Raw genomic sequence first — 57383 nt, forward strand, 5'->3', positions numbered from 1 at the left:
AACCCGGTCTACGGCCTCCCGGCGCTGCCCAACACCGACGCGGTGATCGGCATGGCGAGCTGTGGACCGCTGCCCAACCCGGCGCCGGTCGACAACAAGCTGCCCGTCCAGGAGCCCGGCACCCGCCCGGCGCGCGCCCTGCCGTACCAGCCGAACGCCAACCTGGACCACCTGGAGTTCGGCTCCGGCGGCGCGGTCAAGGTCTGGCTGGCGATGGCCAACGAGGGCCCGGCGGCCCGGAAGTCGGCCCACTTCGCGGCCTACGCCAACGCCTACCGCAGCGGCGGGCCCTGGCAGTACACCGTCGACCCCGGCGGCAGGCAGAACGACTTCTTCAACTGCGGCACCGGCTACGGCGGCGGCCAGTACGACCTGTCCGTGGTCGGCCCCAACCGCTTCCTGCGCCGCTTCAAGGGCGACACCACCAAGGCGGGCCGGAACGCGGCCGTCACCGCCTCGTACGCGGTCGAGCCGGGCACCGGCCGGCTGGCCCTCTACCTCCGGCTCGCCAACTCCGGCACCACCGCGCTGACCTTCACCATCGCCTCGAACAACTACCGCACGGACGGCCCCTGGACGTACCAGGTGCCGGCCGGCGGCAGCGTGAGCGACTTCTTCAACGCGGTGGCCTACACCGACGGCTGGTACGACTTCACCGTCACGGTGGACGCCGACGCCACCTGGTCGCAGCGGTTCACCGGCCACCTGGAGAGCGGCACGGCCAGCGTCAGCGGTTGAACGGCCCGGGCCGCAGGCCCTGGGGGAACCACGGGTCGTGGACCTCCCGGGGCCCGTCGGGCGTCAGCAGGGTGAGGGTCAGCGGCCCGGCCGCGTACTCGGCCAGCAGCACCGCGCCGTGCCGGGTCTCCAGTTCGGCCTGCACCGGTACGGGCAGCTTGCTCAGCGCCCGTCGCAGGTGCAGCGCGTCCCGTCGGCTGACCGGCTGCGGGGCGCGCAGCACCAGCCGCAGCGGGCTCAGCGGTCCGGTCACCGGTTCGCCGGTGGCCAGCTCGTAGCCGATCGCGCCGATCGGGCCCCAGGCCAGCCGGTGGTCCGCGACCAGCTCGTCGACCACCGGCAGCACCGCCAGCGCGGGGACGGCCGCCACCCGGGCGGCCGGCAGCAGGGCGTGCCGTCCGATCAGCTGCTCGGGCCGCAGCGTGCGCGCCACCGCCGCCTTCGGCGCCAGGGCGTCCAGCCGCTGCCCGCGCTCGGGGCCGCGCACCGTCACCGGGAGCCAGTGTTCGGGCGCGGCCGAGACGTCCCGGGTGCAGCGCACCGGGTGCGGGGTGTCCAGCGGAGCGCCCACCCGGGCGGGCGCCCGCCCGACCGTCACCCAGGGGTGTGCGCGCAGCACCAGCCGCGCCCAGTCCGGCAGCTCGCCGCCGCCGAGCGGCCGCAGCGAGCTCGGGCACTGCATCAGCAGCAGGTCGTGCGTCCCGGGCAGCCGCCCGTCCAGCGCGGCCAGCGGTCCGACCAGTCGGCGCGGTCCGCCGACGTGTTCCTCGTGGGCGCGGCGGCGGGCGGTCGGTTCCGGCTCGGCGGCGACAGGCATGGCAGGCTCCAGCGGTGAGAGGCGGCGGATCGCGTCCGGCCCGTGCGCGGTGGGGATCCCGCGCGCGGCCGTGACCTTTCGGGGTGACCTGTTCGGGGACGGCCTGTTCGGGGTGGCCTTTCGCGGGTGGGCTGCGGGGTCGCCCGGCGGCGCCGCCGGGAGCGGCTGACGTCTCCACCCTCCGCCCGCCCCGTACGGGGCGGCTACGGCCCTTGGATGCTTCCTACCCGGGACCAAGGACCCAACCGGCGGCCGGTCCGGTCCGGCCGTCTGCTCAGGTCGTCCGCTCCGGCCGTCTGCGGATGCGCTTGTCCGGCCCCGGTGTGAGAGTGGGGGCAGCCCGGTATCCGTCCGGAGGAGGAGTCATGGGCATCTTCGACAGGTTCCGCCACAGGGCGCACGACGCCGGGGAGGCCAGGTCCTCCCTCGGCGGGAGCCATGAGCAGGACACCACCGCGGCGACGGAGGCCGCCCGGCGTGCCGCCCTCGCCCACGACGAGGCCGCCGACGCGTTCAGCGACGAGACGGAGAAGGTCCGCGAGGCCAGGTCGGCGGAGCGGCTCACCGAGCGGGAGGCCGAGGAACGGGCCCGCGAGGACATGACCGCCGAGGGCGATCCCTGGGACTGAGCGGGACTGAACGGCGCGAGCGCCGACGGGGCGTATCCGTCGGCGCTCGCGCCGTTCGGCGTCCACCGCGGCAGCGCCCGGTTCAGCGCTCACGCGGGGGCAGCGGCGGCCGCCGCAGATCCGGACGCGGGGTGTCGTCGGGCGGCGGGACGGCGGCCGGGGCGTCCTCCAGCAGCTCCAGCGCCAGCTGCACCGCGGTGACCAGCTCGGTGTGCCGGCCCCGGGCCCAGTCGTGCGGGGTGCGCAGCACGTGCACGTCCGGTTCCACGCCGTGGTTCTCCACCGACCAGCCGAGCCCGCCGGTGAACCAGGAGGCGTTCTTCGGTACCGAGATCTGCGTCCCGTCGCCGAGCAGGTGCCGACCGGTCATGCCGACCACCCCGCCCCAGGTGCGGTTGCCGACCACCGGGCCCAGCCCCAGCAGCTTGATCGCCGCGATGATCACATCGCCGTCCGAGCTGGTGGCCTCGTCGGCCAGCGCCACCACCGGGCCGCGCGGGGCGTAGCGCGGCCACCGCACCGGCTGCCGCCCGCGGCTGAAGTCCCAGGCCAGCACGCGCCGGGTGAGCTTCTCCAGCACCAGCTCGGAGACGTTGCCCCCGGCGTTGCCGCGCACGTCCAGCACCAGGGCCGGCTTGTCCAGCTCACGGCGCAGGTCGCGGTTGAACTGGGCCCAGCCGGAGCCGCCGAGGTCAGGGATGTGCAGGTAGCCGCACCGGCCGTCGCTGAACTCCCGGACCAGCGCGCGGCGTTTGGTCACCCAGTACTGGTAGCGGACGGCCCGTTCGTCGGTCAGCGGGGTGACGGTGATCCGTCGGACCGGGGCGTCCGGGCCGGCCGCCCCGCGCAGGGTGAGTTCCACGGTGGTGCCGCCGGTGCCGGCCAGCAGCGGCGCCGGGCCGCGCACCGGGTCCACCGGGCGCCCGGCCACCGCGAGCAGTTCGTCGCCCGGCTGGACGCCCCGGGTGGCGAGCGGTGCGCGGGCGCGCGGGTCGGAGGATTCGCCGGGCAGGACGCGGTCGACCAGCCAGCGCCCGTCGGGCGTGCGGTGGGCGTCGGCGCCGAGCAGGCCGAGCGGCTGCAGGCCCGGTGAGGTGCCCTCGCTGCGCCGGGACGGGGTGACATAGGCGTGCGAGGTGCCGAGTTCGCCGAGGAGTTCGCGCAGCAGGTCGGCGAAGTCGTCCGGCCCGGCGATCCGCTCCAGCAGCGGCTCGTACTGGGCGACCAGGGCGGGCCAGTCCAGCCCGGACATGCCGGTGTCCCAGAACTGGTCCCGGACGATCCGGGCCGCCTCGTGGTACGCCTGGCGCCACTCGGCGGCCGGGTGCACGGTGTGGGTGATCCGGCGCAGGTCGACGCCGGTCCCGGCGGAGGGGGCGCCGACCGGGACGACCCGCAGGGTGCCCGCCGAGTAGACGGAGATCGAGCCGCCGTCGCCGGAGACCGCGTAGCCGTCCAGCTTGTCGACCAGGGTGGTGCGGGTGCCCCGGACCAGGTCGAAGTACTCCAGGGAGGGGCGGCCGGAGGTGTCGTCCGGGTTGGTGAAGGTCTGCCCGAGGGTGCCGGAGATCGGCCAGCGCAGCCAGACCAGCCCGCCGCGCACGGCGTCGGTGGCCGAGTACTTGGAGGCGACCACCGGGAACTGCACCAGCCGCTCGCCGATGTTCTGCGGATCCACCCGCACGGTGCCGTCGCCGTCGTCGCGCGGGGCGCCGTCCTCGGCGGGGGCGGCGAACGGGGAGGGGGTGTCGGCGGTGAGCGGGACGAGGTAGGGGCGGCAGCCGAGCGGGAAGGAGAGGTCGCCGGTGTGCACGTCGTGGACGGGGTCGAAGCCGCGCCAGGAGAGGAAGGCGAGGTAGCGGCCGTCCCGGGTGAACACCGGCTGCTCGTCCTCGAACCGGCCGTCGGTGACCTCGGTGATCGGCGCGGGCGCGTCGGCGCGGGTGAGCCGGATGCGGCGCAGCGAGCGCCCGGCCGACGGCTGGGACCAGGCGATCCAGTGCGAGTCGGGGGAGAAGCGGGCGGCGGAGACCGGGCCGTAGTCGGAGGCGGCCACTTCACGGACGGCGCCGTCGGCGGTGGCGACCAGGAGCAGCCGTCCGTCGGAGGTGGCGGCGGCCAGCCGGGTGCCGTCGGGGGAGGCGGTGAGTTCCAGGACGCGCCCGATCCGCCCGGCGGCGAGCAGGCGGTGGTGGTGGCGCGGCGTCGGCGTCCCGGGCTCCGCGGCCGGGTGTCCGGTCGGCCCGTGCGCGGTCGCCGGGTGCCCGGTGGCCTGGTACCCGGCCGGTTCGTGCCCGGGGAGGGGGACGACCTCGACCGCGTCCGCGCCCTCGGCGTCGGTGATCCAGGCGGCCTCGCCGGTGTGGCCGAGCACGACCGGCAGCCGGGTGCGCACGCCCGGGGTGTCGGCGAGCGCCCGGGCGGGGCCGTCGCGGTGGGTCAGCCAGTACTGGCTGCCGCGTACGGTGACCACCCCGGCCCGGCCGGTCTGGTCGCAGGCCAGGTCCTTGACGTGGGCGGCGGCGTTCACCTGGTACGGCCGCCGGCCGGCCCGGGCACCGCCGAGCGGGACGCGCAGCCGGCGCGGCGCGGACGCCTCCAGGCTCTCCAGCAGCCAGAGGTCGCCGGCGTGCTGGTAGACGATCCGGGTGCCGTCGGTGGCGGCCTCCCGGGCGTAGTACGAGGCGTGGTCGGTGTGCCGGCGCAGGTCGCTGCCGTCGGGGCGGCAGGAGTAGAGGTTGCCGATGCCCTCGTGGTCCGAGAGGAAGGCGATCCTGGGATCGCCGGGCCCTCCCACCGGCATCGGTGAGGAGAGGTGGCCGGGGTGGCCCGGGAGGATCTGCTCGCCGTCCACCCAGAGCCGGCCGGTGGCGCCGCCCTGGTAGCGCTTCCACGCGGCGGGCTCGTGCGGGGCCGAACCGGTGAGCAGCACGGTGTTGGTGCGGCCCATCTGGGCGTCGCCGACCGGTCCCCAGGGCATCCGGCGGCCGGGGGAGCCGTCGGATGGCAGCGCGTGCGCCCAGGTGTAGTGGCCGAAGGGCTCGTGGAAGGAGGTGACGGCCAGCACCTCACCGTCGGGCAGCCAGCCGCGGACCCGGGTGTCCTGGCTGCCCCAGTAGCTGAGCCGGACGCCCTCGCCGCCCTCGACCGGGGCCGTCCACACCTCGGGGGCCGGGCTCTGCCAGCTGGTCCAGGCGAGGGTGCGGCCGTCGGGGGAGAACCGGGGGTGGCTGACCCGGGTACGGTCGCAGCTGACCCGCCAGGCCCGGCCGGTGCCGCCGTCCGGGGCGAGCGGCGCGAGCCAGACGTCGTCCTCGGCGGTGAACGCCAGCAGGCCCCCGTGCAGGTGGGGGTGGCGGAGGTAGCCGGGCGAGGTCACCCCTCCATCCTTCGACGGGGTGTCACTCCCGGCAACCGGGAAGGCGGCCCGGTGTGCGGCTGTCCGCTACCGGACCGGTCTGGACCATTGACACCGTACGGCCGGATCCACTTCAGTGGTCTAGTCCAACTTGGGTGCGAGGTCGGGCCGATCCCCCACTGGCGCGTACCTCTGCCGTGCCCTCGGACGTCCCCCACGATCGCGCCCCCGCAGGAGTCCCCGCATGCGCAGAACAGTGCCCCTGCCCACCACCACCCCCGGCCGCCGCCGTCCCCGGACGCTGCTCGCCGCCGGCACCGCCTCGGCCGTCGCCGCCGCCACCATGGTCGGCCTCACCCTGGGCCTGGCGCCCGCCGCCTCGGCCGGGGAGTTCCTGGTCAACGGCGGTTTCGAGAGCGGCTCCCTGGCCCCCTGGAGCTGCACCGGCGGCACCGGAAGCGTCGTCACCGGCCAGGCCCACGGCGGCACTTACGCGCTCGCCGCGGCCGCCTCGGCGAGCGACATCGCCCGCTGCGCCCAGACCGTCACCGTCGCCCCGAACACCACCTACACGCTCAGCGCGTACCTCAAGGGCTCGTACGTCTACCTCGGCGTGGACGGTGGCACCAGCACCTGGACGCCCGGCACCGGTGGCGCGTACCAGAAGCTCAGCGTCAGCTTCACCACGGGCGCCGGCCAGACCAGCGCCACCGTGTACACGCACGGCTGGTACGGCCAGGGCACGTACTACGCGGACGACGTCTCGCTGGACGGCCCCGGCGCGCCGAGCCCGACGGCGACCGCCTCCCCGACCGCGACGGCCTCCCCGACGGTGACGCCCACCGACACCGGCTCGCCCACCGCGACGGCGACCCCGACCGACACCGCCACGCCCACCTCCCCGCCCGCCGGGGGCCACACCCTGGTCGGCTACCTGCACGCCAGCTTCGCCAACGGCGCCGGGTACACCCGGGTCGCCGACATCCCGAACTCCTGGGACTTCATCAACCTCTCCTTCGGCGAGCCGACCTCCGTCACCTCCGGTGACATCCGGTTCAACCGCTGCCCGGTCACCGAGTGCCCGGGCGTCGAGTCGGACGCCGACTTCAAGGCGGCCATCGCCGCCAAGCGGGCCCAGGGCAAGAAGGTGCTGATCTCGATCGGCGGCCAGAACGGCCAGGTCCAGCTCACCACCACGGCCGCCCGCGACACCTTCGTCAGCTCGGTCTCGGCGATCATCGACAAGTGGGGCCTGGACGGCCTGGACGTCGACTTCGAGGGCCACTCGCTGTCGCTGAACACCGGTGACACCGACTTCAAGAACCCGACCAGCCCGGTCGTCGTCAACCTGATCTCCGCGCTGAAGACCCTGAAGGCCAAGTACGGCCCGGGCTTCGTCCTCTCGATGGCCCCGGAGACCTTCTTCGTCCAACTCGGCTACCAGTACTACGGATCCGGTCCGTGGGGCGGCCAGGACCCGCGTGCCGGAGCCTACCTGCCGGTCATCTACGCCCTGCGTGACGACCTCACCCTGCTGCACGTGCAGGACTACAACTCCGGCTCCATCATGGGCCTGGACAACCAGTACCACTCGATGGGCGGCGCCGACTTCCACGTCGCGATGACCGACATGCTGCTCAAGGGCTTCCCGGTCGCGGGCAACACCGCCAACATGTTCCCGCCGCTGCCCGCCTCCAAGCTCGCCATCGGCATGCCGGCCACCACCAACGCGGGCAACGGCTACGTCGCCCCCGCCGAGGTCAACAAGGCCCTGGACTGCCTCACCAAGCTGGCCAACTGCGGCAGTTACGTCCCCAAGGCCGGCGCCCAGCCCAACCTGCGCGGCCTGATGACCTGGTCGATCAACTGGGACCAGTTCGCCGGGCGGGAGTTCTCCAAGAACTTCGACGGCTACTTCCGCCGCTGACCGGCCCGGCCGGGCCCGACCCCTGGGCCCGGCCTCCCGGGGCGCCGGACGGAACCGTCCGGCGCCCCGGGGCGGTCAGTGCTCCACCCGCACCGCTTCCAGGTACTCGGCGATGGCGTCCCGGTTGCGGGTGAGGAACCTGATCCGCTCGGTCATACCGGCGAGTTCGTGCTCCAGGGTGGCGATCATCTCCGGGGTGGCGTCGGCGAAGTGGATGACCCGGGGCTTGTCCAGGCAGGGCAGGATCTGCCGGATGAGGCGGGTCGGCAGCCCGGCGTCGAGCAGGCCCCGGATCTGCAGGACCCGGTCGACGCAGGACTCGGCGTAGTCCCGGTAGCCGTTGGCCCGGCGGTCGGCGACGATCAGCCGCTGCTCCTCGTAGTAGCGCAGCAGCCGGCGGGACGTGCCGGTGCGCTCCGCCAGCTCCCCGATCATCATGTGGCCCACCTCACACCGGGACGCGTTGACCCTCACATCAATGTGAGGGTTTGAGCATAGCCGTCATGCGAACCACACAGCCATCCGCACAGCCGCCTGTGCGGCCGTCAACTGCCGTCAAGCAAACGGGACTTCCCCTGTCGGCGCTGCTGGCCCTGGCCACCGCCGTCTTCATCACGGCCCTCACCGAGACCCTGCCGGCCGGCGTCCTGCCCGCCATGAGCACCGACCTCGGCGTCAGCGAGTCCGCGATGGGCCAGTCGGTCACCATCTACGCGATCGGGACGGCGGTCACCGCCCTCCCGCTCACCGCGGCCACCGCCGGATGGCGGCGCAAGCGGCTGCTGCTCACCGCGATGGCCGGGTTCGCCGCCGCCAACACCGTCACCGCCCTCTCGTCCGGCTATCCGCTCACCATGGCGGCCCGGTTCGTCGCCGGGGTGGCGGCCGGCCTGGCCTGGGCCCTGCTCGCCGGGTACGCGCGCCGACTGGCGCCGGCACCCCTCCAGGGCAAGGCGATCGCCATCGCGATGACCGGCGCGCCCGTCGCCCTGTCGCTGGGCGTGCCCGCCGGGACCTTCCTCGGCACGGCGCTCGGCTGGTGGGTGGCGTTCCTGCTGATGACCGTGCTGGCGGTCGGCGTGATCGGCTGGATCGCCGCGACCGTCCCCGACCACCCCGGCCAGGGCCGGGCCGAACGGGCCCCGGCCCTGCGGGCGCTCGCCGTCCCGGGGGTGGTGCCGGTGCTCTTCGTGACCTTCGTCTTCGTCCTGGCCCACACCGTCCTCTACACCTACATCGCCCCGTACCTCGACCGGGCTGGCCTGGGCGATGCCACCGGCCTGGTGCTGCTCGTCTTCGGCGTCGCCTCGCTCGCGGGCATCTGGTTCACCGGCGTCCACATCCACCGGCGGCTGCGCACCCTCACCCTCGCGAGCGGCCTGCTGGTCGCCGGCGCGGCCGCCGTCCTGGCGGTGCCCGTCGACGGCCCCGCGCCCGTCTACGTGGCGGCGGTGCTCTGGGGCCTGGGCTGGGGCGGCATCCCGACCCTGCTGCAGACCGCCGTCGGCGACGCGGGCGGCGAACAGGCGGACGCCGCCCAGGCCATGCTGGTCACGCTCTGGAACGCCGCCATGGCGGGCGGCGGCGTGGCCGGCGGCTTCCTGCTCGACCGCTTCGGCGCCGGCTCCTTCCCCTGGACCGTCCTCGCGCTGCTCCTCCCCGTCCTGGCCGTGGTCACCGCCGCCCGCGTCCACGGCTTCCCCGCCCGGCGCCGGACCGGGTGACGTCCGGGCCCGGACGTTCTAGTCGAACCAGTCGGGGTCGCCGGCCTCGACCAGTTCGCGGAGCAGGGCGCGGTCCCGGCAGGCCTCCCGCAGGAGCGCCCCCAGTGCCCTCAGCGCGTCGGCGTCGTCCCCGTAGGCGACGAACATGCCCGCCTCGGAGTCGAAGGAGATCCGGCCCGCCAGCTCCGGCGCCCGCTCCCGGATCGCGGACCTCGCCACCCCCTCCCAGCCGTAGCCGCCCGCGTCGTGGCCGGCCGCCTCGAAGACGTCGTCCGCCTCGGGCATCCAGCCGTCACTCAGGAGCAGGCAGTAGGTGCCCGGCCGGTGGTCGTACTCGAAGAAGGTCAGTGGGGCGAAGGACTCGCGATCGGTCATGCGCCGACCCTAAGGCCTGCCTCTGACATCCGGTCAGGCGCCGCCGAGGATGCCGCCGCCCGCGCCCGGGGGCGACATCAGCCCGCTGCGGTAGGAGATGGCGACCGCCTGGGCGCGGTCGCGGGCGTCGATCTTCAGCAGGATCCGTTTCATATGGGTCTTGACGGTCGATTCGGCCAGGACGAGGAGATCGGCGATCTCGGCGTTCGAGTGCCCCTCCGCGGCCAGCCGGAGGACCTGGCGTTCACGGGCGGTGAGCCGGGCGAGCCTGAGATCGTCCGGCGTGGGCCGCAGGGGGTCCGTGGTCCGGCCGACGACCTGGGCGACCAGGTCGCGGGTGACCGCCGGGTCCAGCACGGACTCGCCGGCGGCGAGGGTGTGCACGGCGTCGATGAGGCGCTCCGGCGAGGCCCGCTTGAGCAGGAAGCCGCCGGCCCCGGCCCGCAGCGCACCCCACACGTAGTCGTCGTGGTGGAACGTCGTCAGCACCAGGACCCGGGTGGGCAGGCCGGCCGCGACCACCCGGCGGGTCGCCTCGACGCCGTCGATGCCGGGCATCCGGACGTCCATCAGGACGACGTCCGGCCGCAGTGAGCGGCACAGCTCGACCGCCCGCAGCCCGTCCGCCGCCTCGCCGACCACCTCGATGCCGTCGCCGGTCTCCAGTACGAGGGCCACCCCGGCGCGCAGCAGGGCATCGTCGTCGGCCACCACCACCCGGACCGTCATGGGATCGGGAGGACGGCGTGGAGCCGGAACCCGCCCCGTTCACCCCTCTCGTGCTCCACGCTGCCGCCGAGCACCGAGACCCGTTCCGCGATGCCGAGCAGCCCCCGGCCGGGCGCGTACCCCGGGGCGGCGCCGCGGCCGTCGTCGCACACCTCGATGTCGAGCGCGCCCCCGGCGCACTGGACGGTGACATCGGCGGATCCGGCCTGTGCGTGCTTCACGGTGTTGGTGAGCGCCTCCTGGACGATGCGGTACGCCGAGACGTCGATGCTGCGCGGCACCTGCCGGGCGGCCGGGTCGACCCGTACGGTGACCCGGATCCCGGCCTGCCCGATCCGGCCGGTGAGCCGGCCCAGGTCGGCCAGGCCGGGCTGCAGGAGCGGCTCGTCGTGGGCGGGGCCGGTACGGCCGCCGGGGCCGCCCCGCTCCGGCGCCCCGGCGCTCCGCCGGAGCAGGCCGAGCACCCGGTCCAGGTCGTCCAGGGCCTCCCGGCCGGTGTGCTCCAGCCCGGACAGCAGCTCGCGGGTGCGGTCCGGTTCGCGGTCGAGCAGCCGGCGGGCCGCGCCGGCCTGGATGAGCATCACGTTCACCGTGTGGCCGACCAGGTCGTGGAGTTCGCGGGCCAGCCGGGCCCGTTCCTCGGCGACGACCCGCTGGCGCAGCAGCGACCGGGCCGCGTCCCGCTCCTCGGCGCGCCGGGCCGCCCCGTACCCGAAAGCCCAGCCGAGCAGCCAGAAGAAGAGGACGCCGGCCGGGATCACCGGGTAGGCGTGCCCGAAGTCCGCGAAGTAGGCGGCCATCCCGAGGAGCGCGGCGAACGGGCCCAGCCAGGCCCGGCGGCGCGTGGCGTACAGGCCGAGCGAGTACAGGCCGATCAGGTTCGCGTACGGCGTCAGCGGGCTGGGCAGGACGAACAGCGCCTCCGCCGACAGCGCGGCGGAACCGATCAGATACCCGGCCAGCGGCAGGGTGCGCCGGACGGCGAGCGGGCCGGCGACGGCGGCGCTCAGCGCCAGGGCGAGCGGTATCCCGGTGCGGAGCCCCGCGGCCGCGCCGAGCCGCTCGACCACCATGGCGCCGAGGAACGCGCAGGCCAGGGCGGTGTCCAGGGGACTGGTCCGGATCGGGACGGGCGGGCTCATCGCGGCTCCGGGGCTGGGGCGGTGATCGCTGCTGCGCGGTGGTGCGGGCGCACGGTCCGTACCGTACCGAGGCCGGTCCGGCCCGCGCATCGCCGCAGGGGGGTATCCCGGGTGTACCCCTCCGGGGGTACCCGGGCGACCGGAGCCGCCTCCCCGGGTTCTCCCGCCACCCCGAGCGGCCCACCTCCGTACGCCCCCCGGGGCACGTCCGCCGGACCCCGGCGGGGGAGGCGCCGAGCGGGCCCGGTCCGTAGCTTTCGGGGCATGAACTCCCTTGAGTCCCAGGGGCCGACGGGCCCCGCCGCCGCCCGAGGAGAACGGCGGCGGCGGGCCCCGGCCGCCGCCCTGCGCCGTACCGGCTGGATCGCGATGATCGTCCTCGCCGCCGCCACCGCCCTGATCACCAGCCGCTACCTCACCCTCGACCCGGACACCTTCCTCACCGAGCAGCGGGCCGTCTACCTCGCCCATCTGCTCCCCCTCACACTGCACGTCGGAGGCGGCGTGCTGGCGATCCTGCTCGGCCCCTGGCAGTTCCTGCCCCGGCTTCGCGCGCGCCGCCCGGTGGTGCACCGCGTGGCCGGCCGGGGCTATCTGGTGGCCGCGCTGGTCACCGGTGCCGCCGGTCTCTTCCTGGTACCGGACTCGATGGTCGGCCCGATCGCGCCGATCGGCTTCGCCGTCCTCGACATCCTCCTGCTGGCCACCTCCGCCGCCGGGTTCGCCGCCGCCCGCCGGGGTGCGATCGCCCGCCACCGTGCCTGGATGACCCGGTCGTACGGACTGATCTTCGCCGCGGCGACGCTCCGGGTCTGGCTCACCGTGATGCCGGCCGTCGGCGTCCCCTTCGAGCAGGCGTACGCGACCGCGGCCTGGACGTCCTGGCTGATCAACCTGCTGGTGGCCGAGCACGTGATCGCCCGGGGTCCCGGTCCCCGGCCGGGGCGTGACCGGTCCGGGACGGGGGCGTGACCGGTCCGGGGCGGTCGGCCGCGCTGCGTCCTGGCGCGGCCCGAGGGTGCGCCCCCGGGTGTCCGATGCCGCCGGACCGAATATGACGTCCTATCATCCAGCCATGTCCTCAACTGAGTTGATTCGTATCGTCTCCCGATCCTCGCCCATGGCCCTCGCCCAGGTGGAACGGGTCCGGGCCGAACTCGCCGTCCTGCACCCGGGGGTGCGCACCGAGGTGGTCCCGGTGACCACCTCGGGGGACCGGTGGATGGGCGACCTGGCGCGGCTCGGCGGGAAGGGCGCGTTCACCAAGGAGGTGGACGCCGCGCTGCTGGCCGGGGAGGCGGACCTGGCGGTGCACTGCCTCAAGGACGTGCCCGCCGACCGGCCGCTGCCCGCCGGGACGGTGTTCGCCGCCTACCTCCGGCGCGACGACATCCGCGACGCGCTGGTCCACCCGGGTGGCCTGACCCTCGACGGGCTCCCGGCCGGGACGCGGATCGGCACCTCGTCCGTCCGGCGCCGGGCCCAGCTCGCCGCCTCCCACCCGCACCTGGCCTGCGTGCCGATCCGCGGCAACGCCAACAGCCGGCTGGCCAAACTGGCGGCCGGCGAGGCGGACGCGCTGCTGCTCGCGGTGTCCGGACTGGAGCGGATCGGCGAGGAGGGGCGGATCAGCGAGATCCTGCCCCTGGAGTCGATGTGTCCGCCGATCGGCGCCGGCATCCTCGCCCTCCAGTGCCGCGAGGAGGACACCGCCACCATCGAGGCGGTGAGCGGGCTGGGCCACCGTCCGACCTGGCGGGAGGCGAACGCCGAGCGGATGTTCCTGCACGTCCTCCAGGGCCACTGCAACTCGCCCATCGCCGGCTACGCCAAGGCCGAGCCGGACGGGCGCCTCTCGCTGCGCGGGCGGGTCTTCTCCCCGGACGGCAAGCAGGTCCTGGACGCCCACGAGTGGGCCGGCTCACTCACCCCGGAGGACCTCGGCACCGCGACCGCCCTGGCACTGAAGCGGCAGGGGGCGGCCGAACTGATCGCCGCGATCCCGCACTGAGCCGCCGCCGGCGGGAACGCCGAGAGGCCCCCTGCTTTCGCAAGGGGCCTCTCGGCTGTCTGTGCGCCGCCAGGGACTCGAACCCCGGACCCGCTGATTAAGAGTCAGCTGCTCTAACCAACTGAGCTAGCGGCGCCTGCTGACGTGGAAAACATTACCTGGTCAGCGGCCGAAACTCACAATCGGGCCCGGCGCCCGCCCCGGGCCCCGCCGCTCACGGGGCGAGGACGACCTTCCCCCGGACGTGCCCGTCGCCGACCAGCCGGTGGGCGTCGGCGGCGCGCTCCAGCGGGAAGGTGTCGGCGATCTCCAGCCGCAGGCCCCCGTCCTCCCAGAGGGCGACCAGCTCGCCCAGCCGGGCCGCCGTCCGCTCGGCGCGCAGCCCGCGCACGCCGAGCCGTTCGGCGGCCGGGTAGTCCACGATGGTGCCGATCCGGTCCCGGTCGGCCACCAGTTCGACGGAGGCCTCCAGCGCGCCGCGCCCGGCGGCGTCGAAGGCCGCGTCCACGCCCTGCGGCGCCACCGCGCGGACCCGCTCGACCAGCCCCTCGCCGTAGGGGGCCGGGACCGCGCCCAGCTCGCGCAGGTAGGCGTGGTTGCGCTCGCTCGCCGCCCCGATCACGGTGGCGCCCCAGGCCCGGGCGAGCTGGACGGCGACGGTGCCGACCCCGCCGGAGGCGCCGTGGACCAGCACGGTGTCGCCGGGGCCGACCTTCAGCGCGGTGAGCCCGATGTGCGCGGTCTGGCCGGACGCGGAGAGCGAGCCGGCCTGCTCCCAGGGCATGCCGGCCGGCTTGGCGACCAGCTGGGCGGCGTCCACGGTGACGTACTCGGCGTGCGCCCGGAGCAGCCGGAAGCCCAGCACCTCGTCGCCGACCGCCCAGCCCCGGCTGCCCGGGCCGAGCTGGTCCACCACCCCGGCGAACTCGTTGCCCGGGATCACCGGTGGTTCGACCCGGACGCCCGGCGGGCTCCAGCCGCCCCGGACGGCGAGGTCGACGGGCTGTACTCCGGCCGCGTAGACCCGGACCCGCACCTCGCCCGGTCCGGCGGTGGGCGTGGGCACCTCGGTGGTCCGCAGGACCTCGGGCCCGCCGAACGCGGGGACGGTGACTGCCTTCATGAGGGGCTGCTCCTGCCTGTCGGTCGACCCTTTCCTCAGATGATCAGACCTGAAGTGCGCTTGAGGTCAAGCACTGCCCGGCGTGTTGTCACGGTTGGGCGCATTGTCAGATTTATCCTTGACGGCGGCCCGGATCATGCTCCGGGCCGCCGCCCGACCCGTCGACCACCGGTCGCCGACTCACCACCGAGAGGACCTTCCCGTGGGCCAGCTGCCCCTGCTCTTCCTGGTGCTGCTGGCCTCAGTGGTGACCATGCCGCTCGCCCGGAAGACCGGCGTGCCACAACCCGTGCTGATGACCCTGCTCGGCATCGTCATGGCACTGATGCCGCAGATCCCGAACATCGCCATCGACCCCGAGCTGATCCTGCCGCTGGTCCTGCCACCGCTGATCTTCGCCGTCGCCCGGCGCTCGTCCGTCCGCTACTTCCGGGCCAACATCCGCTCGATCCTGCTGCTCGCCGTCGCCCTGGTGGTGGTCACCACGGTCGCGGTGGCCGGCGCCGTGCACTGGCTGCTGCCCACGCTGCCGCTCGCGGCCGCCATCGCGGTCGGCGCGCTGGTCTCGCCGCCGGACCCGGTCGCCGCCGTCGCGGTGGCCGGCAGCGTCGGCCTGCCGCGCCGCCTGGTGGCGATCCTGGAGAGCGAGGGCCTCTTCAACGACGTCACCGCGATCGTGATCTACTCGCTGGCCATCGACGCCGTGGTCAGCGGCGACTTCTCGGCCGGCCACGCGGTGCTGCGCTTCGTGCTCTCGGCGGTACTCGCCGTCGTCGTCGGCATCGCCCTCGGCTGGCTCAACACCAAGCTCGCCGCCCTCCTGGAGGACCCCACCCAGCAGGTCGCGCTCAACCTGCTGGTGCCGTTCGCCGCCTACGCCCTCGCCGAGGAGATCCACGGCTCCGGCGTGCTCGCCGTGGTGGTCTGCGCGCTCTACCTCGCCGAGCGGGCCGCCGACGCCGACGACGTCTCCTACCGGCTGGTCGGCAACGCCTTCTGGGAGATCGTCGAGATCCTGATCACCGGCGTCGCCTTCGGCCTGATCGGCCTGGAGCTGGCCACCGTCCTCAAGGAGGCGGGCACCGGCTGGACGAGCATGCTCGGCGACGCCGCCGTCGTCATCGCGGTCGTGGTCCTGGTCCGGCTGCTCTGGCTGCTGCCGGCCGGCTGGCTCTCCAGGAGGCTGCGCTCCGGGGCCGAGGAGGACACCCCGATCAGCTGGCAGGAGAGCGTGGTGCTCTGGTGGTCCGGGATGCGCGGGGTGGCCACCGTCGCCCTGTCCCTGGCCATCCCGCTCACCGTGCACTCCGGCGAAGGCTTCCCCGAACGCGGCCGGCTGGTCTTCATCGCCTTCAGCGTGGTGCTCTTCACCCTGCTGGTCCAGGGCCTCACCCTGCCCTGGCTGGCCAAGCGGCTGCGCCTGGACATCGACCAGGACAAGCACGAGCAGGCGGTCCGCCGGCTCTGGTGGCGGGCCGCCAAGGCCGGGCTGACGCGGCTCGGCGAACTGGAGAAGCAGGACAAGCTGCCCGCCGAGGTCGCCGACCGGCTGCGGGACCGTCAGCACGACCGGCTGGCCCGGCTCTGCCCGGAGAACTACGCCGAGGAGGAGGCCGTCGAGGCGAAGCAGCGGCTCACCCAGTGGCGGGCCGCGCACGCCGTCGAGCAGGAGATGATCGCCGCCTCCCGCCGCGAGATGGTGGTCGCCCGCAGCGAACCCGGCGCCGACCCGGAGCTCGTCGACCAGGTGCTGCGCGGGCTCGACCTGCGCTCCGAACGGAAGTGACGGACGGTCGGCGAGCCGGGGCCGGACGTGACCGAACGGAATGCGCACGGCCGGTCCCGACGTTGCATAGGCTGACCCCGGGCAGGCCGTCAACGGAGTCGGCGCACTAACCAGTACCCGCACGACCTCGCGAAAACCCTCCCGCCTGGCCCTGCCGGTATCTGCACCCAGATGAATCGAGGAGCCACCGATGTCGGAGACCCGCGCCGACGCCCGTACCCCGCTCGACCGCACCCCGCAGTGGGCCGCCCTCGGCAAGCACCGGGCGGAGCTGGGCGACACGCACCTGCGTGAGCTGTTCGCCGCCGACCCGGAGCGCGGCCGCCGCTACACCCTGCGCGTCGGCGACCTGCACGTGGACTACGCCAAGCAGCTGGTGACGGACGAGACGCTGGCCCTGCTGCGCGAGCTCGCCGAAGCCACCGGCGTCGCCGGACTGCGGGACGCCATGTTCCGCGGCGAGAAGATCAACAACACCGAGCACCGCGCCGTCCTGCACACCGCGCTGCGCGCCCCGCGCGGCGCCGTCGTCGAGGTCGACGGCGAGAACGTGGTACCCGCCGTGCACGCCGTGCTCGACCAGATGGCCGCCTTCGCCGACAAGGTCCGCAGTGGTGAGTGGCGCGGCCACACCGGCAAGCGGATCCGGACGGTCGTCAACATCGGCATCGGCGGCTCCGACCTCGGCCCCGCCATGGCCTACGAGGTGCTGCGCTCCTACGCCGCCCGCGACCTCGACGTGCGCTTCGTCTCCAACGTGGACGGCGCGGACCTGCACGAGGCCGTCCGCGACCTGGACGCCGCCGAGACGCTCTTCATCGTCGCGTCCAAGACCTTCACCACCATCGAGACCATCACCAACGCCGTCTCGGCCCGCAACTGGCTGCTCACCGAGCTGAGGGCCGACACCGACGCGGTGGCCAGGCACTTCGTCGCGCTCTCCACCAACGCCGAGGGCGTCGCCGACTTCGGCATCGACACCGCCAACATGTTCGAGTTCTGGGACTGGGTCGGCGGCCGCTACTCCTACGACTCGGCGATCGGCCTCTCGCTGATGATCGCCATCGGCCCGGACGCCTTCCGCGAGATGCTCGACGGCTTCCACCTGGTCGACGAGCACTTCCGCACCGCGCCGCCGGAGCAGAACGTGCCGCTGCTGCTCGGCCTGCTCGGCGTCTGGTACGGCGCCTTCTTCGACGCCCAGGCGCACGCCGTGCTGCCCTACTCGCACTATCTGTCGAAGTTCACCGCCTACCTCCAGCAGCTGGACATGGAGTCCAACGGCAAGTCGGTGGACCGCGACGGCAACCCGGTGAACTGGCAGACCGGCCCGGTGGTCTGGGGAACCCCCGGCACCAACGGCCAGCACGCCTACTACCAGCTGCTGCACCAGGGCACCAAGCTGATCCCGGCCGACTTCATCGGCTTCGCCAGGCCGGTCGCCGACCTGCCCCCCGGCCTGGTCGCCCAGCACGACCTGCTGCTCGCCAACTTCTTCGCCCAGACCCAGGCGCTGGCCTTCGGCAAGACCCCGGAGGAGGTCGCCGCCGAGGGCGTGCCGGCCGAGCTGGTCCCGCACAAGACCTTCAAGGGCAACCACCCGACCACCACCGTGCTGGCCGCCGAGCTCACCCCGTCGGTGCTCGGCCAGCTGGTCGCCCTGTACGAGCACAAGGTGTTCGTCCAGGGCGCGATCTGGAACATCGACTCCTTCGACCAGTGGGGCGTCGAGCTGGGCAAGGTGCTCGCCAAGCGGATCGAGCCCGTGCTGCTCACCGGGGAGGGCGCCGACGCGCTGGACAGCTCCACCGCCGAGCTGGTCGCCCGCTACCGCTCGCTGCGCGGCCGCTGAGCCCGGGCGGGGCCGTCCGCTCCGGCGGGCGGCCCCGCCCTGCGGATGCTCCCTCGCACGGGAAACGCCGAGAGGCCCCTTGCTTTCGCAAGGGGCCTCTCGGCTGTCTGTGCGCCGCCAGGGACTCGAACCCCGGACCCGCTGATTAAGAGTCAGCTGCTCTAACCAACTGAGCTAGCGGCGCCTGCTGACAGGGAAGACTTTAGCAGCGGCGCGCCGTCGGGCCAAAATCGAATTCCGTCGCCCGCCGTTCATCCGGTGGTCAGGCCGACGGGCTCGGCCCGCCCCGCCGGAACGAGCTCGCGAGCGGCCCGGACGCAGGCCCAGAGCACCACCGAGGCGCCCGGCAGCCACGGCTCCCGGCTGTCCGGGGCGACGATCCACCGCCCGGCGCCCAGCCCGGGGGAGTCCGGGCTGTTCACCATCCGCTGCACCGGCGGAACGGTGACCGCGTCGCCGCCGCCGTGGCAGAGCAGCGGCGGCACGTTCCTGGCCCACTCCTCCCAGGCCAGCAGACGGCGCAGCCGGGCCGCCGCACCGGGCCGGACGAACAGCAGCGTGCGCCCCCGGTACGCGGCGACCGGTCCGCAGCCCGGACCGGAGGCCCAGAGTTCGTCCAGCACCCGGCGGCCGAACAGCGACGGCATGCTGATCACGTCGAAGGCGCGCCCGCAGGGCAGCACGGAGGGCGACCACGGGCGTGACTCCCAGAGGGCGCGCATGCTGCGCGGGTACTCGCTCGCGGAGGCGAGCCACGCTTCCCCGGCCACGGTGACGTACTCCACTGATTGGTGCGTCCAGATGTCCACACCCAGCAGGGTGAGGCGTCCGGGGGGTGGCCGGGAGGGAAAGCGTGGTTTGCCGGACAGGGCGCGGGGGAACGGCGTACCCTTCCCCGGCGCATATGCCAGAGGCGAGAGCCGACCGGTCGGCCGTCCGACGGCGCGGGGTGTCCGCCGCAGCCGCAGGGTGCCAGCTGCGGGGTGTCAGCCGTCGTGGCGACGGGGCTGGAGCAGGCCGCGCCCGTACTCGATCATCTTGGCGGCGTAGTCCGGGGTCCAGTCGGCCCGGTCCGCGATCTCGGCGTCCGAGAGCGCGTCGAACCGGCGGGTGTCCGCCAGCTGCGCAGCGGCGACCGCCTGGAAGTCGGTGGCCCGCTCGGCGGCCGCGCGGAAGGCCAGCGCCAGCTCGGTTGAACGGCGCAGCAGCTCGGCCGGGTCCTCGATCGACTCCAGGTCGAAGAAGCGTTCCGTCTCCGGCTCGGCGGCCTGCGGCTCGAACAGCAGCTGCGCCGGGCGCAGGCGCCGGACGGGCGCTTCACCGGCATCCCGGCCCAGGCCGCCCGGGGCGGTCGAACCGCTCGGGTCGGACGCCTTCGCGTGGGAGTCGGGCATGGACGGACACCTCCGGTGCTCGATGGGGGCGGGCGACGGCTGCTCGGGACCGCGCCGCCCGGTCGTGGCCGCCGTCCATTGTCGCGCGGCGGTGGCCGGTAACGGAACGGTGCGAGTTCGGGCGCTATTCCCGCCCGGAGCGCCGGGGGCGTGCACCCTTCGGCCGACGCGGCCGCCCGGCGGGGTACGGGCGGCCGCGTCGGCTTGCGGGGGAAGGCCTGCGGCCCTCCGGGCGGTGCGCGGGACGGCCGGGGAGCGGCCGGCCCCGGACGGTCAGCGGGAGAGCCGGACGCGGTGCCCGGCGAGGTGGTGCAGCACCTGGTGGTTGGCCTCCCAGCCGTCGGGGAACTTGACCGAGACGCCCAACTGCACCGGCTCGGTGGACGGATGCTCGTCCAGCAGCTCGGCGATACCCGCCCGGGCCACCACGATGCAGGCATGCCGGTGGCGGGAGACGAGGACACAGAGCCGGCCGGTCTCCAGGTGGAAGGCGGTGGCGTCCGGCCGCCCGGAGAGCGGGTGCAGGACGACGGTGACGTCGTACTCGCGCCCCTGCAGCCGGTTCGCGGTGTCGACGGTCACGGCCGGTCCGGCCGTCGGATCCACCGGGACACCGGCCTTGACCAGCGCCGCCCGGACGGCCGCCGCCTGGTCCCGATGGGCGGTGCCGACCGCGATCCGGCCGGGGGCGAGCGGGGTGGAGCCCTGCTCGGAGTGGGCCGTCAGCCCCCGCTCAAGCAGCCGGCGGACGGTGGCCGCGACGGCGGCCACGGCCTGCGGATCGGTCCGTACGGTGTGCCGGGCGGGCAGTTCCAGCAGCGCCCAGCCGTGCTCGGCCGCCCGGTCGATCGCCGCGTCCAGGGCGGAGCCGTCCGGGCGCACGGCGGCGGTGAGCCGGCGCTCGTCCGGGCCGGTACCGGAGCGGAACGGTGTGTACGGGTAGAACGCGTCCGAGATCAGCGGCGCCGCGCTGGCCGGCAGCCGCCAGGAGACCGGCAGCCGGTGCGGCTCGATCTGCGGGTTGTGCGCGAGCAGGGTGACCACGGCGCTGCTCGAAGGGTCGTACGACAGGCCCGCCCACTGCTCGGTGCCGACCACGGTGAACGGGTCCAGCTGGCCCGGGTCGCCGACGAACAGCGCCCGCTCGAACAGCCGCGCCACCGCGAGCAGCGCGTCCGAGCGCATCTGGTACGCCTCGTCGACGATCGCGTGCCGCCAGGGCGCCTCGGTCCGCACCCACTGCCACTTGGCGGAGGTCGAGATCACCACGTCGAGTTCGGCAAGGTCCGCCACCTTGGCGGAGGGCGTGACGTTGGCGTGCCGCAGCACCTCGGGGCCCGGGCGGGAGTCCGCCGCGTGCAGCCGGCCGATCGTCAACTCGGGCGCCTTCTCGGCCAGCCGGTCGACCAGGTCGTCCACCTGGCCGTTGGTCTGGGCGACGATCATCAGCCGCTCGCCGGACTCGACCAGCTCCCGGGCGGCCCGGACCACCAGGGTCGACTTGCCGGCGCCGGGCGGTGAGTCCACCACCACCCCGCGCGGGGCGCCGACGGCGGGGTGGACGGTGGCCGCCAGAATGCGGGCCACCGCGGCGTCGGCGGCCGCGCCGGGGGCCTGCTCGCTGCTCATCTGCCGGATCACTCCCACTCCTCGGAGGCTGCGGACGGTACGGACGCCGCGCCGGACGCCGTACCGGGCGGGCCGCCGTGCGTCCACGGTGTGTCGTCCGGCTCGGGCAGCGGCGCGGACTGGCGGACCGTCAACTCGAACAGCGTGAAGGTGATCCGCTCGCCCGGCTCGGGCAGGCTCCCCGGCTCGGGCTCCTTCTTCCGGCCCATGCCGGACAGCACCCGCAGGGTGATCGTGCCCTCCGCCGGATCGACCGCCACGATCTCGGCCTTCTGCGGCGTCGGGCCGTGCGCCCGGTGCGCCTCCCGGCCGAGGTCGGCGTGCGGGCGGTCGGCGGTGCGGACCGTCACCAGCGGGCGCGGCTTGGGGGACCGGCCGGTGGTGTCGTAGTCCGGCACCACCTCGGTCACCTCGCCGGAGAACGCCTCGCCGGCCAGCCGGTGCTCGGCCATCGCCAGCGGGTCGTCCAGCGCCTCCTGGACGTCCAGCCGGGCCTGCTCGCGCTCGCGCTGCGCCAGCTTCCGGGCGGCCGTGACGGCGTCGTCCTGCCGGGGCTGCGGAGGTTCGCCGGCCGCCAGACGGTCCCGGTGGCCGGTGTAGGACCAGCGGTCGCCCGTCCAGCGCTCCGCCAGGTGCCCGCCGGGCGGCAGGGAGCGCAGGAGGTCCAGGCCGTGCCAGACGTCGTGCCAGGTGGGCAGCAGCACCCGCTCCAGCGCCGCGCGCAGCTGTGCCACGGCGGCCCTGAGGGCGGCCCGCGCCCGGTCGGCCCCCGCGTCGTCGCTGCCGCCGTCGTGGGCGTGATCGTGGGGTGCGTGCTCCGCGCCCGGGCCGGCCGAGGCCCGGTGCAGCAGGGCGGACGCCGCGGCGTCGTAGCGGGCGATCGCCGGGCCGAGCACCAGCTCGTCGAAGCGCGGGTCGGTGGCCGGGCCGGCCGGCGGGTGCAGCAGCTGCCCGTGCGCGTCGCGGGCGGACTCGGCCAGCTCGGCGGCCTCGGCGCCGGTCAGCCCGGCCGGCGGTGCGTGCCAGGCGAGCCGGGCGGCCAGATGCTGGTCCTCCAGGTGGCTCTGGCCGGTCGCCCAGTGCCGGGCGAGCAGGCCGGTCATCGGCAGCAGCAGGCTGGATCCGGGCACCTGGGCCCGGTCGGTGAGGTGGGTCAGCCAGCGGCCGAGCAGCGGCACCCGGACCGGCGCCGGGTACGGGCCCGGCTCGTCGTCCTCGATGGTGCGGCGGAAACGGGTGGAGCGCCCGAGCAGGGCGAGATGGTGCACCCCCGCGCTGTTCGGCACGATCAGCTGCGGCGCGTCGGCGCACAGCTCGCGGAAGACCTGCGTCTTCTCGCCCGTCTCCACGTCCTTCTCGGAGCCCTCGATCTGCTCCACCTCGGTGCCGAAGGACTCCAGGTAGGGCAGCAGATCGGCGGCCAGCTCGGCCAGGAAGTCGAAGCGCAGCGTGCGGTTGAGCGGCTGCGGCACCAGGTGCAGCCGCGGTGCGGACCGCTCGGTGCCGAGCATCACGGCCAGCGGTGCGCCCGCCTCACCGGCAGCCGTCAGCGGCACGACCACCATCGGGCGGTCGGAGAGGTGCCGGTGCCGGACGGTGGCCAGCGGTTCGGCCCGGCCGCCGCGGACGGCCTCCAGCCGGGCGAGGGTGCCGAGCAGGCTCATCGGGGGCCTCCGGCACAGGCCGGGGCGGGGGCCGAGGTGACGGCCGGGGTGGCGGCGTTCGGGGGGACGGCCGCAGGGGGCGCCGCCCCCAGTGCCTCGGCCCGCAGCGCGGCCGCGTACGCCAGCCGGGCGGCCGCCTCGTCGGCGCTGCCGCCGGTGGTGGCGGCCAGCGCCTCGCTCACCGTACGGATGCTGCCCAGCTCGCCGCGGACGCCTCGGCCCAGTTGTTCGACCCGGTCGTCGCAGCGGGCCAGGGCGCGGCAGTGGAAGCCCAGCTCGCAGGTGGAGAGGCAGTCCGGGCTGTACGCGGCGGGCACCGCCTCGACCGACCCGGCCAGCTCCTCGGCGGAGCGGACGGGGACGCCGTCCCGGTCGGGCGCGAGGTCGAAGTCGACGCCCGGCGGCAGCGCCTCCAGCAGCCCGCCGATACCGGTCATCCGGCTCAGCTGGCGGCGGGTGGTGGCCAGCTCGCGGCGGACGTCCACGGCGACCGCGGTGGGCCGGTTGCCGAAGTCCTTCGGGCAGACCAGCAGCACGCTCAGCCGGGGGCTGCCGGGCAGGCGCTGCTCCACGTACGGGCCCTGGTCCGCCTCCCGGCCCGCCAGCGCGGCGGCCGTCTCCTGGAGCGCCAGCACGTACACGGCGGCCTGGCGGGCGGCGGCGCCGACCTTGGCCGGGTCGGCGCTGCCGTCCAGCACCGGAAAGGACTTGATCTCGACCACGGTGCACCGCCCGCCGTGCACCACGACGGCGTCCGGCTCCAGATAGGCGGTGCTGCCGGCCACCGTGAGCCGCAGCAGCGGGTGGTCGAGCAGCGTCCAGGCGTCCGGCTCGGCGGCGGCCTCGGCCAGGGCGGCCGCCGTGCGCTCGGCCCGGACCGCCGGGCCCGAGCGGCGCAGCAGATCGGGCACGGTGAGCGGGGCGCCGCCGTCCGTCGGCAGGCCGAGATGGCGGCGGAGCGGCTCCAGCAGCGCCGCGTAGCCGTCGGCCTTCAGCCGGGACTCGAAGATCACACCGCGCGCGATGGCGAACGGCGACTGCCCGAACGGAGCGGGGCGGCCGAGCCGGGCGGCCAGCGCCGACTTGTCGACCCCGGCGGCATCGAGTACGGCGCGGCGGTGACAGCCCGGATTGGCGGCGAGCGCGGCGAGGGCACGGGCGTTCAGGCTGCGCTGCGGCGCCGGACCGCGCAGCTCGGCGAGCCGCTGGGAGAGCGGCTCAAGGTGCCCGCTGGACGGGACGTTCGTCGAGACGTTCATGGTGCGGCCCAGTCTCGCATCCGGGTCCGACAATCCGGTCCGGCCCGGCGGTTCGGGCCTCACACGGGCATGCCGGGAGGTATCGGGCCATCCCCGGCGGCGGCCGTGCGGTGCCGTCCGGCCAGGTCCGCGATCGTGGGTGGCTCCGAGGTGAGGGATCATGGAGCCCCGGTGCTCAAGGGTGAGACCGACCGTTGCCACCGCCCCGCTGCGAGGAGCCTTTCCATGCCCGCCCGAATCGTGCTGGTCCGCCACGGCGAGACCGAATGGTCGAAGACCGGACGCCACACCGGACGCACCGACATCCCGCTGACCGAGGAGGGGCGCGCGATGGCCCGGGCGCTCGGCGCCCGCCTCGCCAAGGCCCCCTGGAACGGACTGCCGGACGCGCTCGTCTACACCAGCCCGCTCGACCGGGCCAAGGAGACCTGCGCGCTGGCCGGCTTCGGCGACCGCGCGGTGGAGCGCCCCGAGCTGCTGGAGTGGGACTACGGCCAGTACGAGGGCCGGACCGGGCCCGACATCCGGGCGACCGACCAGCCCGGCTGGCTGATCTGGCGCGACGGCGTGCCCGGCGGTGAGAAGCTCAGCGATGTGGCCGCCCGGGTGGACGCCTTCCTCGCCGACCTCAACGACGAGCACGGCGTGCCCGATCCGGACACCACCGTCATGCACTGCGCCGACCGCGATGTGGTGCTCTTCGCCCACGGTCACCTGCTGCGCATCCTCACCGCCCGCTGGCTGGGGCTGCCGCCCGAGTACGCCCAGCGGTTCAAGCTCGGCACGGCCGCGCTCTGCGTCCTCTCCTGGGAGTACGGCGCCCCGGCGGTCGAGGTCTGGAACGACCTCGCCCACCTGGAGGGCCTGAAGCACTGACCGGTGGGCCGTACGGGCCCTGGGCCGGGGCGGGGTCCCTGGCCCCGGTCCCGGTTCTGGCCGCAGTCCCGGCCGACCGGTCAGGCGGCCGCGGCCACGTCGTACTCCGCCAGGAAGCGGCCGACCTCCGGCACGCCCCGGTGCGCGCGCAGCCGTTCGGCGGTGTCCGCCAGCATGCTGCGGATCCGGGCCGAGCGGACCTCGCCGAACAGTGCGACGGCGGCCGTGCCGTGGTTCGCCGCGCCGGCCAAGTCCCCCCGGCCGAGCCGGTCGTGGGCCAGCTCGGCGGTGTACAGCACCCGGTTGCGGACGAAGCGCGGCTTCTGCAGCTCTATCGCCCGCCCGGCCTGCTCGCTGGCCCGGTCCCAGTCCCCGAGGGCGGACCAGCACTGCGACTCCAGCCCGGCGATCTCCGCCTCGCCGAAGAAGGACATCCATTCGGGATCGGCCTCGGAGGGGCCGCGGTCGAAGAGCGTGTACGCCCGGGAGAGCGCCCGTTCGCAGGCGGCGCGGTCGTGCAGCAGTGCCCAGCCGCCGGCCTCGCGCATGGCGAGCAGCGCGAGCAGCCGGTCGGAGTCCAGGTAACGGGCGGCGGCCTGGCCGGCCTGGGCGGCGCGCAGCGCCTCACGGGGGCGGCCGGCGTCCCTGGCGAGGAAGGCGCTGTTGCAGAAGACATGCGCCTCCAGCGCGGAGTCGCCCGCCATCCGGGCGGTGGCGAGCGCCTCGGCGTAGAGCGACCGGGCGTCCGCCAGCCGGTTCGAATCGTGCGCCAACCAGCCGACCGAGATGGCCAGTTCGCCTGCGCCGGCCTGGAGTCTGCGTTCGGTCTCGGCGCTGTACTCGCCCTCGTTGAGCAGCAGGTACGCGGTGCGCAGCGACTGCCCGGCCAGCTCGAACAGGGCGTCGGCCCCGTAGACGTCGTCGGCCAGCCGGATGTCCCGTACGGCCTGTTCGACGCCGAGCACCTCGGCGGCGCCGACCTTGCGGGGCGGTGGCACCGGCCCGGGCCGGCCGGGTACGAAGGCGGAGCCGGGGTCGGAGGCGGATCCGGGATCGAACAGGCCGGGGGCGGCGTCGAACCTGCTTGTGCCGGGCCCCGGCTGGGGTGGGACGAGCCCGCAGGGGGTGGCCGCTCCGGTGCCGGGGCCGCCCGCGGCGGTGCGGGGGCCGGCCCCGGCCGGCCGGTCGATGCCGATCACGGTGGCCAGTGCGGCGGATCCGCCGGCCAGGAACGTACGGCGACGCACGTCGTCGTTCTCCTCGTCGAAATGGTGCGATCCGTCGGGCCCCCGGGGCACCGCCACGGGCCTCGGCGGCATGGGCCCGTCCAGTGGGGGCGGTTCCGCGTACGGCGAGGCAGCGTACGGGAGTTGTGTGGAGAGTGGTGGGCGTGGGGTGGGCGGGAACGGGAACTGCGGGTGGAGCGGGGATGGCCCGGCGCCCCTGCGGCCGTCCGCCCGGCGGCGGCGGACGGCGGTACGGGGGGAGAAGCCGAGATCGGTCAGCGAGCGGCCCGGCCACATGTGCCGGAAGACCCGCTCGTAGGCGTAGTTGGGGCAGCGGATCTCGCCGGCCTCGACCCGCCCGACGTAGCGCGCGTCGCAGGACACGTGCTCGCCGATCTCCCGGGCGGCCCGGCGTACGGCCATGGCGAACTCGCCCGGTGACCGGTCGCCGCGCAGGGCGCGCATCACGGTATTGGGGGACGGGCGGTTCGGCTCGGCCGGTGGGGTGGCTGCCATGGTGCGCTCCGTGGTCGTGCGGGGTGGTGGTGCGAGGCGGGGCGGTTCCGTGGGGTGAGGTCCGGTGTGCGACGGACCGGGCTGGGCTCTCGTGGTTGCCGGGACTGCGGGGACTGAGGGGACTGCGGTGGCCGTGGTGCCGGGGTGCTGCTCCCGGCTGCCGGTGGGCCCGGTGCGGCCGGATGGGCCGCCTGGCTCGCAACCGACAGTACCCGGAGTCACCAGGCGGCCACAGCGAGTTTGCGGATGATAGGTGGTCAATCCTGGTCAAACCGGACCCTGTTGCCGGGATCTGCCATGAAATGCCATGCCTTGCTGTAAGGCGCCCCGTGGCCTGGGAAGCGTCCTTCGCGTTGTCCTGATACGCGGAAGCCTCCGGCCGCCGTCCCGGGCCCGCCGCCCGCCGCGGCGGCCGCCACCGCCCGGGCGGCGCGGCTTCCGAAACCGCCGAGGTGACAGGAGAGCCCGTGATGGCCACCGGAGTACCGCAGTACCACCGCCTGGCCGCCAGAGGAGTGCTCGCCGCCGCCGTCCCCGCCCTGTTGCCCGAGCCCGCCGACGACCGCGGCCCCGGGCGGGGGCCCGCCGAGGGCGGCCACGCCCCGTGCGGCGGCGGCAACGGACGGGCCCGTCGCCTCGGCGAGACCGGGCGCCCCCCGGCGGCCGGCGACGACGGCGTGGTCGTCGCCGGCTACGACATGGTCACGGTCGCGCTGCGGCACGGACTGGAGGCGGTCGACATCCTGCGGCTGCGCCGGGCCTGCGGGGTCGTGCTGCAGAGCCGCAACGGCAGCACCGTCTCCTTCTTCGTCCCGGCCGGCACCTCGGAGACGTGGCACCTCCCAGGAAGCTCCTGTACCGCGGGCGGCCTGCTTCTGCCCGCCACCGACCCGCGGTGGGTGATGCCCCCGACCGGTGCCGGGTGCGCGGCCCGCCCCACCGACGCCTGGGTGCTGCGTTCGGCCCTCTGCGAGGCGGCCTGCACCCTGACGGCCGGCGGCCTCGGCCCGTTCTGACCGTCGCCCGTCCGCCCGGCACCCCCGCTGGGCCGCGGAGGCCTCCGGCCCGGCGGCGATAATGGCCGGTATGGGACGAAGCAGCAGAGCCGGCCGCAGCGCGGACAAGGGGCGTACGACGGCGGAGCCGCAGCCGGCGACCACCGGCCCCGGCGGCCGAACGCACACCCAGGGCCCGCTCACCCGTCCCGTCGATTCCGGGCTGGCGGAGCTCCGCCCCGACCGCGACCGCCCCGGCGCCTGGTCGCTCCTCATCGACGGCGCCCCGCAGTCCATGGTCGACCTCGCCGACCCGACCCACCTGGGCTTCGAGTACCAGCGTCGCCTCGGCCACCTGATCGACCTGGTCGCCCCGCCCGGTCGGCCCCTGACCGTTCTGCATCTCGGCGGCGGTGCCCTCACCCTGGCCCGCTATGTCGCGGCCACCCGCCCCCGCTCCCGCCAGCAGGTCGCCGAGATCGACACCGCGCTCACCGACCTCGTCCGCGCCGAACTCCCGCTGGAACGGGGCTGGCAGATCAAGGTCCGCGGTTCGGACGCCCGCAGCGTGCTGGAGCGGACCCCGGAGGGCAGCGTCGACCTTGTCATCGCCGATGTCTTCTCCGGCGCCCGGGTGCCCGCCCACTGCACGACCGTCGAGTTCACCGTGCTCGCCGCCCGGGCGCTGGCCCCCGGCGGCTGGTACGCGGTGAACATCGCCGACGGTGCGGCGCTTCCGTTCGCCCGTTCGCAGATCGCCACGCTCGGCGCGGTCTTCCCCGAGCTGTGCCTGGTCGCGGACCCGGCCGTGCTGCGCGGAAAGCGCTTCGGCAACCTCGTCCTGGCCGCCGCCCACGCTCCGCTCCCGGTCGCCGAACTGGGCCGCAAGGTCGCCACCGACGCCGCCCTCGGCCGGGTCGAACACGGCCGCGCCCTGGCCGACTTCGCCGCCGGCGCGGCCCCGGCCACCGACGCGACCGCCGCTCCCTCCCCGGTCCCGCCGCCGGGGACGTTCCGTTAGCCACGTTGCCGTTGCCGTTGCCGCTGCCGTGTTGTTCGGTGGCGGGGAGCGGGGCGTGGCCCGAACTCCGGTAAACCGCTTGGCGGTCGTGCCGCCCGTTGCGGAGAATGGCCGCTGCTGTCCGGAATCCGGACGGCGCCGCCGAACAGGAGGGCACGCCATGCGGATCAGACCGGCTCGGCCGGAGGAGGCGGAGCTGCTCAGCGCCCTCGCCCTCCGCTCCAAGGCCCACTGGGGCTACGACGAGGCGTTCCTGGCTGCCTGCCGGGACGAACTGACCCTGGACGCCGACGGGATCGAGCGGCAGCGGACGATGGTGGCCGAGGAGCCGGTGGCCGCCGGTGACAGCCGGGTGCTGGGCTTCGCGACCCTCGTCGGGGCGCCGCCCCAGGGCGAGTTGGGCATGCTCTTCGTCGAGCCCGACACCATCGGCAGGGGCGTCGGAGGCCGGCTCTTCCAGCACCTTCGCGAGCAGGCCGTGGCGCTCGGCTTCCACCGGCTCACCATCGATGCCGACCCGAACGCGGAGCCGTTCTACCTGGCGATGGGTGCCACCCGGATCGGTGTCACCCCGTCCGGGTCGATTCCCGGGCGCGAACTCCCGCTGCTGGCGCTGGACCTCGGTCCGGCGGTCTGACGCCGGGCGGTCCGTCCCGTGGCGGTCCCGGCGTCGGGACCGGTGCCGGGCCCTCGCCGGTGTCCGTCTCAGTGCCCGCGCGGCAGGCCCCGGTGCTTCCACATCGCGGCGCCGGTGAGCAGCAGTCCGGCGGCGATGGGGGCGAGCACGGCGATCCCCGTGTCCGAGGGCCCGTGACCGGCCGCCATGGTGGCCGGGTCGGTCAGTGCCAGGTCCTCGTACGCCGCCGGACGGCCCTCCGGTGCGGGCCGGCGCGTGGTTCCGGCGCCGTCCGCGCCGTCCTCGGGCGGTTCGGAACCGGGGCTGGACCGAAGGTCGGCGGCCTCGCGAACCGGTGGCGGGGGATTCTGGCCGGGCCGGCCGTCGTCCGCCGGAGCGGGGCGTGGCGTACCGGCACCCGTCCGTCCGTCCGGCGACGAGGGCGTCTCGGGCTCACTGCTCCGTGAGGCGCGTGCCTCCGGGGTACGGGCCTCGGCGGGGGCCGGTTCCAGTAGCCCCGAGGCGATCGCGAACGCGTCCGGAACGGCGGCCCGCTGGCCCGGCAGCGGCAGGCCGCCCGCCCTGATCCGCTCCTGCAGCACACCTCCGACCAGCCCGGTCACGGTGTCCGTACCGGAGGAAGGTACGGACGCGGCCGTACCGGTGAGCTGTCCGACCAGCCCGGGGGACTCCACCGGACCGGGGAGCCCGGCGGGCGCGTCCTGCGGCGGTGTGCCACGGGCACCGGTGGCGCCGGAGGTCTTCCGCCCCGTCTCGGACGGGCGTTCGGCTGACGCTCCGTCGAAGGCCTGCCCGCCGTGCAGGGCCCGTCCGACCGTGCGGTTCACCGGTTCCGGCAGGGGTTCGGGCGCCGCCGCGTACGCGCCCGGTGCTCCGAGCCACCAGATCTGTGCGAGCAGCGCCCCGGCCACCGCGACCACGCGTGGACGGGGCAGCCACCGGCCGACCGTACGCCGCGTGCCGCCGAGGGCGCGTCGGGCTGGTTCCGGGGCCTTGACCGCGTGATTGGCTCGCACGTGAATTGAGAACGAGCGGACGGGGCGTGAGGTCACGGCCGTCGTCACGGACAGTTATCGCGATGAGACCCCGGAACCACCGGGCGCCGGTCGGTCAGGAGTTGGGGCGCAGGGTCCAGACGACGGTCATGACGCCGGTCACGGCCCCGTCGGCGCGGGTGATCTCGACGGTGACCGGGAACTCGGGGCGACCGCCCTCGTCCAGCTCGGCGACGATCCCGGCGGCCGGGCGGCCCAGGACGGCGGTGGCGGTGACCACACCCATGGCCAGCTTCTTGTAGGAGATCTCGGCACTCACCGCGAGCGGCACGGCACGCGAGAGCTGGTCGCCGAAGGCGCCCAGCACGATGCAGCCGCTCGCCGACTCGGCGAGCGTGAACATCGCGCCGGCGTGCGGCCCGCCGACGTGGTTGTGGTACTCGGGCTGGTCGGGCAGCCGGAGCACCGCGCGCTCCGGGGTGGTCTCCAGGTACTCGAGCTTGAGGGTGCGTGCCATCGGCACGGTCGATTCGAGCAGCCGGCCGATCGAAGGTGTGGTCATGGCGGCAATGTTACTAGTCGGTAGCATCTGGCGGCAGATCTGTCGGCGGGGAAACCGTGCCGTGGAGCTGTGCGGTCGGGCGGGAATCGCGGGGGTCGCCAGGGATGCGCGGTGCGTGGGGATGTGAGGGAACGCGAAAACGCCTGAGGGGCCGATCTCTTGAAGAGATCGGCCCCTCAGGCTCTGGGGTGAGTGACGGGACTCGAACCCGCGGCCACCTGGACCACAACCAGGTGCTCTACCAACTGAGCTACACCCACCATCTGTCCCGACCGTTTGCGCTCTTCGCGCCCCCGTTCCGACAGGAAGAACTCTACAGGATCCGAGAGGGTGCTCGCGCCAGGGTTTCGCCCGGACGAACGCGGGCACCCCCTCGGGCCCTTCCGGCCGACCCCCGCCCGGCGTCGACGTGGTTCGCAGCCGCCGTTCGTCGCCGCCGTTCGTCGTCGTTCGCCGGCCCGCCGGAGCCGGGCGGGAGAGGTCAGTCGGTCGGCGCCTGGTACTTCTCGGCGATCGCGCGCGCGGTGTCGGTGTCCGGGCCGGGCTGCGGGACGAACACCGCCTCGCGGTAGTACCGCAGTTCGTCGATGCTCTCGCGGATGTCGGCGAGCGCCCGGTGGCTACCGCCCTTCTGCGGGCTGTTGTAGTACGCCCGCGGATACCAGCGGCGGGCCAGCTCCTTGATCGAGGAGACGTCGACGATCCGGTAGTGCAGGTGGCCCTCCAGGGCCGGCATGTCCCGGGCGAGGAAGCCGCGGTCGGTCGCCACCGAGTTCCCGCACAGCGGCGTCCGGCCCGCCTCGGGCGCGTGCTCGCGGACGTACGCGAGCACGAGCGCCTCGGCCTCGGCGAGGGTGACGCCGTGCTCCAGTTCGTCGAGCAGACCGGAGGCGGTGTGCATGGTGCGCACCACCTCCGGCATGTTCGCCAGCGCCTCCGCGGGCGGGCGGATGATGACGTCGACGCCCTCGCCGAGGACGTTCAGCTCGGAGTCCGTCACCAGTGCCGCGACCTCGACCAGAGCGTCCCGGTCGAGGTCGAGGCCTGTCATTTCACAGTCGATCCATACCAAACGGTCATTCACGCCACTCACCCTACGGCGCGATCACGCGCCACGGGCACCGCCGGAGTCGAGCGGGGCGCCGGGGCACAGGCCTCGGCCGCGTGCCCGTCCTGGCCGTGACCGTCCGGCTCATGGCCCTCCCGGCCCTGGTGACCCTCCCGTGCGGAACGGGTGTCGCGTGGCTCACGTCCGGCGTCCGCGGCTCCGGTGCGGCCGCCCTGCTGGCGGATCTGCGGAGGTCGGACCTGGCGGGCCCGGGCCTCCGGAGTCACCGGCGAGGACGGTACCGGCACCCGGCCCGCGGCCGTGCCGTGCCCTCGCCCGCCGGTGCCCGAGCCGGTGGTACCGGTCTCGTCCGACGGCCGTTCGGACACGGCGCGATGCCCCTGGCCCTGGCCGCGCGCACCCGGCTGCGGGTGGCCGTCCTCCGCCGCCGCGTGCTCCGCGGTCCGCGGTGGCCGACCCGCTCCGGGGCCGGGCTGGGCCGGGACCAGCGGCGACCGGGCCGGACCGCGCCCCGAGCCGGGTTGCCCCGGGTGCGACTGAGGCGTCGCCTGCTGGTGCGGGTACGGCTGCCCGGCGCGCGCGTGGAACGCCTGCTGCCCGTGCTGCCCCGGGTGTGCGGGGTTGCCGGGCATGGACGGGAACGAGTGCGCGGACTGCTGTCCGTGCTGTCCCAGCAGCGCCCCGCCTGCCGCCGCGGCGGCGGCGGCCGCCACTGCCGCGGGCGAGCCGGCCGACTGCGGCAGGGCGCCGCCCGGCCGGAGGTCACCGGAGTGCGGCACCATCGGCGCCGGAGCCTGCGGTCCCGGCCGCCGGGAACGGTAGCTGGTCCGGTAGGCGGCCGGCGAGACCCCGAGCTGGCGGCGGAAATGGCCGCGCAGTGCCACCGGCGACCGGAAGCCGCACCGTCGGGCGACATCGTCCACCGACAGTTCCGACGTCTCCAGCAGCCGCTGCGCCTGGAGCACCCGCTGGGTGATCAGCCACTGCAGCGGGGCACTGCCGGTCAGCGTGCGGAACCGCCGGTCGAACGTGCGCCGGCTCATATAGGCACGCGCCGCCAGCACCTCGACGTCGAACTGCTGGTTGAGGTTCTCCAGCGCCCAGGTGACCACCTCGGCAAGCGGGTCGTTGCCGATCTCTTCTGGTAAAGACTGATCGATGTACTGGGCCTGTCCGCCCCCGCTGCGGCGGCTCGGCACCACCAGCCGGCGGGCCAGCGCGTTGGCCGCCTCGGCGCCGTGGTCGCTGCGCACCACGTGCAGGCAGAGATCGATACCGGCGGCGGTACCCGCCGAGGTCAGCACGTCGCCGTCGTCGACGAAGAGCTCGCGCGGGTCGACGTGCACCCGGGGGTAGCGCTTGGCCAGGGTCGGCGCGTACATCCAGTGCGTGGTGGCCGGGCGGCCGTCCAGCAGACCGGCGGCGGCGAGCACGAACGCGCCGGTGCAGAGCCCGATGATCCGGGCGCCCTCGTGGTGGGCCTTGCGCAGGGCGGTGATGGCCTCGACCGGCGGCGGCTGCGAGATCGAGCGCCAGGCCGGTACGACGATCGTGCCGGCCCGTGCCAGCGCCTCCAGTCCGTACGGCGCGGAGAGGGTGAGGCCGCCGGTGGTGGCGAGCGGCCCCTCCTCCCCGGCGCAGACCAGCAGGCGGTAGCGCGGCACACCGGCGTCCTGGCGGTCGACACCGAAGACGGAGAGGGGGATCGAGCTCTCGAAGATCGGGGCGCCGCCGAAGATCAGCACCGCGACGGTCTCGCGCCGGCGCCGGCCCGAGAGCTTCCGGGGGGCGGCGGCCATCACGGGGTTCGCGGAGCCGTTGGCCCCGGACAGGCCGACCGCGCCGCTCGGACCGTGGGCCGTCGGTCCGTGGCCGACCGTGCCGAGCGGACCGGCCGGGATTCCGGCGGTCGCCATCCCGGTGCCGGCGGCCGGGGCGGCGGCGCCCGAGACCGCCGAAGCGGTCGGGAAACCGCCACCGGTGAGGCCGCCAGGGAAACCAGGGAAGCCCCCGCCCTGCCCCGGCTGACCGACAGCGTGGCCAGCGCCCTGGCCACCAGGTTGGCCGGGAACCGACGCTCCCGCCTGGGCGCCCGCTCCGAAGTTCTGAGCTGACGTCGGGCTGACGGACGGTCGGTTGACGGGCCGTCCGGCATGCTCCGGGGCGGAGGGGGAGGAAGGTGCGCCAGAGGCCGCTGATACCGAGGATGCGCCTGAGGCGGCAGAGGCGTACGAGGAGTACGGGACGGCGCTGGAGGTGCCGGAGGTGCGGGGGGTGGCTGCGATGGCCGGGATACCGGTGCTTCTCGCGGAACGCCCCGCGATGCCGGCCACGGCCTGGCCGCTGTCAGGACCCGCGTCGCTCCTGCTCACCCTGCTCAAGGCGCTCAAGCCCCCTCGGTGGTGTGGTGTGGGTGGTGCGGCACTGCTCGCCAAGATCGAATCTATCGGGTGGACCGTTGCCGTTGTGACAAGTTCACCATCCGACGCTATGTCGACATGGCAATTTGGCGTGATGCATTCGATCACGAAGCGTGGCACCCGTCGACCCTTCTGGGAAGAGGGCCGGTGCAACGGTGGCTGGTTGTCGCGGGGCTGGTCCTGGGGCGCCCGGCTTCGGCGCACCCGGTCGGCGGGTCTGGGCTGCAGGTTTGCCCAAGGGCGAGGGAGCCGTGCGAGATTGACCGAAAATCGGCGGTGCACGAGAGGGCGCACGGAGCCAAAGCGTGCGCCTCTCTGGCTTCATCCGGCCAGTGCCGAGGCCGGGGGCCGGCCGTCCGGCGCCCGCGCTACCGTCCTGTCGTGAACATCCACAGCCGGCTCGAACAGGCCAACGACAATGCCGCCGCGTTCTGGCTCGCCCAAGCCCGTGCGTACGGTTGGCAGCAACTCGCCCACCCCGGATTCACCGCGGTCCGCTGCGCCCGCACGCCGGACGACGCCCATCGCATCGTGGTCACCCGCCCCTACGGTGAACCGGCTCCGCTGGAAGAGGAATTGGCGGCCCTGCTGCGGGAGTGGTCCACGACGCAGCTCACCCTGGAAGACCCCTACGGCCGCCTGGACATGGCCCGCTTCGGCTGCTCCCACGGCCCGGCGATGCCGGTCATGGCGCGTGAGCCCGGCCCGCTCGACGTGTCTCCCCGGGGTGGGCGGACGGCCACCGGGGGTGGCACGGACGAGTCCCTGACGGTCGATGAGGTCCAGGACGGCGACGGCTTCGCCGAGGTCGAACGCTCGGTGGTGGACGGCTTCCCGATACCCGCCCGGCAGCCCTGGACACGGGGTGGCATGCTTCCCGAGCGCCTGCTCGCCGAGCCGGGCTGCCGGGCCTGGCTCGGGCGCCGGGACGGCGTGACGGCCGGCGCCTGCCTGACCTACGACGACGGCCGGGCCACCGGGGTGTACTGGGTCGCGACCCTCCCCGACCACCGCTCCCGGGGTGTGGCCCGCGCCATCCTGGAGACCGCGCTGACCGCCGCGCACCCCGACCGCCCGGCGACCCTGGTCGCCACCCCACTCGGCGCACCGCTCTACCGCAAGCTCGGTTTCATCGAACAGAGCCGCACCCTCTGGTGGACCCGCAGCCCCTCGGCCGGCGGGCAAGGCCGCGGCGGCCAGGAGCGTTAGGAGGCCGGGGGAGCCGAGAAGGCCGGGCGGGCGGGAGCGCCGGGCGTCAGGGGCGGCCATCGCCTCCGGCGGCCGGCGCCGGGGACCGGCTGCCCGGCCACCTCACTGGGATGCCACGGCCGTCTCCACCGCCTGTGCCACGGTGACTGCGGTGACCGGGGTGACCGCAGTCACCGGGGCGGCCGGACGGGGACCGAACCGCGGTGGAGGCGCGGCGAACCGGGTCCGCGAGGGCGGCGCGGCGACCGGTGTGCCGGTGGCGGGCGCCCCGGTGGTGGTCCGACTCGCGTTCATGGGATGGCTGCCGCCGGATGAGGCAACTTCGCCGGACCGGTTTCGGACAGCCGGCCTCGTCCCCGAGCCGGGAGCGCTCCCTTCCGTGGCGTTCATGGGAACAGGCGCACGCATGCCGTCCGGGGCGGACAAGGAGAGCTGTGCGCTGGACCGCGCGCCGGTGAGCGCGGCCGCCGCCGCGAGATCCCGGGAGGAGGAACTGCCCGGGGCCGCGCCGGCCGTCCTTCGTCGGCCCGGCCCGCCCGTTCTGGTCCCCGCCCGGGCCGCCACCCGGGGGCCGGGCGCGTTCCGGGCGGACAGCACCTGTCCGACGGCCTCAGGCAGACCGGCCGCCTTCAGCGTCGGCCGGTAGCCGGGCTCGGCCCAGGGACGGCCATGGTGCAGCCAGACGCTGCGCAGACCGGCGAGCTCGGCCCCCGCGATGTCGGCCGGGGCGTAGTCGCCGATCATCCAGGTGTGCGAGGCCCAGTCTCCGGTGGGTGCGATACCGCACCGCTGGGCGGCGATCTCGAAGATCAACGGGTCCGGCTTGACGCACTCGGCCTCCTCGGAGATGACCCAGCCGTCGACCAGCGGGCCGAGCCCGGTCCGGCGGATCTTCTCCAGTTGGGGGCGGGTGCTGCCATTGCTCACGATGCCGAGCGTCCACCCGGCATCGCGCGCCGCCCGCAGCGCGTCGATGTGCCGGGACGGGCAGTGGATGTGCGAGTTGATGCCGTGTCGGTAGTGCGCCAGCAGGAGTTCGAGGGACTCGTCCAGCCCATAGCGGCGCTGGGCGGCGGACAGTACGGTGCTGCGCGGCACATAACCGCCGCCGTCGATGGTGGCGAGCCAGTCGAGGTCGCCGGGCGGCAGCCCTCGTTCGGCCAGAAAATCCTGAGCCCAGGCCCGGAAAGCGGCATCCCTGGGGAGCAGCGTGTTGTCGAGGTCGAGCAGGAGCAGGGACATGTCGAGCATGGTGTCAGCGGCAGTGCCTATGCATCTGGCAAATGCCAGACGGCGTCGTGAACCCGTGGGTGTTGGCCGAAAGGCCGCCAGACGGGAGGTACGCCGGAGCAGCGTGACGGCGGGTGGTGTCCGTGAGGTGCGGGGCGGCGTTCAGCGGGGCCGACCGTTCGGAACGCGCGCGCCGGTCGGTGACGGGTGGCAACGGATCGTCGCCGATCGATGACAGTCCGGTCACGGTGTCCCTTGGGCCTGTTGCATCGCCCGGTCTGCTCAGCCAAGCTCCAGAGAACCTCCTTTGTCGAGGGGGCGCGATCGCCTGCCTGTAGGGGGCGCACTGCTGTCGGCGGGCGCATCCTCCATTCGCGGGAACAAAGTCATTCCGAGGCTTCGCCACTGGGCTGAGCCTCAAGCCCGTCGTACTCTGAAAGGAACAGGTCACATACGGTGGTGCTCGGCGCAGACCGACGTCGTTCCGTGGGCGGGCCTGCCGCCCGGGCAGCGTTGTCCTCTCCTGTCGGCACATCTCCCTCGAAGAGCCTTGAGCCATGGCTGGTTTTGAGTCCTCCCGACCGGTTGATCCGGATTCGGGCCGTGGCGCGCGCGCAGCGGCCGGGGGAGTCGGTGACGGCTGCGGCGACCCCGGCGACGACCCGGACGCCCAGGGCCTCTCGCGTTCCCTTCGCAACATCGCCCGCCGAGGCCGTCCCGGTCCGCGTCAGCGGCGGGACGAGCACCGGACCGGCCCTGTGGAGCTGGCGATGACGGGCCGCCTCGGTCCGGGCGCCGAACGCCCGGAAGCCTCCGGCATGCCGGACGTGACCGGCGATCCGGCTGCTCGGGAGACGCCCGTCGGCGCATGCGACCCGGCCTTCCAGCACGGTGTGGTGGTGGGATTCGACGGCTCCCTGTCGAGTGAGCGCGCTCTTGCCTATGCGGTGGGCATGGCCCGTCGCTCACAGTGCGGCCTGGTGATCGTGCACGTGGCCAACCGGTTGCCCGCCACGGTCTGGGCGGGGTGTGAACCTCCTGTCTTCGTCGATCTCCCCGACCATCGGACCGAGGTCCTCGGTCTGGAACTGGCCTGCGCGGACTTCCTGGCCGGCGTGCCGTGGATCCTCGTCGAGCGGGGCGGCGACATCTGCCACGAGATCGAGGAGGTCGGTCGCGAGTACGCCGCCGACGCCATCGTGGTCGGCAGTACGCACGGCCTGCTCGGCAAGATCTTCGGATCTGTCTCAGGCCGGCTGGCCCGGCGCGCCAACCGCCCCGTGATCGTTATTCCCTGATGCTCTGTCCGGTGTCGGACCGTCCAGAGCCGGGCGGACACCGGTGGACCGAGGGCAGAATCGGCTCGCAGGCCGGTGCGCGGCCGGTGACCGGACCGGCGCGCCGGCCGACGCGCCGATCCGAACTGCGGCCTGTGGCCGGGGTGCTGACCCGAGGGGTCGGCGACAGCGGAGATAGACCGATGGCGGACGCTCTCCGGGCTGTCGCCGCCCAGGGCCGGCGCCCCGAGCCGCTCGGGCTCAGGAGGATCCGACGCCCAGCTCCCGGGCGATGAGCATGCGCTGGACCTCGGAGGTGCCCTCCCCGATCTCAAGGATCTTGCAGTCGCGCCAGAAGCGGGCGACCGGGAACTCGTTCATGAAGCCGTACCCGCCGTGGATCTGGGTCGCCTCGCGGGCGTTGTCGACGGCGGCCTCCGACGAGTACAGCTTGGCAATGGCGGCCTCCTTCTTGAACGGTTCGGCGTGCAGCAGCCGGGAAGCGGCATCCCGCCAGGCCAGGCGGGAGGTGTGGGCGCGCATCTCCATGTCGGCGAGCTTGAACTGGATGGCCTGGTTGGCGCCGATCGGCCGGCCGAAGGCCCGGCGCGTACCGGCGTAGATGACGGACTGGTCGACGCACCCCTGGGCCAGGCCGGTGGCCAGGGCTGCGATGGCGATGCGGCCCTCGTCGAGGATCCGCAGGAACTGGGCGTAGCCACGGCCACGCTCGCCCAGCAGGTTGGCCGCGGGTACACGGCAGTCGGTAAAGGACAATTCACGGGTGTCGGATGCGTTCCACCCGACCTTCGAGTACTTCTTCGACACCTGGAACCCCGGGGTCCCGGTGGGCACGATGATGGAAGAGATTTCGCGCTGTGGCGAGGGGAATTCGCCCTCTTCACTCGAACGAGCGATCGGTTCGGTGAGCGCGGTGACCGTGACCAGCCCGGTGATCTCGGTGCCGGAGTTGGTGATGAAGCACTTCGTGCCGTTGATGACCCACTCGTCGGTGGCCTCGTCGTACCGGGCCGTGGTGCGGGTCGCCCCGGCGTCGGAGCCGCCCTCCGGCTCGGTCAGGCCGAAGGCCCCGAGGAGTTCACCGGACGTCAGCCGGGGCAGCCACTCCCGCTTCTGCTCCTCCGTGCCGAACCGGTGGATCGGCATGGCGCCGAGCGAGACCGCCGCCTCCAGGGTGATCGCGACCGAGGAGTCGACCCGGGCGAGCTCCTCCAGCGTGAGGCAGAGCGCGAAGTAGTCGCCGCCCATGCCCCCGTACTCCTCGGGGAACGGCAGGCCGAAGAGGCCCATCCGCCCCATCTCCCGCACGATCTCGTAGGGGAACTCGCCCTGCTCGTAGAACTCGCCGATCTTCGGCGCCACCACGTCCTGGGCGAACTCGGCGACGGTGCGCCGCAGTTCCTCGTACTCGCTGTTCAGCCGGTGGTCGAGCATGGTGATCCTCCTGAGGCCCGGCCGGGGTGGCCGCGGGCGTGATCGGGATGACCGGCGTCCGTCTGACGGTGTGACAGGCGCGCGGTGTGGTCGAGAGAGTGGATGTCGTACGGACGGTGGCGTCGGCCGGGCGGGTCCCGGACCGGCCGGCGCCGGGTGGTCGAGCCGGGCCGGCGTCAGCCCCGGCCGGTGCCGAGCAGCGCCTGGACGGTGCGGGACGGACTCGGGCGGCCGAGCTGCCGGGCCATCCAGCCGCTGGTGGCGACCAGGGCGCGCAGATCGACGCCGGTCCGGATGCCCAGCCCGTGCAGCATCCAGACCAGGTCCTCGGTGGCCAGGTTGCCGGTCGCGCTCTTGGCGTACGGGCAGCCGCCCAGGCCGCCCGCCGAGGCGTCGACCGTGGTGATGCCGCCGCGCAGCGCGGCCAGCGTGTTGCTGAGCGCCTGGCCGTAGGTGTCGTGGAAGTGCACCGCGAGCCGGTCGGCGGGCACACCCGCCTCGGCGAAGCCCTCCAGAAGTGCGGTGACCTGCCCCGGGGTGGCCACGCCGATGGTGTCGCCGAGGCTCAGTTCGGTGCAGCCCATCTCCAGCAGCCGCACCCCGAAGCCGATCACCTGGGAGGCGGGCACCGGGCCCTCCCACGGGTCGCCGAAGCACATGGAGAGGTAGCCGCGGACCCGGATCCCGGCCCTGGCGGCCCGCTCCACCACCGGCTGGAACATGTCCATCGCCTCGTCGGCCGACCGGTTGAGGTTGCGGCGGGCGAAGGTCTCGGTGGCGCTGGCGAAGACCGCGATGTCGCCGGTGTGGTGGGCGAGCGCGCGGTCGAGCCCGCGCTCGTTGGGCACCAGCACCGGCAGCCGCAGACCGGGGTGACGGGCCGGCAGGTCGGCGAGCCGGGGGACGAGCTCCTCGGCGTCGGCGAGCTGCGGTACCCATTTCGGGTGAACGAAGCTGGTGGTTTCGACCGTGCGCAGTCCGGCGGCCGCGAGCCGGGTGATGAACTCGGCCTTGACCTCGACGGGGACCAGGGCGCTCTCGTTCTGCAGTCCGTCGCGCGGGCCGACCTCGTGGATCCGGACCTCCTCGGGCAGGCCCGGGGCGTGGACGGGGTCGGGCAGGCCCAGGTCGAGGGCGTCCGGCTCGTGCGCGGGGGAGGCGTCGGCGGTCATGCCCGCACCTCCGCCGGGGTCCCGGCCGCCGCACCGGCGAGTGCCTGGCCGGCCGGCCCGTCCTCCGCGGCCTCGTTCTCGGCGGGGACGACCACGGCCAGCAGCTCCTCCATCGCCACGGTGGCGCCTGCGGTGGCCCGCAGTTCGCTCACGACGCCGTCGTGCGGGGCCGTGATCACGTGTTCCATCTTCATGGCCTCCAGGACGAGCAGTGGCTGGCCGCGGTGGACCGTCTCGCCGGCCGCGGTCTTGACGACGGTGACGGTGCCGGGCATCGGGGCGGTCAGGGCGCCGTGGTGGGCGCCGGCGGCGGTGGAGTTCTCGCCGACGGAGTCGTACCCGTGGACGGGCCAGGCGTCGCCGTCGATCCCGAGCCAGGTCACCGGGCCGGCGGCAGGGCCGGGTGCGTTGTCGGTGGCCTGTGCGAACGTCGTCTGCAGGCCGTCGACGGTGAGGTGCAGCCGGTCACCGGCCCGCGTGGCCCGGGCGCGGTGGACCGGGCCGGAACCGAGTCGGATTTCCATCTCAGGAGTGACGCCCGGGGGAATGTCAGTGGCCTCGGCTACGTTGCTCGCAGTGATCGGGCGAATGCTCACCGACACCGGGTCCTGGCCGGGGGCCCGGAGCCGATGGGTGGTCCAGGCGGCGTCACCGCCCATGCGCCAGCCGGAGGGAAGGGAGAACGGGTCGGTCCAGCCGTCGGTGCCGGCGGCGGGAGTGAGGTCCAGCTGCCGTGTGAGCGCGGCCGCGTAGTAGAGGAGGTGAGCAGGGGTCGGTACCTCGGACGGCCGGGATCCGGAGGTCTCGGTGGAGTCCGCGGCGGGAGCCGCGTCGGCCGGGGAGTAGGGCGAGGCCAGCAGTGCGGGCTGCTGCTGCGCCGTCTGTTCCACGAGGCCGGTGTCGAGCCGGCCGGCGACGACCTCGGGGTGTGCGAGGAGTCGCCGCAGGAAGCCCGTGTTGGTGGTCACGCCGAGGATCCGGGTGTCGGCCAGCGCGGCGCGGAGTCGGCGCAGCGCGGTCGCGCGGTCGGGGCCGTACGCGATGACCTTGGCGAGCATGGGGTCGTAGGCGCTGGTGATGACGGTGCCCGTGGCCACGCCCGAGTCCACGCGAACGCCCTCGCCCCGGGGCTCGTCCAGCACCAGGATGCGTCCGCCGGTGGGGAGGAAGTCCCGTTCCGGGTCCTCGGCGCAGATACGGGCCTCGATGGCGTGGCCCAGAAAGGAGATGTCCGGCTGGGTGAAGGACAGGCGCTCGCCCGAGGCGATCCGCAGCTGCCACTCGACCAGGTCCAGCCGTCCCGGCCGGTCCTCGGCCGGGCCGGTGGCCGCCGAACCGCCCACCGTGATGGCGAGTTCGGTGACGGGGTGCTCCACCTGCAGGCGGGTGTTCATCTCCATGAAGAAGAAGTCCCGTACCCCCTCGGTGGGGGTGGGGGAGTCCGGGTCGATGCCGGGAACGATGAACTCGACGGTGCCGGCCCCGGTGTACCCGCAGGACTCCGCGGTGCGGACGGCCGCAGCGCCCATGGCGGCGCGGGTCTCGGCATTGAGCAGAACGGAGGGTGCTTCTTCGATCAGCTTCTGGTGGCGGCGCTGCAGGCTGCACTCGCGCTCGCCGAGGTGGACGGTGGTGCCGTGGGCGTCGGCGAGCACCTGGACCTCGATGTGGCGGGGCCGGTCGATCCAGCGTTCCAGCAGCAGGGTGTCGTCGCCGAAGGCGGTGCGGGCGACCCGTCGGGCGGCGGCGATCTCGGTCGGCAGGTCGGACCGGTCCCGTACCAGGCGCATGCCCTTGCCGCCGCCGCCGGCGGACGGCTTGAGCAGCACCGGGTAGCCGATCTCGTCGGCGGCCGCGACGAGTTCGCCGTCGGTGGGCGCGGTGGCCCGGCTGCCCGGGACGACCGGGACGCCGGCGGCCCGGACCGCCTCCTTGGCGTTGATCTTGTCACCCATCAGCTCGACCGCGGAGGGAGGAGGACCGATGAAGACCAGGCCGGCGTCGGCGCAGGCGCGGGCGAAGGCGGCGTTCTCGGCGAGGAAGCCGTAACCGGGGTGGACGGCCTGGGCCCCGGTGCGGCGGGCGGCGGCGAGGATCTGGTCGGTCCGCAGGTAGGTCTCGGCGGCCGAGCTGTCACTGCGGTCGGCCGGTCCGAGCCGCACCGCGAGATCGGCCTCGCGGACGTGGGGCGCGTCGGCGTCCGCGTCGCTGAACACGGCGACCGAGCGCACGCCGAGCCGCCGCAGGGTGCGGATCACCCGGACGGCGATCTCGCCACGGTTGGCGACCAGAACTGTGTCGAACATGGGAGGCGTTTCCTCCGGGTCGAGGGGAGCCGTACGAAGGAGATGGCGGGAAGGGGCCGCAGCGCCGGGTGTGGTGGCGCGGCGGCGGAATGGAGGTCACATCCGGAAGACGCCGAACGGACCGGGCGGCGGGAGCGGGGAGTTGGCGCAGGCGGTGAGGGCCAGGCCGAGAACGGTGCGGGTGTCCATCGGGTCGATCACCCCGTCGTCCCAGAGCCGGGCGGTGGCGTAGTAGGCGTTGCCCTGATGCTCGTACTGCTCGCGGACGGGGCGCTTGAACGCCTCCTCCGCGTCGGCGGGCCACTCCTCGCCGCGCGCCTCGAACTGGTCGCGCCGAACGGTGGCCAGGACCGACGCCGCCTGCTCGCCGCCCATCACGGAGATCTTCGCGCCCGGCCACATCCACAGGAAGCGAGGTGAGTAGGCCCGGCCGCACATCGAGTAGTTGCCGGCTCCGTACGAGCCGCCGATCACCACCGTCAGCTTCGGTACGCGGGTGCAGGCGACGGCGTTGACCATCTTGGCGCCGTGCTTGGCGATGCCGCCCGCCTCGTACTGCCGGCCGACCATGAACCCGGTGATGTTCTGCAGAAAGAGGAGGGGGATGCCGCGCTGGTCGCACAACTCGATGAAGTGGGCGCCCTTGAGGGCGGATTCGGAGAACAGCACGCCGTTGTTGGCGACGATGCCGACGGGGTGGCCGTGGATCCGGGCGAAGCCGGTCACCAGGGTCGCGCCGTACTCGGCCTTGAACTCGGCGAACCGGCTGCCGTCGACCAGCCGGGCGATCACCTCGCGTACGTCGTAGGGCGTGCGCGGGTCGACGGGGACGGCTCCGTAGAGCCCGGCCGGGTCCACGGTGGGCGGTTCGGCCGGGGCGAGCGGCCATGGCCTGGCCGGGCGCGGACCGAGCCCGGCCACGATGGTGCGGACGATGGAGAGGGCGTGGGCGTCGTCCTCGGCCAGGTGGTCCGTCACGCCGGAGGTCCGGGAGTGGAGTTCGCCGCCGCCCAGTTCCTCGGCCGTGACCACCTCCCCGGTGGCGGCCTTCACCAGGGGCGGTCCGCCGAGGAAGATCGTGCCCTGGTTGCGGACGATGACGGCCTGGTCGCTCATCGCCGGCACGTACGCGCCGCCCGCCGTGCAGGAGCCGAGCACGGCGGCGATCTGCGGGATGCCGGCGGCCGAGAGCCGGGCCTGGTTGTAGAAGATCCGGCCGAAGTGGTCGCGGTCCGGGAAGACCTCGTCCTGCATCGGCAGGAAGGCGCCGCCGGAGTCCACCAGATAGACGCAGGGCAGACGGTTCTCCAGCGCGACCTCCTGGGCGCGCAGGTGCTTCTTGACCGTCATCGGGTAGTAGGTGCCGCCCTTGACGGTGGCGTCGTTGGCGACGACGACCACCTCGCGCCCGGCGACCCGGCCGATGCCCGCGATCACGCCGGCCGCGGGCGCGGCTCCGTCGTACATCCCGTCGGCCGCCAGTGGGGCCAGTTCCAGGAAAGGCGAGGCGGGGTCGAGCAGGGTGTCCACCCGGTCGCGGGGGAGCAGCTTGCCGCGCGCGGTGTGGCGGTCCCGGGCCTTGGCTCCGCCGCCGAGGGCGGCCGCGCCGAGTTTCTCGCGCAGCTCGGCGACCAGGGCTCGGTGCGCTTCGGTGTTCGAGCGATAGGCCTCGGAGCCCGGGTCGACGGCGGTGCCGAGCCTGGGCGCGGGAGCGGTGGCTCCCGGTGGAACGGCTCCGGGTCCGGCGGTACCGGCCGCCCCGTTGCCATGGACGCCGGTCTGTGTACCGGCGGTTGAGATGACCATCCCAAGAGCTCCCTTGCCCTCGGCACCAGGTGGGCCGCAGGGCCAGGGTGTGCCCGCGACCCCCGCGTTAATGAGCGTTAACTCGTGCCGCCCAGGTTAACGGGCGATAACCGGACTGTCTACGATGGGCAGCATGCCGAACGTCCCAGCCACCTCAGCGCTCCCACGCCGTGACCAGATCCGCAAGGAGGCTGCCCGGCTGTTCGCCGCCCGGGGTTTCCTGGGGGTGGGCGTGGACGAGATCGGCAAAGCGGTCGGTATCAGCGGGCCCGGGCTCTACCGGCACTTCGCCGGCAAGGACGCGATGCTCGCCGACCTCCTGATCGGCATCAGCGAGCGCCTCCTGGAGGAGGGCCGCAGGCGTGCCGGCGGCGGTGCGGGTGGCGAGATCGATGCCGACGGCAGCGGCAGCGGCAATGGCAATGGCGATGGCAGCGGCGATGGCAGCGGCAGCGAAGGCGCGGCCGCCGCGTTGGACGCGCTGATCGGCGGACACGTCGAGTTCGCGCTCGACGACCGCGACCTGATCACCCTGCACGACCGTGAGCTGCTGAACCTCAAGGAGGAGGACCGCCGGACGGTCCGCCGACTCCAGCGCGGCTACGTCGAACTCTGGGTGGACGTGGTCCGGCGGGCCTACCCGCCGCTGGCCGATCCCGGCGCCGAGCCGGTCGCGCGGGCGGCCGTGCACGCCGTTTTCGGCCTGATCAACTCGACCCCGCACAGCCTTGGCCCGAACCTCGCCCAGGGTGAGCGGGTCGGCCTCCAGCGCGACGACATGGCCTCCCTGCTGCGCCGGCTGGCGCACGGCGCCTTCTCGGCGGCGGCCGACGCCGCGGCGTCCGCCCGGGGCTGAACCCGGGCCCGGGTTCAGTCCGTTCGGGGCGCGCCGGTCCGGTGTGCACCTGCCCGGTGCACGCCCGTCCGATGTGCACACGCCCCGGTGTGTACGCCCGCGCCCGAGTGCCCACGCGTAGCGGCCTCGGCGCGCGGGTCGGGTCCAGGTGCGGCCTAGGCCCAAAGGGGGTGGCCCACTGCCTCGGAGGGCGGTGGGCGGTCGGCCTGCCGTCGTCCATGCTGGTAGCAGACGGCCGGGCGAGGTCCGGCCGGGAATCACCGCAGGTTGCGGGCTGTTGGCGGGTCAAGCGGGTCGGACACGTCGGCCTGCTCTGGCCTGAAACCCCATGGCGGCCACCCCACGGAATGGTTAGCATCCCTAAATATGCCTGAGACTCACGGATCTACGGTGGAGCTTTCCCCGGGCGGCACCCGAGCCGGTAACCGAGCCGGTAACCGAGCCGGTAACCGAGCTGGTACCCGGGGCACGCGGGGCAAGCAGGGCGGCACCGACGCGCCGGGTGACCGCACGCCCGGCCATGACACCCCGGGCGGCGGGAAGGACGCGTCGAGCGCGACACCGGCCCCCGGCGGTTCGGGCCACCCCGGCGGTTCGGGTTGGCTGCGGCGGCTGGTCGGCTACTGCTGGCGGTCGCGGCGCAGCGTCCTGCTGGCCTTCGGGGCCTCACTGGTCGGCATGGCCGTCACCTCGCTGGTGCCCCTGGCCACCAAGGTGATCATCGACGACGTCATCACCCGGCACACCCGCTCGCTGGCGCCCTGGGCCGTCGCGCTGCTGCTGGCCGCCGTCCTGGTGTTCGCCTGCACCCAGGTGCGCCGCTACTACGGCGGACGGCTCGCCCTCGACGTCCAGCACGACATGCGCAGCGACCTCTTCCGCTCGCTCGGGCGGCTCGACGGCCACCGGCAGGACCGACTGGACACCGGGCAGGTGGTCGGCCGTGCCACGTCCGACCTCCAGCTGATCAACGGCCTGCTCTCGATGCTGCCGATGATGACCGGCTACCTGCTGATGTTCGTCATGTCGCTGGCCGTGATGATCTGGCTCTCGCCGCCGCTCACCCTGATCGCCCTGGTGATGGGCCCGGCACTCTGGTGGATCTCGGTACTCAGCCGCAAGCGGCTGTTCCCCGCCACCTGGGCCGCCCAGCAGGAGGCGGCGGCCGTCGCGGGCGTCGTCGACGGAGCGGTCGGCGGCGTGCGGGTGGTCAAGGGCTTCGGCCAGGAGGCCCAGGAGCTGGACAAGCTGGAGACCGCCTCCCGCAACCTCTTCGCGGCCCGGCTGCGCTCCATCCGGCTCAACAGCCGTTACAACCCGGCGATGCAGGCGATCCCGGCGATCGCCCAGGTCGCCGTGCTGGCCTTCGGCGGCTGGCTGGCGGTCGACGGCCGGGTCTCGCTCGGCACCTTCGTCGCCTTCTCCACCTACGTGGCGCAGATGACCGGGCCGGTGCGGATGCTGACCATGGTCATCACGGTCGGGCAGCAGGCCAGGGCCGGGGTGGAGCGGGTGCTCCAGCTGATCGACGAACGCCCGCTGGTGCAGGAGCGTCCGGATGCGGTCGGCCTCGACCTGACCCGGGACGTCACCGACCCCGAGCACCCCGCCGAACCGCACCCCGCCGAACCGCGCCGCGCCGCGCCGCACCCCGCCCCGCCGCACGCCGCGAGGCCGCACCTCGCGAGGCCGCACTCTGCCAAGGGGCCCGCGGAGCGGGAGCCGGTCGGCCCGCGCACACCCGACGTGGCGCTGGAGTTCGACCGGGTCGAGTTCCGCTACGACTCCGACCACCCGGCGCCCGTCCTGCACGGGCTCAGCCTGAAACTCGCCCCCGGCGAGACGCTGGCCCTGGTCGGCGCGTCCGGTTCCGGCAAGTCGACGGTGGCGCAGCTGGTCCCCCGGTTCTACGATCCGGCGGCAGGCACGGTCCGCCTCTACGGCCACGACCTGCGTGATCTCACCCTCGACTCGGTCCGGGCGGCGGTCGGTATCGTCCCCGAGGAGAGCTTCCTGTTCTCCGAGACGGTCCGCACCAACATCGCGTACGGTCGGCCGGACGCCACCGACGAGCAGATCGTGGCCGCCGCCCGGGCGGCGCAGGCGGACGAGTTCGTCCGGCGGCTGCCCGACGGTTACGAGACCAAGGTCGGCGAGCAGGGCCTCACCCTCTCGGGCGGCCAGCGCCAGCGCATCGCCCTGGCCCGGGCGATCCTCACCGATCCGCGCATCCTGCTGCTGGACGACGCCACCTCGGCGGTCGATCCGCAGATCGAGGCGGAGATCCACGACGCCCTGCGCTCGGTCATGCGCGGCCGCACGACCCTGCTGATCGCCCACCGCCGCTCCACCCTCCAGCTCGCCGACCGGATCGCCGTCCTGGACCGCGGCCGACTGGTGGACCTCGGCACGCACGAGGAACTCGACGCCCGATGTCCCAGGTACCGGGCGCTGATCTCCGACCCCGAGGCCGGCCGGACCACGCCGCCGGCCATCTCCGAACGCCCGGCGGCACCAGAGGCGCCCGGAGCACCTGAGGGCCTCGAAACCCCCGAAGCCACCGCCCCGGCCGAAGCCACCGCCCCGGCCGCAGGCACACAGACCGCCCCGGCCGGCCCAGCCCCTGCTCCGGTCCAGACCCCCGCCACCCCCGCCCTGGCCAAGGCGGCCCGCAGTGCCTCGCCCGATCTCCTCGCCAAGGTCGCGGCCCTCCCTCCGGCCACCGACACCCCGGCGATCTCCCGCGCCGAGGCCGAGGCCGGTGACCCCGACTTCACCCTCCGCCGGATGCTGCGCCCCTTCCGCCGTCCACTCGCCCTCGCCCTGTTCCTGGTCGCCCTGGACGCGGCCGCCGGGCTGGTGCTGCCGATCCTGATCCGGCACGGCATCGACGAAGGCGTCAGCCGGGCCATGATGTCCGGCGTGGCCGTCGCCGCCCTCGCCGCGCTGGTGATCGTCCTGCTGGACTGGCTGGTGCAGAGCGCCGAGAGCCAGGTCGGCGGTCGCACCGGCGAGCGGGTTCTCTACAGCCTCCGGCTCAAGATCTTCGCCCACCTCAACCGGCTGGGCCTGGACTACTACGAGCGCGAGCTGTCCGGCCGGATCATGACCCGGATGACCACCGACCTGGACTCGCTCACCTCGTTCCTGCAGACCGGGGTGGTCACGGCGGTGGTCAGTCTGCTGACCTTCGCCGGTATCTTCGCCGCGCTGCTGATCATCGACCCGGGGCTGGCCCTGGTGGTGTTCGCCGTGCTGCCGCTGCTGGTGGTGGCGACGCTGGTGTTCCGCAAGAAGTCCAAGGCCCAGTACGAGATCTCCCGGGACCTGATCAGCACGGTCAACGCGGATCTCCAGGAGAACGTCGCCGGGATGCGGATCGTCCAGGCCTTCCGCCGCCTGGACGCCAACACCGACCGCTTCGTCGCCCGGGGCTCCGCCTACCGTGAGGCCAGGGTCCGGGCCCAGCTGTACATATCGCTGTACTTCCCGTTCGTGCAGTTCCTCTCCAGCGTCGCCGGGGCGCTGGTGCTGATCGTGGGTGCGTCGCGGGTCGACTCGGGCACCCTCACGGTGGGTGCGCTGGTCGCCTACCTGCTCTACATCGACCTGTTCTTCGCGCCGGTCAACCAGCTCTCACAGGTCTTCGACGGCTACCAGCAGGCGGCCGTCGGTCTGGGCCGGATCCGCGAACTGCTGCGCACCCCGACCACCACCGCCGAGGCCGCCGACCCGGTACCGGTCACCGGCGGGCTCCGCGGCGATATCGACTTCGAGGGCGTCGGCTTCGCCTACAACGGTGGTGCGGCCGGCTCCCCCGAGGTGCTCTCCGGCGTGGACCTGCACATACCCGCCGGTCAGACGGTGGCGCTGGTCGGCGAGACGGGCGCCGGCAAGTCGACGCTGGTCAAGCTGGTCGCCCGGTTCTACGACGCGACGGCGGGCACCGTCCGGGTGGACGGCGTCGACCTCACCCGGTACGACCTCGCGCAGTACCGCCACCGGCTCGGCGTCGTGCCGCAGGAGGCGTACCTGTTCGCCGGTACGGTGCGCGAGGCGATCGCGTACGGCCGGCCTGCGGCCTCGGCGGCCGAGGTGGAGGCGGCGGCCAGGGCGGTCGGCGCGCACGACATGATCGTCCGGTTGCCGGGCGGCTACGACCACGAGGTCGCCGGTCAGGGGCGGAACCTCTCGGCGGGCCAGCGCCAGCTGATCGCGCTGGCCCGGGCCGAGCTGGTCGATCCGGACATCCTGCTCCTGGACGAGGCCACCGCGGCACTCGACCTGGCCACCGAGGCCGCGGTCAACCACGCTGCGGACCGGCTCAGCGGTGGTCGTACGACCCTGGTCATCGCCCATCGCCTCACCACCGCCGAACGCGCCGACCGGGTCGTCGTCCTGGACCACGGCAGGGTGGTCGAGGACGGTACGCACAGCGAACTGCTGGCCCGGGGCGGCGTGTACGCACGGCTCTGGCAGGCGTTCATCGCCGACGGTCACCCGGCGCCCGAGGCCGGCCCCGGAGCGGTGGCCGAACCCGTGGTCGGGTAGGCCCGGGCCCGGGTAGGCCGCCCTGACCGGGCCCCGGCCGGGCGTGATCGGCGGAAGCCGGAACAGCCCTCCCGGGCCCGTTCGCAAGCCCGGTCCGGGCCGGGGAAACGGCGCCGCCGCAGGAAGCACGTGGCGACCGGGCGGCCTCAGGCGGCGATCAGCGAGGCCAGCAGCCCGGACGCGTCGATCCCGCGCGGCAGGTCGCTGACCTGCCCGTCGCCGACCTCGACCACCCGCCGGCCGGAGCCGTCGGCCCGGCCGGCGAGGTCGGTGGTGACGAAGCGGCAGCCGAGTGCCCGTACCAGCGGCCGCACCCCGGTGAGATCCGGTTCGACGGGGTGGTCCGGCGCGTCCGGGTGCGGTCCGACCAGCACGGGTTCGCCGTCCAGCCACCAGACCCGGGCCTCGACCGCCCGCCGCTCCCCGTTGTCCCCGCCCGCGCCTCCGGCCCGCTCGAACTCCTCGTACCGCCGCAGCACCACCCCGCCGGCCAGGAACTCGCCCTGGAGTTCGACGAAACGCGCCACCACCCGTCCGACGGCCGACAGGTCCGCCAGATCGGGGATGTAACAGGCCTCGTCCCACTCGTGCTTGCGGGATTTCACATAGTCCTTGACGATGGCCGGGCCGCTCCCGCCGAGCCGTTCGACGGCGGCCGCCAGCTCCGCGGGCCCCGGCGCCGGAACCCCGCCCGCCGCGGCCGCCGTCGGAACCGGCACCGGGATCCAGACACTCGGCGGTGTGGCCCCCTCGAACACTCCGTACCAGCCGGGCAGTTCGTGCGCCATGGCGTAACCGGCCGCGCTGGTCAGCAGGTTGGCGCCACGGCCGCCCAACTCCCGGGCGAGGGCCGTGTAGTGGGCGGAGGGGACCATCCACCCCCGGTACCAGAGCGGTCCGCAGCCCCGGGGCACCCGCCGAACCGCCTCCCCGAGGTTCCCGGCGAGCAGCGCGTCAAGGTCGACGAGGTGGTGCTTGCCGCCCAACTCCCTGAGCAACCGGGCCTCCCGGACGAAGTGCGGGTCGGGTCGGAGCGGGTTGAGCGGGTCGGCCGGGAAGAGGACCGCGGGTACGCGCATGGGCGCCAGGGTAAGGCCACCGTCCGTCGGAGACACCGTGTCCCGCCAACGCCGCCTCCCGCCGCGGCCGATGTCCTCCCGGTCGGCAGCGCGGCCCGGGCAATCCGCTCGACGCCCCCGGTCCGCGCTGGGAGAGTGACCCGATGCGAAATCTGCTGCGACACCCGAAGCGGGCCCCGAAGCGGATCCCGAGGCAGGCGGCCAGGACGGTGGTGCTGGACGGGAACGGCTCGGTCTTCCTGCTCCGCTCCGACAACGTCGAGGTCGGCGTGCACTGGACGATGCCGGGCGGCGGTCTGGAGGCGGGGGAGACCCCGTGGACCGGCGCGCGCCGGGAGCTCTGGGAGGAGACCGGCTGGACCGATCTCGAACCCGGCCCGCTGCTCTGCACCTGGGAGCACGACTTCACCTGGCACGGCACGCCCGTTCGCCAGCACGAGCACATCTACCTCACCAGCGGGCCGCACCGGGGCCCGGTCGGCGACGTGAGCGCGGTGCACGCCGCCGACAAGATCCTCGACTGGCGCTGGTGGACCCCGGCCGACCTCGCCGACGAACACGCCGACGCCCTCTGGCCGCCCCGGCTTCCGGAGCTGCTGTCGGCGGTCCGGGAGAGCTGGATCACCGGCCGGCGCGCACCGGTCTCCGTCGACCTCGGCTACATCCCGAACGGCCCGACGCCGTAGCGGGCCGGGCGTCGTAGCGAGCCCGACGTCGCAGTGGGCCCGGCGCGTTCCGGTGCGGTGTTACCGCCCGCCGCGCCGGCCCGGCCCGGAGCCGGCGCGCCAGTCGTGCAGGTCGAGCTCCCGGTCGTGCAGCGCGCCGGGGCTGATCAGCACCGACAGCCGGGCGTCGGCCAGCTCGTCGTAGCCGAGGCCGGTGGTGGTCAGCAGCTGTTCGGTCGGTACCGAGACGGCGATGGCGGGCCGCCAGTCGGGCAGCACGACCAGGCAGGTGCCGGGACCGATCCTGATCAGGTCAGCGGTCACCCGGACCGGCTGCCGCTCCTCAGGACGGCCGACGGCCTCGGGGAGGTTCGGGGTACCGCCGATCAGGATGCCGAGCGGTGTCTCGACACCGGGCCCGGCATCGGCCACCCGGGCGGCCCCGCCACCGGGCGGATCGGCGGCAGCGGGAACGGCCTCGGCCGCCACTGCCTTCCCGTGCGCGGCCTCCGTCATGGCGGCCTCCGCCCGGGGATGCATCCGGCGCAGCCGCCGGGAGGGTGCGGGACGCCTGGACAGGGCGGTGCGCAACTCCTCCTGGGCGGCCCGCAGCACCGGGACGGCCCGTTCGGAGGCCGGCTCCGCCGGGCGCTGGAGCCGGACGAAGCCCTCGTCACGGTCACCGGCGCCGAGGGCGGCGCCACCCTCGGCCAGCAGCGCATGGACCTCCGCGACGGGCCGTCGGCAGGCGGCGGCGAGCTCGGAGAGCGACCGCCCCTGCGCGTACGCCGACCGCAGCCGCTCGGCCAGGCCCGCGCGGAGCCGGGCGGCCGTCTGGTCGCCCTCGCCACCCGCACCGGAACCACCCGTACCGGTGCCGCCGGCACCCGAGCCGCCAGCACCATGACCCGCACCGACACCCGTACCGCCTCGCGGCCGCGGCACCGAGCCGTCGCGCCCGGCGCCCAGCGCGCCGCCGCTTGCCCCTGCCGCACCCGTCACGCCGGTCCCGGCGGCCGCCCCCGGGTCGGCGGCCGACACGATGGAGCAGCGTCCGGCGGCGGGCACGGCCGAGGACCGCTCCCCGTCCGCGGGCTCGCGCTCGGGCAGACCGCGCGGAAGCACATCAGGCGCGGGCAGGCCGGATGAAGTCGGGTCGGTTGCGGTCTGGTCGAGCGTGGTCATCGGCACGAGCCCTTCGGGGTACGGTCCCGACGATCCTCCCGCACCCCGGGACCAGCTCCAAGCGCCCGTGTTCCGGTTGTGTGCGACGCCACCGTGCCGCCCGCCCCTTCCGTCCCGTCCGTCACCTCGGAGCGGTGGAAATCAGGCGCCGGGCGCGACGAAGCCCTTGAGGTCGGCCAGCACCGCGTTGGCCGCGGTGACGCCGAGCCCGAGGAACCACGTCTCGTCCGAGACCGGCCGCGCCTGGCCGGACTTGACCGCGCCGAGGGTCTTCCAGAGCGCGCCGCCGAGCACCGCGTCCTGGTTGGTGGAGCTGGGCGAGCCGTAGACGCCGTAGAAGATCCAGTCGGCGTCGGCCTGGTCGATCTGCTCGGGGCTGATCTCGACCGCAAGCTCCTTGACCTGCTCGATCCGGGGCTGCGGCAGCGGCACGTCGGTGAGGATGGTGCCGATGAAGGACAGCTCCGCGTACAGCCGGGTCCTGCCCGGCATGAAGCGCAGCGGCGTGATGGTGGGCCGCTTGTCGCCGAGCTCGGCACCGATCGCGGTGGCCGCGCTCCGGTACGCGTCGAGCTGCGCCCCGGCCTCCGCCTCCAGGCCGAACGGGCTCGCGTTGAGCTGGAAGTTCTGCTTCCACGGGTAGCCGGGGCGCAGCGAGAAGACGGTCGGCGCGATCTTGGAGAGCTGGGCGTACTGGTCCTGGGCGCGCAGCTGGCTGCCGAGGATCAGGTCGGGCTTGAGCGCGGCGATGGCCTCCAGGTTGAGGCTGTTGATGGTGCCGACGCCGGCCGGGTTGCCGGCCGTGTCCTTGAGGTAGGACGGCATGGTCTTGGAGCCGTCGGTGTGGACGACGCCGACCGGCTGGATACCCAGCGAGACCACGTTGTCGAGCTCACCGGTGTCCAGCACCACGACCCGGACGGGCTTGGCCGGGATGACGGTCTCGCCCATGGCGTGCTTGATGGTGCGCGGGTAGACGCCGGGCGCGGCGTCGGTGCCGAAGCCCTTCATCTTCTCGATCACGCCGGCGTAGTCGTCGCCGCCCTGCTTGACCGACTTCTGGTTCGGCGACGAGCCGGACGAGGCCTGCGTCGAGCCTCCCGGTCCGGCCGGTCCGCCGGACCCGCCGCAGGCGCTGAGCAGCCCGCCGAGACCGAGGACGGCACCGCCGGTGAGGCCCGCGGCGAGGAACCTCCGCCGGGAGGGGGTGCGGCCGGCCGGGGGCCGGTCGGCGGAGGTCCGGCTGACGAGGGTCAGGTCGGCGGGGTGGGGGGCCACGCGACGCTCCTTCGCGATCGGGGTTAGGTGAGGCAAACCTATCCCAGCTGTGCGAAAGGGGTGGAAGGGCCGCTTTCGGTCGAGGGGTAAAACGTCTCAAAGCATGACATAAGGAATAAATCAACTTGACGCCAACCCTTCGAAACAAAGGTACACCGGTTAACAAGCCGTTAATACATCGCCTATCGTTCCCGCGATGCGAAGGAATCGAAGTGAGTGGCTTAGATCACCAGGGGTTGGCCTACACAACCTTCACTGCTCCCACCTAGGGTGCGCTGGTGTTTGATCAGCAGCTCTCAGAGCACGGAAGCAGCGGACGGGCAACGGCGCCCGTCGCTCCGCAGGGTGCCCCGGTCAGTGGCACCAGTGGTGGCGTTCCCGAGCAGGGTGCGGCGGGGGCAACGGGGGACAAGGGTCTACAGGGCAACTCGGTCGGCCTGTTGGGCAGCGTGGTCCTGGGCGTCTCCACAGTCGCCCCGGTCTACTGCCTGACCGCGACACTGGGGCCGACCGTCACGGCCGTCGGCGTGCAGATGCCTGCGGTCTTCCTGGCCGGCTTCCTGCCGATGCTGCTGGTCGCGTTCGCGTACAAGGAGCTCAACAAGGACTTCCCGGACTGCGGCACGTCCTTCACCTGGACGGTCAAGGCCTTCGGCCCCCGGATCGGCTGGATGGCGGGCTGGGGCCTGACGGTCGCCACCATCATCGTGCTCTCCAACCTGGCCGGGGTGGCGACCAACTTCCTCTACCTGATGCTCGGCGAGATGACCGGCAGCAGTCGGGTGACGGAGCTGGACCAGAACAAGGCCGTCCATCTGCTCACGGTGGTCCTGCTGATCGCCGGCGCCACCGCGATGAGCTACCGGGGCATGACGGCCACCAAGTGGTTCCAGTACAGCCTGGTCGGCCTCCAACTCGCGGTGCTGCTGCTCTTCTCCGGCATCGCCATCAGCAAGGCCGTCTCCGGCGACCTGCCGCACTCGATCGGCTTCTCGGCGTCCTGGCTCAACCCGCTCCAAGTGAGCTCGTTCAGCGCCTTCACCGCCGGCCTGTCGCTCTCGATCTTCATGTACTGGGGCTGGGACACCTGCCTCACCATGAACGAGGAGACCCTCGGCAGTGCCAAGACCCCGGGCCGGGCCGCGATGATCTCCATGGTCACGCTGGTCGGCTCGTACCTGCTGGTCGCGATCGCCGCCCAGATGTTCGCGGGCGTCGGCACCACCGGCACCGGCCTGGGCAACCCTGCCACCGCCGACAACGTCTTCTCCGCGCTGGCCCGGCCGGTGCTCGGCTCGCCGTGGAGCATCCTGCTCTTCCTGGCGGTCGTCGCCAGCGCCGCCGCCAGCCTGCAGACCACCTTCATCCCGGTGGCCCGCACCCTGCTCGCGATGAGCGCCTACCGGGCCGTGCCGCCGCGCTTCGGCGCGGTCCACCCGCGCTTCCGCACCCCCGGCTACGCCACCGTGGCGGCCGGCATCGCCACCGCCGTCTTCTACGTCGGCATGAGCCTGATCAGCGAGAACGTCGTTCAGGACACCATCCTGGCCCTCGGTCTGATGATCTGCTTCTACTACGCGCTGACCGCCTTCGCCTGTGTCTGGTACTTCCGCGGCTCGCTCCGCGGCAGCCTGCGCGACCTGCTGGTCAAGGGCGTCGCCCCGCTCCTCGGCGGTGCACTGCTCAGCGCGGTCTTCGTGCAGACCCTCACCGACGCGTGGAACCCGGACTACGGCAGCGGAGCCGTCTTCGGCATCGGCTCGGTGTTCGTCATCGGCGTCGGCATCCTGCTGCTCGGCGCCGTCCTGATGACCTGGTACGGCAAGCTGCGGCCGGAGTTCTTCCGCGGCGAGACGCTGCGCAAGGACACCCCCGCGCTGATCGTGGAGGACTGACGCTATCCTCGGGAGCATGAAGAGCTTCGCGGGTCTGTGCTGGTGGCCGTCCTAGGACGGCCACCAGCACACACCTGACCAGGGCCGTCCGGGATGGACGGCCCTGCCGCGTTTCCCGCGGGACGGGCCCGCACCCCGGACGGCCACCACCACCGCCGCACCGAGGAGCCACCGCATGACCGTCACCGGTCCCGCCGCCGAACGCCCCGCCGACCCCGCCGACCGCCCTGCCGAAGGCCCCGGCACCGACCTCGCCGAGCAGGTGCACCGCGACCCGGCCGCCCACCGCGTCCTCACCGGGGACCGGCCGACCGGCCCACTCCACCTCGGCCACTACTTCGGCACCCTGCAGAACCGGGTCCGTCTCCAGCGCCTCGGCGTCGAGATGTTCGTCGTGGTCGCCGACTACCAGGTCATCACCGACCGCGACATCGCCGACCGGCTCGCCGAGCACTCCGAGAACCTCGTCCTCGACTACCTCGCCGCCGGCCTCGACCCGGACCGCGCCACGATCTTCGCCCACAGCGCCGTGCCGGCCCTCAACCAGCTGCTGCTGCCCTTCCTCAGCCTGGTCAGCGTCGCCGAACTCGGCCGCAACCCCACCGTCAAGGACGAGATCGCCCACTCCAGCCAGGCCGCCGTGAACGGCCTGATGTTCACCTATCCCGTCCACCAGGCCGCCGACATCCTCTTCTGCAAGGCGAACCTCGTCCCCGTCGGCCAGGACCAGCTGCCCCACCTCGAAGTCGCCCGCACCGTCGCCCGCCGCTTCAACGAGCGCTACCCGCACCCGGACGGCACCGGCGTCTTCCCCCGCCCCGAGGCCCTGCTCTCCGCCGCCCCGCTGCTGCTCGGCACCGACGGAGGCAAGATGAGCAAGAGCCGCGGCAACGCCGTCTCGCTCTCCGCCGACGAGGACACCACCGCCCGCCTGATCCGGGGCGC

43 protein-coding genes, 3 tRNA genes and 1 pseudogene (2 of these 47 cut by a window edge) are annotated in these 57383 nt (G+C 73.8%); 19 read left to right on the forward strand and 28 right to left on the reverse strand.

Annotation, left to right across the window (positions count from 1 at the left end):
- Positions 1–738, forward strand: partial view of a phosphocholine-specific phospholipase C gene (locus ACIQIB_RS19440; protein WP_400759235.1) — the 3' end only. It extends 1338 nt beyond the left edge of the window; the window shows 738 of its 2076 coding nt (coding positions 1339–2076); its start codon lies off the left edge, out of view; the stop codon is at positions 736–738.
- Here ACIQIB_RS19440 and ACIQIB_RS19445 read toward each other — a convergent pair.
- Positions 728–1555 (reverse strand): phosphoribosyl-dephospho-CoA transferase MdcG domain-containing protein, encoded by an 828-nt coding sequence (locus tag ACIQIB_RS19445; RefSeq protein ID WP_400655676.1) that lies wholly within the window; start codon positions 1553–1555, stop codon positions 728–730. The genes ACIQIB_RS19440 and ACIQIB_RS19445 overlap by 11 nt on opposite strands.
- A gap of 365 nt (positions 1556–1920) precedes the next feature.
- Between ACIQIB_RS19445 and ACIQIB_RS19450 the strand changes: the two genes are divergently transcribed.
- Positions 1921–2184, forward strand: a complete 264-nt coding sequence (locus tag ACIQIB_RS19450; protein WP_363606744.1) for a hypothetical protein — start codon at positions 1921–1923, stop codon at positions 2182–2184.
- Positions 2185–2266: 82 nt separating this feature from the next.
- On the opposite strand, the gene ACIQIB_RS19455 is transcribed toward ACIQIB_RS19450, so the two are convergent.
- Positions 2267–5563 carry a S41 family peptidase gene (locus ACIQIB_RS19455; protein WP_400759238.1) on the reverse strand — a complete coding sequence of 1099 codons (3297 nt, stop codon included), beginning with the start codon at positions 5561–5563 and terminating at the stop codon, positions 2267–2269.
- 223 nt (positions 5564–5786) lie between these two features.
- On the opposite strand from ACIQIB_RS19455, the gene ACIQIB_RS19460 reads away from it, so the two are divergent.
- A complete protein-coding gene (locus tag ACIQIB_RS19460) occupies positions 5787–7469 on the forward strand; it encodes a chitinase (RefSeq protein ID WP_400759240.1) in 1683 nt (560 codons plus the stop codon).
- A gap of 75 nt (positions 7470–7544) precedes the next feature.
- Here the strand turns inward: ACIQIB_RS19460 and ACIQIB_RS19465 are convergent, their stop codons facing one another.
- Positions 7545–7907, reverse strand: coding sequence for a MerR family transcriptional regulator (locus tag ACIQIB_RS19465; RefSeq protein ID WP_400655684.1), 363 nt, complete (start codon positions 7905–7907; stop codon positions 7545–7547).
- A 65-nt stretch (positions 7908–7972) separates the two neighbouring features.
- Between ACIQIB_RS19465 and ACIQIB_RS19470 the strand changes: the two genes are divergently transcribed.
- On the forward strand, positions 7973–9193 hold the full coding sequence (locus ACIQIB_RS19470; protein ID WP_363606748.1) for an MFS transporter: 1221 nt from the start codon (positions 7973–7975) through the stop codon (positions 9191–9193).
- Between the two features lie 18 nt (positions 9194–9211).
- Here ACIQIB_RS19470 and ACIQIB_RS19475 read toward each other — a convergent pair whose 3' ends face one another.
- From ACIQIB_RS19475 to ACIQIB_RS19485, 3 genes are read right to left on the reverse strand one after another with little or no spacing between them, the layout of a single operon-like run.
- Positions 9212–9568, reverse strand: a complete 357-nt coding sequence (locus ACIQIB_RS19475) for an immunity 51 family protein (RefSeq protein ID WP_363606749.1) — start codon at positions 9566–9568, stop codon at positions 9212–9214.
- 33 nt (positions 9569–9601) lie between these two features.
- Positions 9602–10297, reverse strand: a complete 696-nt coding sequence (locus ACIQIB_RS19480; RefSeq protein WP_400655689.1) for a response regulator — start codon at positions 10295–10297, stop codon at positions 9602–9604.
- Positions 10294–11439, reverse strand: coding sequence for a sensor histidine kinase (locus tag ACIQIB_RS19485; RefSeq protein WP_400759244.1), 1146 nt, complete (start codon positions 11437–11439; stop codon positions 10294–10296). Before ACIQIB_RS19485 ends, ACIQIB_RS19480 begins: the two co-directional genes overlap by 4 nt.
- Positions 11440–11703: 264 nt before the next feature.
- Here ACIQIB_RS19485 and ACIQIB_RS19490 point away from each other — a divergent pair, with 264 nt between their 5' ends.
- Both ACIQIB_RS19490 and hemC read left to right on the forward strand, forming a co-directional pair.
- Positions 11704–12411 carry a DUF2306 domain-containing protein gene (locus tag ACIQIB_RS19490; RefSeq protein WP_400759246.1) on the forward strand — a complete coding sequence of 236 codons (708 nt, stop codon included), beginning with the start codon at positions 11704–11706 and terminating at the stop codon, positions 12409–12411.
- A gap of 103 nt (positions 12412–12514) precedes the next feature.
- On the forward strand, positions 12515–13450 hold the full coding sequence (gene hemC / locus ACIQIB_RS19495; protein ID WP_400759249.1) for a hydroxymethylbilane synthase: 936 nt from the start codon (positions 12515–12517) through the stop codon (positions 13448–13450).
- A gap of 62 nt (positions 13451–13512) precedes the next feature.
- Here hemC and ACIQIB_RS19500 read toward each other — a convergent pair.
- A tRNA-Lys gene (locus ACIQIB_RS19500) sits at positions 13513–13586 on the reverse strand.
- Between the two features lie 78 nt (positions 13587–13664).
- Positions 13665–14573, reverse strand: coding sequence for an NADP-dependent oxidoreductase (locus tag ACIQIB_RS19505; RefSeq protein WP_400759251.1), 909 nt, complete (start codon positions 14571–14573; stop codon positions 13665–13667).
- Positions 14574–14775: 202 nt separating this feature from the next.
- Here ACIQIB_RS19505 and ACIQIB_RS19510 point away from each other — a divergent pair, with 202 nt between their 5' ends.
- Together ACIQIB_RS19510 and pgi are read left to right on the forward strand one after the other, a co-directional pair.
- Positions 14776–16359 carry a Na+/H+ antiporter gene (locus tag ACIQIB_RS19510; protein WP_363606758.1) on the forward strand — a complete coding sequence of 528 codons (1584 nt, stop codon included), beginning with the start codon at positions 14776–14778 and terminating at the stop codon, positions 16357–16359.
- Between the two features lie 190 nt (positions 16360–16549).
- Positions 16550–18211: a glucose-6-phosphate isomerase gene (gene pgi / locus ACIQIB_RS19515; protein WP_363606760.1), complete on the forward strand. Its 1662-nt coding sequence runs from the start codon at positions 16550–16552 to the stop codon at positions 18209–18211.
- Positions 18212–18321: 110 nt separating this feature from the next.
- Here pgi and ACIQIB_RS19520 read toward each other — a convergent pair.
- The 6 genes from ACIQIB_RS19520 to ACIQIB_RS19545 all read right to left on the reverse strand — a co-directional run bounded on the left by ACIQIB_RS19520 (position 18322) and on the right by ACIQIB_RS19545 (position 24157).
- A tRNA-Lys gene (locus tag ACIQIB_RS19520) sits at positions 18322–18395 on the reverse strand.
- A 67-nt stretch (positions 18396–18462) separates the two neighbouring features.
- The gene (locus ACIQIB_RS19525; protein WP_400759253.1) at positions 18463–19020 is read right to left on the reverse strand and encodes a bifunctional DNA primase/polymerase; all 558 of its coding nucleotides are present in this window, start codon (positions 19018–19020) and stop codon (positions 18463–18465) included.
- A 177-nt stretch (positions 19021–19197) separates the two neighbouring features.
- Positions 19198–19605, reverse strand: a complete 408-nt coding sequence (locus tag ACIQIB_RS19530; RefSeq protein WP_363606763.1) for a hypothetical protein — start codon at positions 19603–19605, stop codon at positions 19198–19200.
- 273 nt (positions 19606–19878) lie between these two features.
- Entirely contained in the window at positions 19879–21234 is a 1356-nt protein-coding gene (locus ACIQIB_RS19535; RefSeq protein ID WP_363606764.1) for an AAA domain-containing protein, read from the reverse strand.
- Between the two features lie 8 nt (positions 21235–21242).
- Positions 21243–22898, reverse strand: coding sequence for a hypothetical protein (locus ACIQIB_RS19540; protein ID WP_400759256.1), 1656 nt, complete (start codon positions 22896–22898; stop codon positions 21243–21245).
- Positions 22895–24157, reverse strand: a complete 1263-nt coding sequence (locus tag ACIQIB_RS19545) for a hypothetical protein (RefSeq protein WP_400759259.1) — start codon at positions 24155–24157, stop codon at positions 22895–22897. Before ACIQIB_RS19545 ends, ACIQIB_RS19540 begins: the two co-directional genes overlap by 4 nt.
- Before the next feature lie 225 nt (positions 24158–24382).
- Between ACIQIB_RS19545 and ACIQIB_RS19550 the strand changes: the two genes are divergently transcribed.
- Positions 24383–25033 carry a histidine phosphatase family protein gene (locus ACIQIB_RS19550; RefSeq protein ID WP_400655729.1) on the forward strand — a complete coding sequence of 217 codons (651 nt, stop codon included), beginning with the start codon at positions 24383–24385 and terminating at the stop codon, positions 25031–25033.
- A gap of 80 nt (positions 25034–25113) precedes the next feature.
- Here ACIQIB_RS19550 and ACIQIB_RS19555 read toward each other — a convergent pair whose 3' ends face one another.
- A complete protein-coding gene (locus ACIQIB_RS19555) occupies positions 25114–26775 on the reverse strand; it encodes a tetratricopeptide repeat protein (protein WP_400655731.1) in 1662 nt (553 codons plus the stop codon).
- A gap of 470 nt (positions 26776–27245) precedes the next feature.
- On the opposite strand from ACIQIB_RS19555, the gene ACIQIB_RS19560 reads away from it, so the two are divergent.
- From ACIQIB_RS19560 to ACIQIB_RS19570, 3 genes are all read left to right on the forward strand, one after another.
- Positions 27246–27791 carry a hypothetical protein gene (locus ACIQIB_RS19560; protein WP_363606771.1) on the forward strand — a complete coding sequence of 182 codons (546 nt, stop codon included), beginning with the start codon at positions 27246–27248 and terminating at the stop codon, positions 27789–27791.
- A 70-nt stretch (positions 27792–27861) separates the two neighbouring features.
- A complete protein-coding gene (locus ACIQIB_RS19565; protein ID WP_400759261.1) occupies positions 27862–28791 on the forward strand; it encodes a spermidine synthase in 930 nt (309 codons plus the stop codon).
- A gap of 160 nt (positions 28792–28951) precedes the next feature.
- Positions 28952–29428 (forward strand): GNAT family N-acetyltransferase, encoded by a 477-nt coding sequence (locus ACIQIB_RS19570; protein WP_363606773.1) that lies wholly within the window; start codon positions 28952–28954, stop codon positions 29426–29428.
- Between the two features lie 68 nt (positions 29429–29496).
- Here ACIQIB_RS19570 and ACIQIB_RS19575 read toward each other — a convergent pair whose 3' ends face one another.
- The 5 genes and pseudogenes from ACIQIB_RS19575 to ACIQIB_RS19595 all read right to left on the reverse strand — a co-directional run.
- Positions 29497–30348: a hypothetical protein gene (locus ACIQIB_RS19575; RefSeq protein ID WP_400655739.1), complete on the reverse strand. Its 852-nt coding sequence runs from the start codon at positions 30346–30348 to the stop codon at positions 29497–29499.
- A gap of 190 nt (positions 30349–30538) precedes the next feature.
- Positions 30539–30985, reverse strand: a complete 447-nt coding sequence (locus tag ACIQIB_RS19580; RefSeq protein WP_400655741.1) for a DUF4442 domain-containing protein — start codon at positions 30983–30985, stop codon at positions 30539–30541.
- A 184-nt stretch (positions 30986–31169) separates the two neighbouring features.
- Positions 31170–31245, reverse strand: a tRNA-His gene (locus ACIQIB_RS19585).
- Positions 31246–31466: 221 nt separating this feature from the next.
- Positions 31467–32069 (reverse strand): oligoribonuclease, encoded by a 603-nt coding sequence (gene orn, locus ACIQIB_RS19590; protein WP_363606776.1) that lies wholly within the window; start codon positions 32067–32069, stop codon positions 31467–31469.
- A 587-nt stretch (positions 32070–32656) separates the two neighbouring features.
- A pseudogene (locus ACIQIB_RS19595) lies at positions 32657–33853 on the reverse strand (helix-turn-helix domain-containing protein); the annotation flags it as partial.
- 1002 nt (positions 33854–34855) lie between these two features.
- Between ACIQIB_RS19595 and ACIQIB_RS19600 the strand changes: the two are divergent.
- Positions 34856–35683 carry a GNAT family N-acetyltransferase gene (locus ACIQIB_RS19600; RefSeq protein WP_400655744.1) on the forward strand — a complete coding sequence of 276 codons (828 nt, stop codon included), beginning with the start codon at positions 34856–34858 and terminating at the stop codon, positions 35681–35683.
- Between the two features lie 102 nt (positions 35684–35785).
- Here ACIQIB_RS19600 and ACIQIB_RS19605 read toward each other — a convergent pair whose 3' ends face one another.
- On the reverse strand, positions 35786–36925 hold the full coding sequence (locus ACIQIB_RS19605) for an HAD-IA family hydrolase (protein ID WP_400759264.1): 1140 nt from the start codon (positions 36923–36925) through the stop codon (positions 35786–35788).
- Positions 36926–37731: 806 nt separating this feature from the next.
- On the opposite strand from ACIQIB_RS19605, the gene ACIQIB_RS19610 reads away from it, so the two are divergent.
- The gene (locus ACIQIB_RS19610; RefSeq protein ID WP_400655774.1) at positions 37732–38211 is read left to right on the forward strand and encodes a universal stress protein; all 480 of its coding nucleotides are present in this window, start codon (positions 37732–37734) and stop codon (positions 38209–38211) included.
- A 240-nt stretch (positions 38212–38451) separates the two neighbouring features.
- On the opposite strand, the gene ACIQIB_RS19615 is transcribed toward ACIQIB_RS19610, so the two are convergent.
- The 4 genes from ACIQIB_RS19615 to ACIQIB_RS19630 form a co-directional block, all read right to left on the reverse strand.
- Positions 38452–39645 carry an acyl-CoA dehydrogenase family protein gene (locus ACIQIB_RS19615; RefSeq protein ID WP_363606779.1) on the reverse strand — a complete coding sequence of 398 codons (1194 nt, stop codon included), beginning with the start codon at positions 39643–39645 and terminating at the stop codon, positions 38452–38454.
- 176 nt (positions 39646–39821) lie between these two features.
- Entirely contained in the window at positions 39822–40817 is a 996-nt protein-coding gene (locus ACIQIB_RS19620; protein ID WP_363606780.1) for a hydroxymethylglutaryl-CoA lyase, read from the reverse strand.
- On the reverse strand, positions 40814–43123 hold the full coding sequence (locus tag ACIQIB_RS19625; protein WP_400759267.1) for an acetyl/propionyl/methylcrotonyl-CoA carboxylase subunit alpha: 2310 nt from the start codon (positions 43121–43123) through the stop codon (positions 40814–40816). Before ACIQIB_RS19625 ends, ACIQIB_RS19620 begins: the two co-directional genes overlap by 4 nt.
- Positions 43124–43219: 96 nt before the next feature.
- Positions 43220–44929 carry a carboxyl transferase domain-containing protein gene (locus tag ACIQIB_RS19630; protein WP_363606782.1) on the reverse strand — a complete coding sequence of 570 codons (1710 nt, stop codon included), beginning with the start codon at positions 44927–44929 and terminating at the stop codon, positions 43220–43222.
- 133 nt (positions 44930–45062) lie between these two features.
- On the opposite strand from ACIQIB_RS19630, the gene ACIQIB_RS19635 reads away from it, so the two are divergent.
- Together ACIQIB_RS19635 and ACIQIB_RS19640 are read left to right on the forward strand one after the other, a co-directional pair.
- Positions 45063–45785 (forward strand): TetR/AcrR family transcriptional regulator, encoded by a 723-nt coding sequence (locus tag ACIQIB_RS19635; RefSeq protein ID WP_400759270.1) that lies wholly within the window; start codon positions 45063–45065, stop codon positions 45783–45785.
- Positions 45786–46151: 366 nt separating this feature from the next.
- Positions 46152–50336, forward strand: a complete 4185-nt coding sequence (locus tag ACIQIB_RS19640; RefSeq protein WP_400759273.1) for an ABC transporter ATP-binding protein — start codon at positions 46152–46154, stop codon at positions 50334–50336.
- A gap of 146 nt (positions 50337–50482) precedes the next feature.
- Here the strand turns inward: ACIQIB_RS19640 and ACIQIB_RS19645 are convergent, their stop codons facing one another.
- On the reverse strand, positions 50483–51415 hold the full coding sequence (locus ACIQIB_RS19645; protein ID WP_400759275.1) for an ATP-grasp domain-containing protein: 933 nt from the start codon (positions 51413–51415) through the stop codon (positions 50483–50485).
- A gap of 143 nt (positions 51416–51558) precedes the next feature.
- Between ACIQIB_RS19645 and ACIQIB_RS19650 the strand changes: the two genes are divergently transcribed.
- Entirely contained in the window at positions 51559–52101 is a 543-nt protein-coding gene (locus ACIQIB_RS19650; RefSeq protein WP_400759277.1) for an NUDIX hydrolase, read from the forward strand.
- Between the two features lie 60 nt (positions 52102–52161).
- Here the strand turns inward: ACIQIB_RS19650 and ACIQIB_RS19655 are convergent, their stop codons facing one another.
- A complete protein-coding gene (locus ACIQIB_RS19655; protein WP_400759280.1) occupies positions 52162–53265 on the reverse strand; it encodes a hypothetical protein in 1104 nt (367 codons plus the stop codon).
- Positions 53266–53406: 141 nt separating this feature from the next.
- The gene (locus tag ACIQIB_RS19660; RefSeq protein ID WP_400655778.1) at positions 53407–54522 is read right to left on the reverse strand and encodes an ABC transporter substrate-binding protein; all 1116 of its coding nucleotides are present in this window, start codon (positions 54520–54522) and stop codon (positions 53407–53409) included.
- A gap of 458 nt (positions 54523–54980) precedes the next feature.
- On the opposite strand from ACIQIB_RS19660, the gene ACIQIB_RS19665 reads away from it, so the two are divergent.
- Positions 54981–56438 (forward strand): APC family permease, encoded by a 1458-nt coding sequence (locus ACIQIB_RS19665; protein WP_400759293.1) that lies wholly within the window; start codon positions 54981–54983, stop codon positions 56436–56438.
- A 175-nt stretch (positions 56439–56613) separates the two neighbouring features.
- A protein-coding gene (gene trpS / locus ACIQIB_RS19670) for a tryptophan--tRNA ligase (RefSeq protein ID WP_400759282.1) crosses the window boundary here: on the forward strand, positions 56614–57383 show its 5' portion. It continues 322 nt past the right edge of the window; only the first 770 of its 1092 coding nucleotides appear in the window; the start codon lies at positions 56614–56616; the stop codon falls past the right edge of the window.

Source organism: Kitasatospora sp. NPDC092286 (assembly GCF_044755565.1).
Taxonomy (GTDB): Bacteria; Actinomycetota; Actinomycetes; order Streptomycetales; family Streptomycetaceae; genus Kitasatospora.

Bases quoted from the DNA above. Each gene is read 5' to 3' on its own strand.
- ACIQIB_RS19445 (WP_400655676.1), bottom strand. From the start codon at position 1,555: ATGCCTGTCGCCGCCGAGCCGGAACCGACCGCCCGCCGCCGCGCCCAC.
- ACIQIB_RS19450 (WP_363606744.1), top strand. From the start codon at position 1,921: ATGGGCATCTTCGACAGGTTCCGCCACAGGGCGCACGACGCCGGGGAG.
- ACIQIB_RS19460 (WP_400759240.1), top strand. From the start codon at position 5,787: ATGCGCAGAACAGTGCCCCTGCCCACCACCACCCCCGGCCGCCGCCGT.
- ACIQIB_RS19465 (WP_400655684.1), bottom strand. From the start codon at position 7,907: ATGATGATCGGGGAGCTGGCGGAGCGCACCGGCACGTCCCGCCGGCTG.
- ACIQIB_RS19470 (WP_363606748.1), top strand. From the start codon at position 7,973: ATGCGAACCACACAGCCATCCGCACAGCCGCCTGTGCGGCCGTCAACT.
- ACIQIB_RS19475 (WP_363606749.1), bottom strand. From the start codon at position 9,568: ATGACCGATCGCGAGTCCTTCGCCCCACTGACCTTCTTCGAGTACGAC.
- ACIQIB_RS19480 (WP_400655689.1), bottom strand. From the start codon at position 10,297: ATGACGGTCCGGGTGGTGGTGGCCGACGACGATGCCCTGCTGCGCGCC.
- ACIQIB_RS19485 (WP_400759244.1), bottom strand. From the start codon at position 11,439: ATGAGCCCGCCCGTCCCGATCCGGACCAGTCCCCTGGACACCGCCCTG.
- ACIQIB_RS19490 (WP_400759246.1), top strand. From the start codon at position 11,704: ATGAACTCCCTTGAGTCCCAGGGGCCGACGGGCCCCGCCGCCGCCCGA.
- hemC (WP_400759249.1), top strand. From the start codon at position 12,515: ATGTCCTCAACTGAGTTGATTCGTATCGTCTCCCGATCCTCGCCCATG.
- ACIQIB_RS19505 (WP_400759251.1), bottom strand. From the start codon at position 14,573: ATGAAGGCAGTCACCGTCCCCGCGTTCGGCGGGCCCGAGGTCCTGCGG.
- pgi (WP_363606760.1), top strand. From the start codon at position 16,550: ATGTCGGAGACCCGCGCCGACGCCCGTACCCCGCTCGACCGCACCCCG.
- ACIQIB_RS19530 (WP_363606763.1), bottom strand. From the start codon at position 19,605: ATGCCCGACTCCCACGCGAAGGCGTCCGACCCGAGCGGTTCGACCGCC.
- ACIQIB_RS19535 (WP_363606764.1), bottom strand. From the start codon at position 21,234: ATGAGCAGCGAGCAGGCCCCCGGCGCGGCCGCCGACGCCGCGGTGGCC.
- ACIQIB_RS19540 (WP_400759256.1), bottom strand. From the start codon at position 22,898: ATGAGCCTGCTCGGCACCCTCGCCCGGCTGGAGGCCGTCCGCGGCGGC.
- ACIQIB_RS19545 (WP_400759259.1), bottom strand. From the start codon at position 24,157: ATGAACGTCTCGACGAACGTCCCGTCCAGCGGGCACCTTGAGCCGCTC.
- ACIQIB_RS19550 (WP_400655729.1), top strand. From the start codon at position 24,383: ATGCCCGCCCGAATCGTGCTGGTCCGCCACGGCGAGACCGAATGGTCG.
- ACIQIB_RS19555 (WP_400655731.1), bottom strand. From the start codon at position 26,775: ATGGCAGCCACCCCACCGGCCGAGCCGAACCGCCCGTCCCCCAATACC.
- ACIQIB_RS19560 (WP_363606771.1), top strand. From the start codon at position 27,246: ATGGCCACCGGAGTACCGCAGTACCACCGCCTGGCCGCCAGAGGAGTG.
- ACIQIB_RS19565 (WP_400759261.1), top strand. From the start codon at position 27,862: ATGGGACGAAGCAGCAGAGCCGGCCGCAGCGCGGACAAGGGGCGTACG.
- ACIQIB_RS19570 (WP_363606773.1), top strand. From the start codon at position 28,952: ATGCGGATCAGACCGGCTCGGCCGGAGGAGGCGGAGCTGCTCAGCGCC.
- ACIQIB_RS19580 (WP_400655741.1), bottom strand. From the start codon at position 30,985: ATGACCACACCTTCGATCGGCCGGCTGCTCGAATCGACCGTGCCGATG.
- ACIQIB_RS19605 (WP_400759264.1), bottom strand. From the start codon at position 36,925: ATGTCCCTGCTCCTGCTCGACCTCGACAACACGCTGCTCCCCAGGGAT.
- ACIQIB_RS19610 (WP_400655774.1), top strand. From the start codon at position 37,732: ATGCCGGACGTGACCGGCGATCCGGCTGCTCGGGAGACGCCCGTCGGC.
- ACIQIB_RS19615 (WP_363606779.1), bottom strand. From the start codon at position 39,645: ATGCTCGACCACCGGCTGAACAGCGAGTACGAGGAACTGCGGCGCACC.
- ACIQIB_RS19620 (WP_363606780.1), bottom strand. From the start codon at position 40,817: ATGACCGCCGACGCCTCCCCCGCGCACGAGCCGGACGCCCTCGACCTG.
- ACIQIB_RS19625 (WP_400759267.1), bottom strand. From the start codon at position 43,123: ATGTTCGACACAGTTCTGGTCGCCAACCGTGGCGAGATCGCCGTCCGG.
- ACIQIB_RS19630 (WP_363606782.1), bottom strand. From the start codon at position 44,929: ATGGTCATCTCAACCGCCGGTACACAGACCGGCGTCCATGGCAACGGG.
- ACIQIB_RS19635 (WP_400759270.1), top strand. From the start codon at position 45,063: ATGCCGAACGTCCCAGCCACCTCAGCGCTCCCACGCCGTGACCAGATC.
- ACIQIB_RS19640 (WP_400759273.1), top strand. From the start codon at position 46,152: ATGCCTGAGACTCACGGATCTACGGTGGAGCTTTCCCCGGGCGGCACC.
- ACIQIB_RS19645 (WP_400759275.1), bottom strand. From the start codon at position 51,415: ATGCGCGTACCCGCGGTCCTCTTCCCGGCCGACCCGCTCAACCCGCTC.
- ACIQIB_RS19650 (WP_400759277.1), top strand. From the start codon at position 51,559: ATGCGAAATCTGCTGCGACACCCGAAGCGGGCCCCGAAGCGGATCCCG.
- ACIQIB_RS19655 (WP_400759280.1), bottom strand. From the start codon at position 53,265: ATGACCACGCTCGACCAGACCGCAACCGACCCGACTTCATCCGGCCTG.